Below are 54,554 nucleotides of genomic sequence, written 5' to 3' on the forward strand. Positions count from 1 at the left end.
CGGCTGGCAGGTCGAACGCATCGAGCTGCTGGACCTCTTGAACGCCAGCGACCGGGCAACACCGGAGATAGGCCGGCATGCCTGGTTTATGTTCAGTGCCCTTAGCCTCGTCACCGCCGTGCGAGCCGGATAGCTCTTTGCCGACGTCGAGCTGTTCAGCGAGATAGCCTTTTCTGCGATAGCTTTCAAGCATGGTCACCATGCCGGCGTTAGATGGCGTTGAACATCGGTACGTAGGTCTCGGCGACGGCGTGACAATCCACGTCGCCGACGCCGGTCCGGCCGACGGGCCGGTCGTGATGCTGGTGCATGGCTTCCCAGAGAACTGGTGGGAGTGGCACGAACTGATTGGCCCACTGGCCGCCGACGGCTACCGGGTGTTGTGTCCGGATCTGCGTGGTGCCGGCTGGAGTTCGGCGCCCCGATCGCGGTATCTGAAGGCCGAATTGGCCGAAGATCTCGCGGGCGCGCTGGACAACTTGGGCATCGAGAAGGTGAAGCTCGTCGCCCACGACTGGGGTGGACCCGCCGCCTTCATAATGATGCTGCGCCATCCGGAGAAGGTGACCGGCTTTTTCGGACTGAACACCGTGGCGCCCTTCGTGAAGTTCGATCTGGCGGCGGTCCGTGACCTCTGGCGATTCTGGTATCAGGTTCCGATGTTGTTGCCCGTCATCGGGCCCCGGGTGATCAGCGATCCCAACTCGCGATTTCTCCGAATGCTGGGTTCCTGGGTCGGCGGCGGGTTCACCTTGCCCGACGACAGCGTCCGGCTGTACAACGAGTGCATGCGCCAGCCCGGACACGCGGAGGCCGGTTCGCGGTGGTATCGCAGCTTCCAGACCACGGAGATGCGCCGCTGGATTCGCGGCGAGTACAACGACCATCGCGTTGAGGTACCGGTGCGCTGGCTCAGCGGTACCGAGGACCCGGTGGTTGTTCCGCGGCTATTGGACGGATACGCCGATCGCATCAGCGATTTCGACGTTGAGCTAGTCGATGGCGTCGGCCACTGGATCGTGGCGCAGCGACCAGACTTGGTGCTGGACCGGTTGCGCGCGTTTCTGGAGCTCTGAGTTACTCGACGCCGATGGTGACTTCGGTGGACTTGATGAACACCGTCGCGGGCTGACCGACCTTGAGGCCGAGCTCGGTCGCCGCGTCCTTGGTGACCGACGATGTGATGACCTGATCGCCGCCGTCGAGCTTGATCTTGACGACTGCCATCACGGTCCCGAGATCGACCGCGGTGATGGTCCCTTTGAGCTGATTTCTTGTGGATAGCCGCATTGCAGTCCTTAGGTGTCTAGGGGTGCGATGAGCCTAACCCGGCGATCGGGTCTATTGCCGAGGACCGAGCAGCGCAATGCAAGCATCCACGGCCGGTTCGACGATCTCGCGGACCGGGTGAGCGTCTTCGACGGCGAGCGCGGTTAGTTCGCGCAGGCCGCCGAGCAGGATCACGGCCAACGGCGCGGTCAACGGAGGTAGCTCAGCGCGCCGGAACCCGGCGCTGGCGCTGAGGTCGATCAGTAGGTCGGACAGCAGCTGTAGGCCGCGGCGCTGGACGGGGCGGCCGACGGGGCCCAGCGAGGGGAGCTCTCGAATCCAGCTCAAGGTGATGGCCGGCCGGGCTTCGATATAGGCGACGTAGGCCTCGACGGCCTGACGGATCTGCTGATGCCAGTCGGCATCGGGATCGACGGCGGCCGCGATGCTCTCGCCGAGCTTTTCGATATCGGCGGCCAGCAGCTCGAGGAAGCACCCTTCCTTGCTGGCGAATTGGTCGTAGAACGTGCGCTTGGACGTGCGGGCGTGGCGTACCACGTCGGCAACGGTGCTGGCGCGGTAGCCACGTTCGCCGATCGAGGTGGCCAGGCCGTCGAGCAGCCGGAGCCGAAACGGATCGCCGAGCGGCGCGTCGTCCACCGCTGCGATCGCCGTCGTCGCGGATGGCATGGTCGGTGGCCCTTTCGGTGGATGCACCCTTGTCAGCTTTGGTACCACAGAGTACCGTACCAAGAAGGATCTGTGGTACACCGCGGTACCAACCCCGATCCGGGGCAGATATTGGGAGCAATGACGCTATGAGCGAAGTAGTCACCACCGCACGAGCGGCCTCCCCGGTCAGATTGCCCCCGGCGGCTCCGGTGCCAAAGATATTGCAGGGCTTTGGTTTTTCGATGTCACGGCGACTGATGATGCGACGACTCTCGCGCCGCTACGGCAACGTCTTCACGCTGCGCCTCCCGATGTTCGGGCGCGTCATAGCGGTCAGTGACCCGCAGCTGGCCAAGCAGATCTTCACCACCAGTCCCGACGAGCTCGGCAACATCCAGCCCAATCTGAGCAGATTGTTCGGCTACGGTTCGGTATTCGCGCTCGAGGGCGACGATCATCGCCGCCGGCGAAGGCTGTTGGCGCCGCCATTCCACGGCAAGAGCATCAGGAACTACGAGAGCATCATCGAAGAAGAAACGCTGCGCGAGACCGCCGACTGGCCGCAGGACAGGTCGTTCGCCACGCTGTCGCCGATGATGCGGATCACCCTCAACGCAATCCTGCGGGCGGTCTTCGGGGCCGATGGCGCCGAACTCGACGAGCTGCGCCGGCTTATCCCACCGTGGGTCACCCTCGGCTCGCGCCTGGCGGCACTGCCGAAGCCCAAGCGGGACTACGGGCGGTTCAGCCCATGGCACCGGCTGGACAGGTCGCGCCGGCAGTACGACACCGTCATCGAGAAATTGATCGCAGCCGAGCAGGCGGACCCCAACTTCGCCGATCGGACCGACGTCCTCGCGCTGCTGCTGCGCAGCAGCTACGAAGATGGTTCCACCATGTCGCACAGGGAAATTGGCGACGAGCTCCTCGCGCTGCTGGCTGCGGGGCACGAAACCACCGCCTCGACGCTGGCTTGGGCATTCGAGCGCATCAGCCGCCACCCCGAGCTGCTGGCGGCGCTGGTGGCCGAAGCCGATAGCGGCGGCAACGAGCTGCGCCAGGCGACGATCCTGGAAGTCCAACGGGCACGAACCGTGATCGATTTCGCCGGTCGACACGTCTACCCGGAGACGTATCAACTAGGCGAGTGGGTGATTCCGCGCGGTTATTCGATCATCGTCGGTATCGCACAACTCCACGACAATCCCGATGTGTTCCCCGATCCCGGGCGCTTCGACCCGCAGCGATTCATCGGGGCGAAACCGTCAGCGCTGTCCTGGATTCCGTTTGGCGGAGGAACTCGCCGGTGTGTAGGGGCGGCATTCGCCAACATGGAGATGGACGTGGTGCTTCGAACGGTGTTGCGCGACTTCACTATTGAAACCACGGAGGAACCAGACGAGCACTGGCATTGCCGTGGGGTCGCGTTCACACCGAAGGACGGCGGCCGGGTTGTGGTGCGGCGGCGCTAAGCCGACGCGCCCTTGCCTTCTCGGACGGGCAGCTTCCAGCCGGGGCGGATGTAGTGGCAGGTGTATCCGCTGGGGTAGCGCTCCAGGTAGTCCTGGTGTTCGGGCTCGGCTTCCCAGAAGTCCCCGGCCGGACTGACCTCGGTCACGACCTTCCCGGGCCATAGCCCCGAGGCCTCGACGTCGGCGATGGTGTCCAGCGCGACCTGCTTCTGCTCGTCGTCGGTGTAGAAGATCGCCGACCGGTAGCTGGCGCCGCGGTCGTTGCCCTGCCGGTCCTTGGTGGTCGGATCGTGGATTTGGAAGAAGAACTCCAGCAGTGTGCGGTAGTCGGTGGCCGTCGGGTCGAATTCGATCTCGATGGCCTCGGCGTGCGTGCCGTGGTTGCGGTAGGTCGCGTTGGGCACGTCGCCGCCGGTGTAGCCGACGCGGGTCGAGACCACCCCGGGCTGTTTGCGGATCAGGTCCTGCATGCCCCAGAAGCAGCCGCCGGCGAGGATCGCCTTTTGCGTGTTCGTCATGTCATCGCCTCGTTTCGCTCGGACCGAATGGTCGCAACCTCCCTCCGATTATGCTGATGTTCGCCACCGGGTATAGCGGCGAGGCGAAGCCCTCGACAAACCGCGGTAGAACGTGTTCTAGTTTTTGCGTGAACAGCCCGCAATTCTCCCGTAGTGAACTCGCCGATGCCTTTGCGAAATTCGAGGCGACCGTCGATGCGGCGGCGCAATCGCAGGACTGGGACGCCTGGGTCCAGCACTACACGCCCGACGTCTTGTACATCGAACACGCGGCGGGCACTTGGCACGGGCGCGACGAGGTCCGCGAGTGGATCAGTGCGACGATGGGCAGCTTTCCGGGCAGCCACATGGTCGCGTTTCCGTCGCTGTGGTCGGTCATCGACGAGCCCACCGGGCGCATCATCATGGAACTGGACAACCCGATGCGCGATCCCGGTGACGGCACCGTCATCGGCGCGACGAACATCTCGATCATCACCTATGCCGGCGACGGGCTGTGGCGTCAGCAGGAAGACATCTACAACCCGCTGCGCTTCGTGCAGGCCACGTTGAAGTGGTGCCGCAAGGCGCAGGAACTCGGCACTCTCGACGAGGCGGGCGCGCAGTTCATCGAGCAGTACGGAGGGGCCGCCCAGTGAGCGCCAAACCCAAACTTGTGATCGGCGCCAACGGTTTTCTGGGCTCACACGTCACCCGTCAGTTGGTCGCGGACGGGGCGCAGGTACGGGTGATGGTGCGCGAAGGTGCGAATACCCGGTCCATCGACGATCTCGACGTCACCCGCTTTCACGGCGACGTGTTCGACACCGCCACGGTGCGCGAAGCGATGGACGGCGTCGACGACGTGTACTACTGCGTCGTCGATACCCGCGCGTGGCTGCGTGACACGGCGCCGCTGTTTCGCACCAACGTCGAGGGGGTGCGCAACGTTCTCGATGTCGCAGTCACCCAGCCCCTGCGCAGGTTCGTTTTCACCAGCACCTACGCGACCGTGGGCCGCCGGCACGGTCACGTGGCGACCGAAGACGACGTGATCGCTTCCCGCGGGCTGACTCCCTACGTGCAATCTCGGGTCCAGGCCGAAGACCTGGTGATGCGTTACGTCGCCGACGCCGGGTTGCCTGCCGTCGCGATGTGCGTGTCCACGACGTACGGCGACGGGGACTGGGGCGGCACTCCGCACGGTGCCTTCATCGCGGGCGCGGTATTCGGCAAGCTGCCCTTCCTGATGAACGGCATTCAGCTCGAAGTCGTCGGCGTCGACGATGCCGCGCGGGCCATGATCCTGGCCGCCGAGCACGGCCGCGTCGGCGAGCGCTACCTCGTCTCCGAGAAGATGATGGCGCTCAACGATTCGATCCGGATCGCGGCCGACGAGGCCGGTGTCGCGCCCCCGCAACGCGCGATCTCGGTTCCGATGCTCTACGCCCTGGCCGCGGCGGGCACGTGCAAAGCCAAGCTCACCGGCACTGACGCTCAACTCAGCCTCGCTTCGGTGCGGATGATGCGCGCCGAAGCGCCCGTGGACAGCGGCAAGGCAAAGCGGGAGCTGGGCTGGCAGCCGCGCCCGATCGAGGAATCGATCCGCGAGGCCGCCCGGTTCTGGGCCGCGATGCGCACCCCGCGAACGGCCGCGCAACCCGAATAGGCTCGGTCCATGGACCGGATACGCGTCGATCTGAGCGGGCCGCCGCAGACGATGCTGGCGACGCTGTACGCCAAAGCGCTCGACGCCGACGCCCCCAATTCGATCCTGTGCGATCAGTACGCCAAAGCCGCCGTGGCGCGCATCGACTACGACTGGGCCGCAACGACTATCGATGCGCGCACTGCCCCGTCGGTCGCCATTCGCAGCGCGCATTTCGACAATTGGGCTCGCCAGTTTCTGGCCGTGCACGACGAAGCCGTCGTGCTGCATGTGGGGTGCGGGCTGGACTCCCGGGTGTACCGGCTGGATCCCGGTCCGGGAGTGCGGTGGATCGACGTCGACTACCCCGAAGTGATCAGCTTGCGTGAACGGATCTACCCGGGGCGCACCAACTACCGGATGCTGCCGGCCTCGGTGACCGACCCGTCCTGGGTGGCAGAGATACCCTCCGACCGTCCCGTGCTGTTCCTCGGTGAGGGCCTGACGATGTACCTGACGAAAGACGACGGGCTGGCCCTACTTCGACGCGTCGTCGATCGATTCGGATCTGGCGAACTTCAGTTCGACGCGTTCAACACATTCGGTATTCGGGCGCAGCTGATCAATGCCGTGGTCCGCCGGTCCGGCTCGAAGCTGCGCTGGGGTATCGATGGGCCGAGCGACATCGTCGACGCCGTTGCCGGGGTGCGGGTACTGGTGTGGGAATCGGTCTTCGACAGCGACACATTCGAGATGGTGTCACCGTTCGTACGCTGGGTAGGCGCAGCGATGGCGACGGTGCCGGTATTGCGAACGATGTCGCAATACCATCGCTACGCGTTCGGGCCGGCGCAAGCCGGGAAGTCCTGAGCGCCTGCCGGTGTTGCACTGCAAAGTCTGAGGAGGAGCAAGCATGACCCACAAGGAAGTCCTGGAACCGAACGCCGGTCACCCGATCACTATCGCGCCGACCCAGGGGCGGGTCCAGGTTCGCGTCAACGGCGAGGTGGTCGCCGACACTACCGCGGCCCTCGAATTGCGGGAAGCCACTATCCCTGCGGTGCAATACATTCCGCGCAGCGACGTGGCGCAAGACCGGCTGACCCGCACCGAGACCGTCAGCTACTGCCCGTTCAAGGGCGACGCGAGCTACTACGCCGTGACCACGTCGGCCGGTGACACCGTCGAAGACGTCATCTAGACCTACGAGCAGCCGTTTCCCGCGGTGGCCGAGATCGCCGGGTACGTCGCGTTCTATCCCAATAAGGCCGACATCAGCGTCATTGCCGAGTAGGCCCGGGCACCGGCGCTATTCGCCCAGAAATTTGGCGTAGGCGCGGGTGTCCCCGTATTCGCGCATCGAGACGATCAGACCGTCGCTGGTCTCGAAGATGCACACGAACGGGGTGTCGTATTGCTCGCCGTTGGGCTTGATGCCGGTGGCATGTGCCTCGACTACCACGGTGTCGCCTTCGTTGATGCAGCGGAGCAAGTCAATGGTGAGCTCGACGGACTGCGTGCGCCGGTCGGTCGCACGCCGCAGGGACTGTTTGTCGTAAGAGTTGCGGGTGTACAGGCTCCAATAGCTGAAGTTCTCGCTGAGCAGCGCGAAACCCTCGTCGAGATCGCCGTCTGCGCTCAGGCTCTGGAGGAACATCCAGGCCAGCTCGGCATTGGGAGCGTCGAACGGCGTCATCACATCGCAATATTGTCTTGGGTGGTAGTGGACGGTCAATCAGAATGGGATTCCGGAGTCGCCGGTGAACAGCGTGCGCATCGTGACGTTCCCCGGGGCGGTGAGCTTCGGGCACACGCTGGCGCCGCTTCGCCGTGGACCCGCAGACCCTTGCTTTCGCATTCCGGGTGACGGGACGATCTGGCGGACCAGCCTGCTGCCCAGCGGACCCGTCACCGCGCGCCTGCACCGGGTGGCCGTCGATGCGGCGCACTGCGAGGCGTGGGGGAGCGGCGCCGCGGAATTCGTTGAGCGGCTACCCGCGCTGCTGGGCGCCTGCGACGACGCCTCGGACTTCGTGCCGACGCATCCGACGGTTGCCGCGGCGTACGGCCGTGTTCCACACCTGCGTCTGGGCCGCACCGGGCAGGTGTTGGAAGCCCTGATCCCGGCGATCATCGAGCAGCGGGTGCCCGGCGCCGATGCCTTCAGGTCGTGGCGGGTGCTGGTGTCCAAGTACGGCACACCGGCGCCGGGCCCGGCGCCGGCCGGCATGCGGGTGCTGCCTGCGGCCGAGGTCTGGCGGGGCATCCCCTCGTGGGAGTTCCATCGCGCCAATGTCGATCCGCGGCGGGCCCAGACCGTGGTGACCTGCGCGCGCCGGGCGGACTCGCTGGAACGACTGGTGACCCGGCCGGCGGCGCAGGCGCGCGAAGCGCTCACCTCACTGCCGGGAGTCGGGGATTGGACAGCTGCCGAAACCGCGCAACGGGCGTTCGGCGATGCCGATGCCGTCTCGGTGGGCGACTACCACATCCCGAAGATGATCGGCTGGACACTGGCAGGCCACCCGGTCGATGACGACGGCATGCTCGAGCTGCTGGAACCGATGCGACCGCATCGCCACCGGGTGGTTCGCATGCTCGAAGCCAGCGGGCTGGCCTACGAGCCGCGCCGCGGCGCGCGACTACCGGTCCAGCAAATCCACGCTCTCTGACCGGTCGGTGTTTTCGAGCCGGCTCTTCGGGTACCCGTCGTGAATTGACGGATACGAAACGCAGGGAGCAATCGATGACTCAGTTCACCATTCCGGGATTGACTGACAAGCAGGGTGCGCGGCTGGCGGAACTATTGCAGAAGCAGTTGAGCACCTACAACGATCTGCACCTGACACTGAAGCATATTCACTGGAATGTAGTGGGCCCCAACTTCATTGGTGTGCACGAGATGATCGACCCCCAGGTGGAGGCGGTACGCGGCTTTGCCGATGATGTCGCCGAACGCATTGTGGCCCTTGGTGCTTCGCCCGAAGGTACGCCGGGCGCTATCATCCGCGACCGTGCCTGGGACGACTATTCGGTCGGCCGGGACACCGTCCAGGCGCACTTGGCGGCGCTGGACCTGGTCTACAACGGCGTCATCGAGGACATTCGCCAAGCTATTGACGAGACAGACGAACTCGACCAGGTGACGCAGGATCTGTTGATCGGTCAGGCCGGTCCGCTGGAGAAGTTCCAATGGTTCGTCCGCGCTCACTTGGAGAGCGCCGGCGGCAAGCTGAGCCACGAGGGCAAGAAGACGGAAAAGGGCGCTGCCAGCACTGCGCGCCGTAAGTCGTAGGGTTGCTACTCGGGCGCGGTTTCGCGCCGGCGTTCGGCCTCGGCGGTCTCCCGATTCAGCCGCTGAGCCTCGTAAATGGTGACGTTGGTGCGCGATATCAGCAACGATGCGATGCCGACGGCGATGATCGCGCCCGGCACCACCGAGAACGAGCCGGTCATCTCCGCGACCATGATCATGATGGCCAGCGGCGCGCGGGCGACGCTACCGAAACACGTCATCATGCCGACCACGACGAAGATCCCCGGCCCGTCGGGAATGCCGGGCAATCCGGATAACTCGCCCAGTCGCCAGACGGTGGCGCCCACAAAAGCGCCGATCACGATTCCAGGACCGAACAGCCCGCCCGAGCCCCCGGTGCCGATCGACAGCGACGTCGCGACAATCTTGGCCAGCGGCGCGACGATGACGATCCACAACGGGATACCCATCAGCGAGCCGCGATCGGCCGCTAGCTGGGCCCAGCCGTAGCCGCTGCTGAGGATCTCGGGGATCAGCAGACCCAGCAGTCCGACCAGCAGTCCGCCGATCGCCGGCTTGAGCACCGGCCCGCCCGGAAGCCGGCGGGTGAGCCGGACCGAGGCGTGAAAGACCACGGCGTACAGGTAGCCGACCGCCGCCGCGACCAGACCGATCACCACGAACCACAGCAGCGGCCAGGTCTTTTCGAAGCGGTACTCGGCGTCGATGTAGCCGAACAGCGGGTCGAAGCCCAAGAATGCTCCGAGCACCGCATACGCGGTTCCCGAGGTGATGAACCCGGGCAGCAGGCAGCGATAGTCGAAGTCGTCGCGGTAGGTAATCGACGCGGCCAGCACCGCGCCGCCCAACGGCGCGGCGAAGATCGCGCCGATCCCCGCGCCGATGCCCAGCGCCACCGCGATCCGGCCGTCCTCGTCGGACAGGCCGAGGCGTCGGGTCAGCAGCGAACAGAAGCCGGCCGAGATCTGTGCTGTCGGGCCCTCGCGGCCGCCCGAACCACCCGAGCCGATGGTCAACGCGCTGGCGACCATCTTCACCAGCACCGCCCGGAACCGGATCGCGCGAGGATCGGTATGCACCGCCTCGATGGCCTCGTCGGTGCCGTGCCCGGTGGCTTCCGGCGCGAACTTGGCCACAACGAACGCCGACAGCAGCGCCCCGGCCGTCGTCACCAACGGGATTGCCCACGGACGGGTGAAGCCGCCCGATCCGTGGCTGCCGCCCTCGCCCACCGGGGTGGGGATGCGGTAGTCCGCCAGATAGCCCAGCAGGAAGTTGCCGGTGTATTTCAGGGCCAGGTAGAAGACGACCGCGCCCAGGCCCGAGATGACGCCGATCGTGCTGCCCAGCAGGAACCACTTGCGCAGGTAGCCCGAGTTTCTGATCGATCCTCCGAATCGCCCGCCGGCGGCGGCGACCGGGGCGACCGCGGGCCGGGGCTCGTCGTCGGATGGCTCGCTCCCAGGCACTGAGCCATCCTATGACAGCGCGGAATAAACGGACTACAGTCCGGTTATACGGGTAGCTCTAGATGAAGGAGGTCGATATGCCTGCCATCACCGCAGACACGTTGACATTGCCCCGGATCAGCACGCCCAGTCCGCAGGAGACCGAACGGCCGGTCCGATCGGTCACTACCGGCCCCCGCGGGCACGAGGGCGAGGGATTCCCCGTCGTCCGGGCATTCGCCGGGGTTCGTGCCACGGCCCTGGACCCGTTCGTGCACATGGACCAGATGGGCGAGGTGAACTACGAGCCGGGAGAACCGCGGGGTACCGATTGGCATCCGCACCGCGGCTTCGAAACCGTCACTTACATGATCGACGGCAAATTCGCGCACCAGGATTCCCACGGAGGTGGCGGCCTGATCACCGACGGTGCGACGCAGTGGATGACGGCCGGGTCGGGCATCTTGCACATCGAAACCCCGCCCGCGGAATTGGTCGACAGTGGTGGTGTCTTCCACGGCATCCAGCTCTGGGTGAACCTGCCGAAGAAGGACAAGTTCGCAGCGCCGAGATATCAGGCCATCGATGGCAACGACGTCAAGCTGCTCGCCTCCGACGACGGCGGAGCGCTGGTCCGTATCATCGCCGGAGAGGTCGATGGTCACCGCGGACCCGGCGCCACCCACACGCCAATCACGTTGGCGCATACTACGATTCAGCAGGGAGCCAGGATCAACATTCCATGGCGGCGCGATTTCAACGCTCTGGTGTACGTGTTGTCCGGGAGCGGATCGGTCGGTCCGGTCGGTTATCCGATTCACGCGGGCCAGTTGGCCGTGCTCGGGGCCGGCGATCGGATCACCGTGGCGGCTGACACTCCCGGCGATTCGTCATTGACCTCGGCTATTGAAGTGCTACTGCTGGGCGGACAGCCGATTCGCGAGCCGGTTTTTCACTACGGGCCATTTGTGATGAACTCGCGCGCGGAATTGATCGAAGCGCTGGAAGACTACCAGGCGGGAAAATTTGGCAACATTCCGCCAAATGCTTTAATGCCGCATCACGCGGGTGGCACACTTTAGCGGTGTCGACGACGGCGAGGCGCCGGCCGGGCCGTCCACCCGCCGCAAAGGCTGACGAGACGCGCAAGAGGATCTTGCGCGCCGGGCGAATCGTGTTCAGCGAACGCGGTTACGAGGGCGCCACTTTTCAGGCCATCGCGGTGCGTGCCGATCTCACCCGGCCGGCCATCAACCACTACTTTTCCAGCAAGCGGGTGTTGTACCGCGAAGTGCTGAGCCAAACCAGTGAGCTCCTCTTCCGCGCCGGCATTGCCCAGGCGGACCGCGAGACGACGCTGATGGCACGGCTGACCGGATTCATCTCAGCGGCGGTGGCGGTGAATTCCGAGCATCCGTCGGCCTCGGCCTTTCTGATCGGCTCGATTCTGGAATCCCAACGCCACCCGGAATTGAGCCAATCTGAAAACGACGCGATTCGGATTTGCCGGGATTTTTTGACCCGGGTCATCAACGACGCAATCGAACGGGGTGAGTTCGCTGTCGACTTCGATGCGAATGCGTTGATCGAGACACTTCTCGTGGTGCTTTGCGGCGCCGGATTCTATGCCGGTTATGTCCAGAGCTACCAGGAGATGGAGGCCGTCACCGGGATGTTGGGCCAGTTGCTGCACGGGGCGTTGTTCAAGGGTTGAGCGGAAGGCCGCTCTGGTAGGCAGTGAGATCGCGCACAAAGCGTATAGGCTAACTAACTTTTTCGGGTAACATAGCCTCGAAATGACTGATCTTGACGATTCCTCCTCGTTGCAGCCCCCGCTACCACCCTCGCTACGGACCGCGGGGGACTCGTGGGCCATCACCGAACTCGTCGGCGCCACCGCGTTAGGCGTCGCGGCCGCGCGCGCCGCCGAGACGGCAGGATCCGACCCGCTGATTCGTGACGAATTCGCCCGGAAACTGGTTTCGCCCGCGGGGCACGCGTGGGCACGGTTGACCGACCCCGAGCTGGCCTGGCTGGACGGCGATGCGCAGGGGCAGCGCGCGCATCGCCTCGGCATCGACTATCAGGCCGTACGCACGCACTTCTTCGACGAGTACTTCGCCGAAACCGCCCGCGACGGAATCCGGCAGGTGGTGATTTTGGCCGCCGGCCTGGACTCCCGGGCCTACCGGCTGAATTGGCCAGTCGAGACCGCGGTCTACGAGATCGACCAGCCCAAGGTGCTGGAGTACAAAACAGCGATTCTTCAATCGCATGGCGCGGTGCCCACCGCCAGCCGGCGCACGGTCGCGATCGACCTGCGCGAGGACTGGCCGGCGGCGCTGACGGCGGCCGGATTCGACCGCACCCAACCGACCGCGTGGCTGGCCGAGGGCCTGTTGCCGTATCTGCCCAGCGACGCCCAGGACCGGCTTTTCGAGATGTTCACCGCGCTCAGCGCGCGGGGCAGTCAGGTCGCCATCGAGGCGTTCGGCATCAACTCGAGCAGCAACACCAACCGCTGGCAGCGGATGCGCGATCGGCTCGGCCTGGACGTCAACGTCGCGGCGCTGACCTTCCATGAGCCCGACCGATCCGACGCCGCCGAATGGCTGACCAATCACGGCTGGCAGGTGAAAGTCGTGAACAACCGCGAAGAGATGGCCCGGCTGGGCCGCGCGGTCCCCGAAGACCTGGCCGACGATGCCGTGCGCAGTGCGCTGCTGCGGGCGCGTTTCGACGGACCAACCCACTGACCCAACCGAACACCACAAAGACCGGAGCACGCGATGAGCTCACTGCGCACACATGACGACACCTGGGACATCAAGACGAGCGTGGGCAGCACCGCGGTGATGGTGGCCGCCGCCCGAGCCATCGAAACCGAGCAGCCCGACGCGCTGATCAACGACCCCTACGCCAGACTGCTGGTCAACAACGCCGGCTCCGAGATCTTGTGGGAAGCCATGCTCGACCCGGACGTCGTGGCCAAGATCGAAGCCATCGACGAAGAATCCGCCGCTCGCATCCACCACATGCGCGGCTACCAGGCGGTGCGGACTCACTTCTTCGACAATTATTTCGCCGAAGCCGTCGCCGCCGGGATCCGCCAGGTCGTGATCCTCGCGTCGGGACTGGACTCGCGGGCCTATCGGCTGGACTGGCCGGCCGGCACGACGGTCTACGAGATCGACCAGCCCCAGGTGCTGGACTACAAATCCGCCACGCTGGCCGAAAGCGGCGCCACCCCTGCCGCCGATCGTCGGGAGGTGGCCATCGATCTGCGTGACGACTGGCCGGCCGCGCTGCGTGCCGCCGGCTTCGACGCGGCTGCGCCCACCGCCTGGCTGGCGGAGGGATTGCTGATGTACCTGCCCGCCGAGGCGCAGGACAAGCTGTTCACCCAGATCGGCGAGCTGAGCCCGGCGGGCAGCCGCGTCTCGGCCGAAACCGCGCCCACCCACTCCGATGAGCGGCGTGAGCAGATGCGGGAGCGGTTCAAGAAGGTGGCCGACGAGATCGGCATTGAGCAAAGTGTGGACGTCGGCGAGCTGATGTATCGCGACGACCACCGGGCGGACCTCGCCGACTGGCTCAACGACCACGGCTGGCGCGCCACGGCGCAAAACTCGCTCGACGAAATGGATCGTGTGGGCCGCAGGGTTGCCAGTGTTGAGCTGGATGACGACAAGGACGCCTTCTCCGACTTCGTGATCGGGGAGCGTCAGTAGATGCCACGCACCGCGGACGACTCCTGGGACATCGCCACCAGCGTCGGGGCGACCGCGGTGATGGTCGCGCTAGCCCGTGCCGCCGAGACCGGCAGCGCTGATCCGCTGATCCGCGACCAGTTCGCCGAGCCGCTGGTCTCGACGCCCGAACTCGAGGGGGTTCGAGAGCAGGTGACCGCCTGGTGGGCCGGGGCTGAAGAAGATGATCCGGACGGGGCGGTTCGCGCCCAGGAGATGATCAACTACCAGGCGGTGCGCACGCATTTCTTCGATGCGTACTTCGCCGACGCCACTGCCGCCGGCATCCGCCAGGTCGTCATCCTGGCGGCTGGTCTGGATTCGCGCGCATACCGCTTGGACTGGCCGGCCGGCGTCACCGTCTACGAGATCGACCTGCCCAAGGTGCTTGCGTACAAGGCGCAGACACTGGCCGGCCATGGTGCGGCGCCAACCGCCGACCGGCGCCCGGTGCCGGTCGACTTGCGGCATGATTGGCCGCAAGCCTTGCGAGACAACGGCTTTGACCCGGCCCAGTCGACCGCGTTCCTAGCCGAAGGGCTGTTGCCATTTCTGCCGGCGGCGGCTCAGGAGACCATGTTCGCCTCGATCGACGCGCTGAGTGGGCCGGGCAGCCAGGTAGCCGTCGAGAATTTCGGAGTCGACGTGGACAAGCGGCAGCAGGCCGAGGCGAGGTGGGCCGAGCTTAAGGCCAAGCGCGAGGCGCGCGGCCAGGACACCTCGTTCAACCCGTTCGACCTCTGGTTCGAGGACGAGGGTCGGCCCGACTGCGGCGACTGGTTCGCCGCCCACGGCTGGACCGTTCAGACGGTGAATGCCCGCGAAGAGGCCACGCGCTTGGGCCGCGAGCCCCAAAACGAGGACCGGCCGTTCGCGAACAGCTTTGTGACCGCAACCAAGCGCTGACTTCCCGTAGCGGATTCTGCGGATTGGCTCGCGGCTGGGGTTACCGCGATTCCGCCAGTCCATCGGGAACAATGTGCAGTCATCATGGGCAGCGCTGAATCTGATCAATCGCACGGCTGGGTGCTGAGAAAGGGCCGCTTGGTCGCGGCGCTCGTTTCGGCATCCGTCATGGCGATCACCGGTATGGGGTGGACGGGTTACCACACGGCCCTGGGCAAAATCATCGTCTCGCACGCGCTCCCGAATGCGTCGTCGCGCAGCGGCGATCAGAACATCCTGCTGATGGGCCTGGACAGCCGGCTGGACCAGAATGGTCGGCCGCTACCGCAGGACGTCTACGACGCGCTGCACGCCGGCGACGAGAGCTCCGGTGGCTACAACGCGAATGTGCTGATCGTCGTTCACATTCCAGACGGCAACGGGCCGGTCACCGCGGTGTCGATTCCCCGCGACGACTATGCCGAGTTGCCGGGCTGCCCGGGATCGGTCTGCGTGGGCAAGATCAAGCAGGCATATGGGCTGGCCTATCAGCAGTCGTTGAATGCGCAGGCGTCCGGCAATTCGGACGAGGCGGGCGCAAACGATTTGGCGGTTCGCGAGCAGACCGCCCGCGAGGCGGGCCGTAAGGCCGAAATCAGCGCCCTCAACGATTTCCTCGGTATCTCGGTCGATCACTTCGTCGAGGTCACGCTGGGCGCGTTCTTCCAAATCGCCAAAGCCGTCGAGCCAATCACGGTGTGCCTCAACGGCGATACGTATGACAGCTATTCGGGTGCGGACTTCCACCAAGGGGTGCAGCGAATCGACGCCGCACAGGCAATGGCCTTCGTACGGCAGCGACGCGACGAAAATGACGGCTCCTTCACCGATTTCGACCGGACCCGGCGGCAGCAGGCCTTCTTGGTGTCCCTGGTCAACGCGGCGCGCACCGGCGGTGCGCTGTCGAGCCTGAGCGGGTTGCGAAAACTGCTTCAGGTTGCCCAGGACAACGTCGCCGTCGACTCCGGGTTGGATCTGATGGACCTCGCCTCGCGGGCTTCGAAACTCAGCAGCCGGCCGTTGTCGCTTTACACCCTGCCGATCTCCGGCTTCGGCAAGGATCCGAACGGATCCGACATCAACGTCGTCGACCTGCCGACCATTCGGCGCATCGTCCACGAGCGCTTCTACTCCGATGCGCCGGCCGCGCTCGATACCGTCGCACCGACCACCTCGTCCGCACCTGCGTTGGCGCAACCGGTGATCCTCGACGTCGTCAACGCCACTGCGCGCGACGGACTGGCCGGCGCGATCGAGGAGGCCTTTGCCGGCCGTGGCTACACCCGCGGCAGCGCCACGACCGCCGCCAGCCCGGCCGACGAGAGCCTGATCGAATACGGCCCCGGAGCCGACCGAGGCGCCCAGGTGTTGGCCGACCAGCTGCACATGCCGGCGACCGCCAACAGCGCGGTAGCACCCGGAACGGTGCGACTCACGGTCGGAACACAGTTTCCTGCAGCTGACTACCTCACCCATCCAGGAGTTGGCGTGCAAACGCAGCAGTCCGGGCAGGTGAGCACCGTTCCTGCCACGGGCAGCGGCGATCGCGCTCCGGCGCCGACCGACCTCAGCCAGATGACGGCAGCCAGCGTTCCCTGCGTCAAGTAACTGCGTCGATCGGCAATGCTGTTGCCGCAATCTGCGGCGCCTTTACTTCCCAACCGACTGGATGGTTAGGATCGCGGTTATCGCCCGTTAGTGTCCGCGCACACAGTCGTGGGCAGCTACGGGAGGGTGCGAGAAGGGAAGACAGCGATGACTACCGAATCGGTTGCACCAAAGACATCCGAGTCCACCAATGGGGCCGTGTCGGCATCGGGGTCGGCCCGGCCGGCCGATATCCCCGCGACGGTGGCCCGACTGCGCCAGACTTTCGCCGCCGGGCGCACCCGTGACGTCGAGTGGCGCAAGCGTCAGCTGCTGGCGCTGGCGAAGTTGATGGAAGAAAACGACGCCGCGATCAACGCCGCGCTTGCCGAGGACCTGGACCGCCACCCGTTCGAGGCGTTCATCGGCGACACGGCCGGCACCATCGGTGAAGCGAAGTATGCCGCCAAGAACGTGCGCAAGTGGATGAAGCGCAAGTACGCGCGTCTCGAGGCGGCCCAACTTCCCGGCCGGGGCTGGATTCAGTACGAGCCGTACGGCACTGTGCTGGTCATCGGCGCCTGGAATTACCCGTTCTACCTGACCCTGGGGCCGGCGGTCGGGGCGATCGCCGCTGGAAATGCCGTGGTGCTCAAGCCCTCGGAAATCGCCGCTGCTTCTTCGCACCTGATGGCCGAGCTGGTGCCGCGCTATCTGGACAATGACGCGATCGCGGTGATCGAAGGTGACGGCGCGGTGAGCCAGGAGCTGATCGCGCAGGGCTTGGACCGGGTGATGTTCACCGGTGGCACCGAGATCGGCCGCAAGGTTTATGAAGGTGCCGCGCCGCACCTGACCCCCTGCACGCTTGAGCTCGGCGGCAAGAGCCCGGTGATCGTCGCGGCCGATGCCGACATCGACGTCGCCGCCAAGCGGATCGCCTGGATCAAACTGCTCAACGGCGGACAGACATGCGTCGCGCCCGATTATGTGCTGGCCGACGCGAAGATCCGCGACGAACTCGTCAGCAAGATCAGCGCGGCCATTACGAAGTACCGCTCCGAGGGGCCGGCCGGAATGCGGATGGCCAACCAGCGCCAGTTCGACCGGCTCAGCGGTTACCTCAAGGGCTCGGGCGGCGAGGTCAGCGTCGGTGGTGGTTGCGACCCGTCGACCCTGCGCATCGAGCCGACGGTCGTCGTCGACCCCGACGCGGACGGCCCGCTGATGACCAACGAGATCTTCGGACCGCTGCTGCCGGTGATCACCGTCCAATCCCTGGACGATGCAATACGTTTCGTCAACTCGCGGCCCAAGCCGCTGTCGGCCTATCTGTTCACAAAGTCGCGTGAGGTGCGGGAGAAGGTCATTAACGACGTTCCGGCCGGTGGCATCGTGGTCAACCACCTCGCCTTCCAGGTGTCGACGGCCAAGCTGCCATTCGGCGGGGTCGGCGCATCGGGAATGGGTGCCTACCACGGCAAGTGGGGCTTCGAAGAGTTCAGCCATCGCAAGTCGGTGATGACCAAGCCGACCCGTCCCGACCTCTCCAGCTTCACCTACCCGCCGTACACGGACCGGGCGCTGAAGATGGCCCGCAAGCTGTTCTGACACACTGGCCCGGCGGCTTTCGCTAGCCGACCACAACCTTTGATCTCAACGTAGAGAGGAACCTGATGCCCGGAGTGCAGGATCGCGTCATCGTCGTCACAGGAGCCGGTGGAGGACTGGGGCGTGAATACGCGCTCACCCTTGCCAAGGAGGGCGCCAGCGTCATCGTCAACGACCTTGGTGGAGCCCGCGACGGCACGGGTGCCGGCCACAACATGGCCGACGAGGTGGTCAAGGAGATCAAGGACGCCGGTGGCCGGGCAGCCGCCAACTACGACAGCGTCGCCGAGCCCGAGGGCGCCGAGAACATCGTCAAGACCGCGCTCGACGAGTTCGGTGCGATCCACGGTGTGGTGAGTAACGCCGGCATCCTGCGTGACGGCACCTTCCACAAGATGTCGTTCGAGAACTGGGACTCCGTGCTCAAGGTGCACCTGTACGGCGGGTACAACGTCATTCGCGCCGCCTGGCCGCACTTCCGCGAGCAGGGCTACGGCCGCGTCGTCGTTGCCACCTCCACCAGCGGCCTGTTCGGCAACTTCGGCCAGGCCAACTACGGCGCGGCCAAGCTCGGGCTGGTCGGGCTTATCAACACGCTCGCGCAAGAAGGCGCGAAGTACGACATCAAGTCCAACGCCGTGGCCCCGATCGCGGCCACCCGGATGACGCAGGACATCCTGCCACCCGAGGTCTTCGAGAAGCTCACGCCGGAATACGTTGCGCCTGTGGTGGCTTACCTGTGCACCGAGGAGGTGCCCGACACCGGTTCGATCTTCATCGTCGGTGGCGGCAAGGTGCAGCGCACCGCGCTGTTCCAGAACGACGGGGTGACGTTCTCCAATGTGCCGTCGGTTGACGACGTCGCCGGCAAGTGGAACGAGATCGACGACCTGTCGGCCGCGAAGCAGGCCAGCTTCAAGCTGGGATAACGCCCCAGCGGGTCAGACGAGCAGCTCGTTGCGGAGGCGGTCCACATCCGCCTGCGTGACTCCTGCGTCGCGCAGGTAAGCCTCCAGCGAGCCGAACTCCTTGTCGATCGCTTGGCGCGCGGCTGCCAGATACTCCGGGCGCACGCCGAGGACGCCGTCTGCCAGCCGGGCCTTGGTGAACGTGACCACTTCCGGGGTCAAGTCGACGTCGGAGCGCTGCTGAATCATTTCGTAGATGTGGTCCCGCAGTTCGGGTACCGCGGCGTTGCTTCGCAGGTAGTCGGCGACGATGGTGTCGCGGTCGATGCCGATCGTCTCCAGCACGGTGGCGATCACGAAGCCGGTGCGATCCTTGCCGGCGAAGCAGTGCGTGAGCACCGAGCGCCCCGCTCCCAGCAACGAAAAGACATGCTGCACAGCGCGTTGCGCGCCGTTGCGGGTGGGAAACTGCCGATATTCGTCGGTCATGTGGCGAATAGCGGCCTCGTTGACGGCCTCGTCGGACTGGTCGGGATCGCCCTCGAACAGCCGACGAAACGCCGTTTCGTGCGGCGCGTCGTCGTCGGTCGGCTCTTCATCTCCGAGATCGGGAAAGGGCAATAGGTGGATATCTGTGCCGTCGGGAACCAGTCCGGGGCCACGCCGGGCGACCTCACGCGCGGCGCGCAGATCCGCGACATCGGTAATCCCCAACTCGCGCAGCGTATCCCGGCCCCCGTCGTCAAGCCGGCTCAACTCGCCGGAGCGGAACAGCCGTCCTGGCCGAACCGCGGACGCGCCGTCGGCGACATCGCGAAAGTTCCACGCGCCCGACAGTTCTCGCAGGGCCTCAGTCATGCGGTGTCACCGCCGCGGCGAAGGCGGACTGTTCGCGGCCGAGTTCGGTGCGCGCGATTGTCCGCATGTGCACCTCGTCGGGTCCGTCGAAGATCCGCATCGCTCGATGCCAGCCGTAGAGGCGGGCCAGCACCGTGTCGTCGCTGACACCCGCGGCTCCATGCACCTGGATCGCGCGGTCGATGACGTCGCAGGCAATCTGCGGCGCAACAGCTTTGATCTGCGACACCAGTAGATGGGCAGCCTTGTTGCCATGCTGGTCGATCGTCCACGCCGCCTTTTCGCACAGCAGCCGAGCTTGATCGATTTCGTTGCGGGACTTCGCAATTGATTGCTGCACCAGCCCCTGGTCGGCTAGTGGACGGCCGAACGCGATGCGGTGGTTCGCACGATGCACCATCAGCGCCAGCGCACGTTCGGCTCCGCCAAGCGCCCGCATGCAGTGGTGGATGCGGCCCGGCCCGAGCCGGGCCTGGGCGATCGCGAAGCCGCCGCCCTCTTCGCCGAGCAGGTTGGTGGCCGGAACCCGGACGTTGTCGTAAATGATTTCGCAGTGCCCGTGCTGGTCTTGCCAGCCGAACACCGAAGTCGAACGCACCACCGTCACGCCCGGGGTGTCCATCGGAACCAGGACCATCGACTGCTGCTGGTGGCTGGCCGCGTCGGGATTGGTGCGGCCCATCACGATCAAGACCTTGCAGCGCGGGTCCGACGCGCCCGACGTCCACCACTTGCGGCCGTTGATGACGTAGTCGGCGCCGTCGCGCACGATGGCCGTCTGGATGTTGCGGGCGTCGCTGCTGGCGACCGCCGGCTCGGTCATCGAGAAGGCGCTGCGGATCTCGCCGGCCAGCAGGGGCTGAAGCCACTGCTTGCGCTGCTCCTCGGTGGCGAACAGGTGCAGCGTCTCCATGTTCCCGGTGTCCGGCGCCGCGCAGTTGACCGCTTCGGGGGCGAGCTCCAGGCTCCAGCCGGTCAGCTCGGCCAGCGGGGCGTATTCCAGGTTGGTCAGTCCCGACTCGGCCGGCAGGAACAGGTTCCACAGGCCGCGTTCCTTGGCCTTGGTTTTGAGTTCCTCGATGACGGGCGGAACGGTGTGATCGTCGGGGCCGGCCTCGTGGCGGTAGTTGTCGTAGGCGGCCTCAGCCGGAAAGACATACTCAGTCATGAAGTCGGACAACCGCTTGTGGTAGTCGGTGGCCTTAGCCGACATCGCGAAGTCCATGACCGTCACGATAGGACACCGAGAATCGGACAGCGCGCGCAGACGCAGCGGAGCAGGGATTCGTGCGAATTTGTGTCCGCTCGCGGTAGACATGGGCATGAGCGACGACGCCGAATCCCGTCCCCCATTCCCCCCGTTCACCCATGAAACAGCGCTACAGAAGGTCCAGGCCGCCGAAGACGCCTGGAACACCCGCGACCCCGAAAAAGTCAGCCTCGCGTATACACCCGACTCGCAATGGCGAAACCGCGGCGAGCACGTCGTCGGCAGGGCCGAGATCGTGGCGTTCCTGACCCGCAAGTGGCAGCGCGAGCTCGACTATGCGCTGCGCAAAGTGTTGTGGGACTTCCATGACAACCGGATCGCGGTGCGATTCCAGTACGAGTGCCACGATGACACCGGCCAGTGGTATCGCAGCTACGGCAACGAGTTGTGGGAATTCACGCCGTCCGGATTGATGGCGCGGCGCGAGGCCAGCATCAACGACGTGCCGATCGAGGAATCGCAGCGGCGCTACTTCGGGCCGCGGCCGGCATCCGAACACGGCCAAGACATCCCGCTTTGGTAACGGCCGATAGGGTGTTCAAGCCAACGGAGTTCGTAAAAACGCAGCTGAGCTAAGGAAAGTAGATGTACGCGCCATGACAGATGCGCAGACGACGGTAGGGGTGGTTGCTGAGTCCGGGACCGATGAGCGCCGCGTCGCACTAGTACCGAAGGCGGTCGGCTCCCTGGTGGGCACTGGTGTGGCGGTGGTCGTCGAGGCCGGCGCGGGTGCACGGGCCCTGCTTCCCGACGAGCTCTACACCGAGGCCGGCGCCACCATCGGAGATGCCTGGGCTGCCGATGTAGTGGTCAAGGTGGCGCCACCGACAGACGCCGAGGTCGGCAAGCTGCACAGCGGTCAGACGCTGATCGGCTTCCTGGCCCCCCGCAACGCCGAGAACTCGATCGGCGCGCTGAAGGCGGCCGGTGTGCAGGCCTTCGCGCTCGAGGCGATCCCGCGCATCTCGCGCGCGCAGGCGATGGACGCGTTGTCGTCGCAGGGCAACGTGTCCGGCTACAAGGCTGTGTTGCTGGCGGCGTCGGAGTCGACCCGATTTTTCCCGATGTTGACCACGGCGGCGGGAACGGTGAAGCCGGCCACGGTGCTGGTGCTCGGGGTGGGCGTGGCCGGGTTGCAGGCGCTGGCGACGGCCAAGCGCCTCGGTGGGCGCACCACCGGGTATGACGTGCGTCCCGAGGTGGCCGACCAGGTGCGGTCGGTGGGGGCGCAGTGGCTCGATGTCGGCATCGATGCGTCCGGTGAGGGCGGCTACGCCCGTGAGCTCACCGACGACGAACGCGCCCAGCAGCAGCAGGCACTGGAAAAAGCGATCAGCGGATTCGACGTCGTGATTACCACGGCGCTGGTCCCGGGCCGGCCCGCGCCGCGTCTGGTGACCGCCGCCGCGGTGCAGGCGATGAAGCCCGGCAGCGTGGTGGTCGACCTGGCCGGCGAAACCGGTGGTAACTGCGAGCTCACCGAGCCGGGGCAGACCGTCGTGCGCCACGACGTCACCATCGCCTCGCCGTTGAACCTGCCGGCGACGATGCCCGAGCACGCCAGCGAGCTCTACAGCAAGAACATCACCGCGCTACTGGATCTGCTGATCACCGACGGCAAGCTAGCCCCCGACTTCGACGACGAAGTTATCGCGGACTCGTGTGTGACCCGCGACCGAGAGGACTCCTAGATGTACGACGAACTTTTAGCCAACCTCGCGATTCTGGTGCTGTCCGGTTTCGTCGGGTTCGCGGTGATCTCCAAGGTCCCCAACACGCTGCACACCCCGCTGATGTCGGGCACCAACGCGATTCACGGCATCGTGGTGCTGGGCGCGCTGGTGGTGTTCGGCGAGGTTGAGCACCCGTCGCTGGCGGTGCAGATCATCCTGTTCGTTGCGGTGGTCTTCGGAACCCTGAACGTCATCGGTGGCTTCATCGTCACCGACCGGATGCTGGGCATGTTCAAGGGCAAGAAGAAGCCCGTGTCCGCCACGAGCGAGGAGTCGGCCGCCAAATGAACTACTTGGTGATCGGCCTCTACATCATCTCTTTCGCGCTCTTCATCTACGGCCTGATGGGTCTGACTGGGCCCAAGACCGCGGTGCGCGGCAACCTGATCGCGGCCGTCGGTATGGCGCTGGCCGTGGGGGCAACGCTGGTCAAGATCCGGCACACCGAATCCTGGGTGCTGATCATCGCCGGTCTGGTCGTCGGTATCGCACTGGGTGTTCCGCCGGCGCGGCTGACCAAGATGACCGCCATGCCGCAGCTGGTGGCGTTCTTCAACGGCGTGGGCGGCGGCACTGTCGCGCTGATCGCACTCGCGGAATTTATTGACACTAAAGGCTTTTCGGCGTTCCAGCACGGCGAGTCGCCGACCGTACACATCGTGGTGGCCTCGCTGTTCGCCGCGATCATCGGCTCAATCTCGTTCTGGGGATCGATCATCGCGTTCGGCAAGCTGCAGGAGATCATCTCCGGGTCGCCGATCGGATTCGGCAAGGCGCAGCAACCGGTCAACCTGTTGCTGCTGGTCGCCGCTGTCGGGGCCGCGGTCGTCGTCGGCTTGGGCGCACATCCCGGCAGTGGGGGAGCGTCGCTGTGGTGGATGATCGGCCTGCTCGCCGCGGCCGGTGTCCTTGGCTTGATGGTGGTGCTGCCCATCGGTGGCGCCGACATGCCGGTGGTCATCTCACTGCTCAACGCGATGACTGGCCTGTCGGCCGCCGCGGCGGGCCTGGCGCTGAACAACACCGCGATGATCGTGGCGGGCATGATCGTTGGCGCGTCGGGTTCGATCCTGACCAACTTGATGGCCAAGGCGATGAACCGCTCCATCCCGGCGATCGTCGCCGGCGGCTTCGGCGGTGGCGGGGTCGCCCCGAGCGGCGACGGCGGGGGCGACAAGACCGTCAAGGCCACCTCGGCTGCCGACGCCGCGATTCAGATGGCCTACGCCAACCAGGTGATCGTGGTGCCGGGCTACGGTCTGGCCGTCGCGCAGGCACAGCACGCGGTCAAGGACATGGCGGCTCTGCTGGAGGACAAGGGTGTCGAGGTGAAGTACGCCATCCACCCGGTGGCCGGCCGGATGCCCGGGCACATGAACGTGCTGCTGGCCGAAGCCGAGGTCGACTATGACGCCATGAAGGACATGGACGACATCAACGACGAGTTCGCCCGCACCGACGTCGCGATCGTCATCGGCGCCAACGACGTCACCAACCCGGCCGCCCGCAACGATGCCTCCAGCCCGATCTACGGCATGCCGATCCTCAATGTGGACAAGGCCAGGTCGGTGATCGTGCTCAAGCGGTCGATGAACTCCGGGTTCGCGGGCATCGACAACCCGCTGTTCTACGGCGAAGGCACCAGCATGCTGTTCGGTGACGCGAAGAAATCGGTGACCGCGGTCGCCGAGGAGCTCAAAGCCCTCTAGCCGGAGTTGCGCCGTAGCGCCGCCACGACGGGACCGATCCACACGCTGAGCAGGCGGCGCAGTTCGGTCCCCCCGCCAGTCGGCGGCGACATGATGAACGACTGCAAGGTGCGGAGCACGATCTGCAGGATGTCTTCGATCGCCCCAGGGGTGAACGCCGACCAGTCGACGTCGAGGCGGTCCAGAATCGACCGTCCCAGTACACGGGCGGTGTCGTTGGTGACGGTGACCTGTTCGGCGAACGCCGCGGTGCGCGACGTCCGCAGCAAAAGGCCGATATAGGGATCCTTCGGCAAGCGTTCCAGGGTCAGGCAGATGCCCTCGATCAGGGCCGCCGCCGGGTCGGTCATGCCGTGCAGTGCCGTTGCCAGGTGGTCCATGAAATCGGCGGTCGCGTCCAGCGCGGTCGCCTGGAGCAGCTCGTCGGTCGAAGCGAAGTAGTGATAGATCGTCTGCCGCGTCACGTTCAACGTGCGCGCGACGTCGGCCAACGTGATCTGGTCACCGCGCTCGTTGATGGTTTGGCGGGTGGCCGACAGGATGCGGGCTATCGCTTCCTCATCGCTGGCAGGAACGCTGCCGCCCCATCCACGGGTCCGCACACCGCGACGATAGCCGACGCGCGGGCAATCGCCCCAGGTCATACGTCTTGCAATCATCTGTATGATCGACGACATGAACACGATGACGTGTCCGTTCGGAGAGAATTTCGATTTCACCGACCCCGACGTATTGCTGGCCGGCCTTCCGGTCACCCAATTCGCCGAGCTGCGCCGGACGGCCCCGGTCTGGTGGAACGCCCAGCCCGAGTCGATCTTCGACGACGGTGGCTATTGGGTGATCAGCCGTCACGAAGACGTCAAGGCCGTCTCCCGAGACAACGAGCTGTGGTCGACCAACCGCAAGGGCGCGGTCATGCGCCTTCCCGAAGGCGTCACCGCTGATCAGCTCGAACTGACCAAAGCCTTGTTGATCAACCACGATGCGCCCGAACACACCCGGCTGCGCAAGCTGGTTTCACGGCTCTTCACCCCCCGCGCGATCACCCAGCTCGAAGAGAAGCTGGCCGGGGTGGCGGCCGAAATCGTGCGCACCGCCTCGCTGAAGCAGGACGGCAACTTCGTCGACGACATCGCGATGAACCTGCCCCTGCTGGCGATCGCCGACCTGATCGGCGTGCCGGAGTCAGATCGCGCCAAGCTGTTCGACTGGACCAACGCGATCATGAACACCGACGATCCCGACTTCGACAGCGATCCCACCGTCGCCAACGCCGAGCTGATGGCGTACGCCTACAACATGGCCGACGAGCGGCGCCGCTGCCCGGCCGACGACATCGTCACGCGCCTGATCGAGGCCGATATCGACGGGGATGCGCTGGGCGACGTCGAATTCGCGTTCTTCGTGATCCTGCTGGCCGTGGCCGGCAACGAAACCACCCGCAACGCGATGACGCACGGGATGAACGCGTTCTTGGACAACCCCGATCAATGGGAACTGTTCAAGCGGGAGCGGCCGGCCACCGCGGTCGACGAGATCATCCGGTGGGCCAGCCCGGTGCATTGTTTCCAGCGCACCGCGCTTGCCGACGTCGAACTGGGCGGCGTCACGGTCGCCGAAGGTCAGCGGGTGGGCCTGTTCTACAGTTCGGCCAACTTCGACGAGGACGTCTTCGAAAACCCATTTCGATTCGACATATCCCGCAATCCCAATCCGCACCTGAGTTTCGGTGGCAATGGCGCGCACTACTGCATCGGGGCCAATTTGGCCCGCATGGAGATCAAATTGATCTTCGATGAGCTCGCCGAGCAGTTGCCCGACATCACCAAGCTGGCCGAACCGCAGCGACTCCGATCGGGCTGGATCAACGGCGTCAAACGCCTCGACGTCGCCTACCGGTCTAAGTAGGTGTGCTGCGGGTAGCCCTGGCCGTTCGGGACCCCGCGCAAGCCCCAGCTCAGGTAGTTCGTGAAAAATTCGATTTCGTCGCTGGCGTCCTAGTCCGGTCTCGCGATGACCGGAAGACGCCGCTACCGACGAAAGCGGCATGATCGAATTGCCATGCACCGCAAGGGCACACATGGACTAACTCGCTGGCAAGTGCCTGCTGGAAAGTTGTGTTCTTCGGCGCGAAAAAGTCTGTCTAGACGGGCGGGTAAGCGGGCGGCGGGTATCCGTTGCCGTCCTGGACCCCGCGCAGGCCCCAGGTGAAATACTTCATGAAGAATTCGATTTCGTCGCTCGCGTCGTAGTCCGGACTCGGATCCATCAGCGCTACCTCTCCCCGTGCGACCAGTTCAAATAATGAAGTCTAGTCGCATCCGGGCCGGTGCAACAGGCGGCCGAAAGGTACCGAGGCCCTAAACTGTCCAACCAGTTGATTGGTACTTTGCTTGAACCGGGCCCGAAACCTTACCCATCCGGCCCCGCTGGCAGCGACGATAGTGAGTAGAGATGTCATCCGACAGCATCACCCGCAACGGGTTAACACGCCGCGAGGAGTTGCTGGCAGTTGCCACCAAGCTGTTCGCCGCCCGCGGCTACCACGGGACCCGGATGGATGACGTCGCCGACGTCATCGGCCTGAACAAGGCGACCGTGTACCACTACTACGCCAGCAAATCGCTGATCCTGTTCGACATCTACCGCCAGGCCGCCGAGGGCACGCTGGCCGCCGTGCACGACGATCCCTCGTGGACGGCGCGCGAGGCCCTCTACCAGTACACGATTCGGCTGCTCACCGGCATCGCCAGCGATCCGGAGCGGGCCGCGGTGTACTTCCAGGAGCAGCCCTACATCACCGAATGGTTCACCGAAGAGCAGGTCGCCGAGGTCCGCGAGAAGGAAGCCCAGGTCTACCACCACGTACACGGCCTGATCGACCGTGGAATCGCCAGTGGCGAGTTCTACCAGTGCGACTCCCATGTGTTGGCGCTGGGCTACATCGGGATGACGCTGGGCAGTTACCGGTGGCTGCGGCCAAGTGGACGGCGCAGCGCGAAGGAGATCGCCGCCGAGTTCAGCACCGCGCTGTTGCGGGGGTTGATCCGCGACGAGGCGATCCGCACCCAAGCTCCGCTCGGGACGTAGCACGCTTGCCTTTTGAGTAGTACTACTCAGCCTTGACGCGTAGATCTGCGCGGGCCTTCGCCTCTGCAGTTTCGCGATGCTTTTTCCATGACAACTTCCCTGGGCATTCCGAGCCCCGCCGAGCTCGCAGCGCGCACCCCGGCCGATCGAGACCGCGCCATCGACGTCATTCGCATCGTCTCCCTGATCGGCGTAGTGGCCGGCCACACCCTGATGGCGATCAGCATCATCGAAAACCACGTGCTGATCTGGGACAACATGCTCACCACGTCGGTGGCGTTTCAGATCCTCACCTGGATCTTCCAGATCATGCCGCTGTTCTTCTTCGCCGGTGCCGCGGCGAGCCTGTCATCCTGGCAGCCCGGCACCAACTGGGGCGGCTGGCTGATGAAACGTTGCACCAGGCTGTTCCGGCCGGTGTTCTACTACCTCGGTTTCTGGGCGGTGGCGCTGACCGTGCTGTATCCCGTTCTGCCCCAACACATTTACCAGCCCGTCGCGGGTGTCAGCATCCAGCTGCTGTGGTTCCTGGGCGCCTACGTGCTGGTGTTGGCCGCGATGCCGGCCTTGGCCCGGATCACCACCCGAGCCCATTTCGCCGCGGGTGTGGTCGCGGTTTACGGGGCTATTGCCGCAATCGACGCCATCCGGCTGCACTGGCATGCCGTGTCGGCGTTGGGTTACCTCAACCTCGCGGTCTGGCTCATCCCCGCCATGTTCGGTGTCGCTTACCGGCGTGGTCTGATCACCGGGCGTGCCGGACTGGTCACCGCCGCGGCCGCGCTGGTCGTCAACGTCGCGCTGGTGCACTGGGGGCCCTATGCAATCAGCATGGTCGGCACGGGGGACCACCATCTCTCCAACACCAGCCCGCTGTCACTGCTGCTCGCCGGACACGCGATCATCCTGAGCGCGCTGGTTGTCGCGGCGATGCCCGCGATCGCTCGATGGGCGCAGCGGCCACGGGTGTGGTGGTGGACCGCGCTCGGCAACTCCGGGGCGATGACCCTCTACCTGTGGCACATGCCCGCACTGCTCGGCATGCACCTGCTCTTCGACCTGACGGGCCACCCTCGCTACCCCGGCCGGCCGGACTTCTTCGCCGTCAGCGTCATGCAACTTCTTCTGATGGTCGCGGCGGTGGCAGTGCTGTTCCTGGTGCTGCGGCCGCTGGAGAACAACCCGCTGTCCGGCTGGGACGGTGCGCCGGCGATCACCTCGGCCGGCCGGGGTGTGGCCACCGGTCTGCTGCTGTGTGTTGCCGGGGTGGCGACCCTGGCCGCGATCAAGTGGGGTCTCAAGGACGACGGGCTGATCTGCGTCGCGACGATGGTCGCCGCTTTGGTGAGTGCTCGGGCGCTCGCCACGGCCGGTCGGGATGTGGTGTGAACCCCCGACCGCAGCCTATGCTCGCCATCGCTGTTGCCCTGCTGAGCCTGCTCGGCACGGCGGTGAACGGGCTGGGCTTCGTGGCAAGCGACCTCGAGCTGACGAAACTGGTACGCGGCCTTGGGTTTTTGGCCCCACTGCTGCTGGTGGGGCCGCTAGGAGTGGGCTTGCTTGTGGTGGGGTTGCTCGAGGCCGCCGCCGCGGTGGCGTTGCTTGCCGGCGGGGTCATGCTGCTGTGCCGTCGCCGCGCCGGCACCTGGGTCAGCGCGCTGGCGTGTGTACCGGGCTTGCTCGCCGGTCTGCTGCTGGTGACTCAGATCGTCCCGGCCCCGCTGGTGTTCGGCAAAACCATGGCTGGACTGCCCACTCAGGTAGTGCCATGGGTCATCTTTGTTTACAGCCTGATCACGGCGATATCTGCTGTGGCGCTTCTAGTTTCGCAGCCGGCTCACGCCGGCTCGGGTTCGCCGTCCAGGCCGTGCTCGATGGCGTAGCGGGTCAGCTCCACACGATTGGCGACCTGCAGCTTGCGGAATGTCGCTTGAATGTGATTTTCGACGGTGCGATGGCTCAACGACAGGCGTTCACCAATCTGCTTGGCCGACAGACCCTTCGCCACATATCGCAGTACCTCGGTCTCGCGCTCGGTCAAGCTGGGGCCGGCCGGCTCCGTCTCCTTGTGCTGGGCGATCCGGCGGTATTCACCCAACACCAGCCCGGCCAGGCTTGGAGTGAACACGGCCCGGCCGGCCGCGGTGGCTGCTACGGCCTGAGCCAGTTCAGCTTTCGAGGCGCTCTTGACCAGGTATCCGGTGGCCCCGGCCTTGACGGCTTCCAAGACATCGTCGCGTTCGTCTGAGGCCGACAGCACCAACACCCGCGACGAGGGCGAGACTGCCAGCACCTGCGCCGTCGCCTGAGCACCGTCGCCGTCGGCCAGCCGCATGTCCATCACCACCACGTCTGGCTTCACCACAGCCGCGCGGCGCCCCGCGGCGGCCACGCTGTCGGCCGTGGCGACCACGTTGAACCCGTCGTCGGCGAGGTCGCGGGCTACCGCGTCGCGCCAGATGGGATGGTCGTCCACCACCATCACCGTCGGTGCTGTGTCATCAGTCATCGTGTCCCCCTGCGCGCGGGACGCACAGTTCCCACTCGGTGCCTTCGTCTGGACCACTGTGCAGTTGCGCGCTGCCACCCAGCGCAATCAGGCGTCCCACAAGCGATTTCGAGATCCCGAGGCGGCCCTGGCGGGCAGCTTCGTCGAGCCGGCCATCGGCGATGCCCACGCCGTCGTCGCGCACACTCACCGTGACCGAATCGCCCAGATCTTCCAGTAGCACGAAGGCATGGGCACCCGGGCCCGCGTGCGCCGCCACATTGTCCAGGGCATTGCCCACCGCGGCGTCGAGCTCGGCGCCCACCCGCCGCGGCACGACCACCGCGGTTCCCGGCAGGCTCACCGATACCCGGTCGGACTCCCGGCGGCGCAACAGTGTGCGCAGGTCGATTGTCGTCCGGACCCCGTACTCGTCGGTGGCGGTGGAGGTGACCCATCGCCGCAGTGCACGTTCCTGCTCACTGGCAAGTTCAGCTAATTCTGCTGTGGCACCGCCGATTTCGTGGCCACGCTTGGCGACCAGCGCCAGCACCTGAATGGCGCCGTCGTGCACCTCCCGCGACAGCCGCTCACGTTCTTGAACCGCGGCGGACAGTTGGGCTGCTCGTTGCAGGTCCGCGTGGGCGCGCCGCGCGGTTTGGGCGGCCATGCCGATCGCCATGCCGATCGCCAGCTCGATGATGATGGTGGCGTTGTGCCCCATGTTGAGGTCGAAGTAGTTCTTGACGGCGAAATTGGTGGCCATCACCAGCAACCCGGTCAACATGCCGCGGACGGGGCCGAACTGGATAGCGGCCGAGATGGTGGGATTGCTGGCCCACAACGTCGTGGGCCAGGTCTGGTTTTCGGCTGCCCAGTGCCCGTAGGTGACCACCGTGTTGGACCACATCAGCGCGACGACGATCACGATCTCCGCGATCACCCACGCCGGCCTGCGGCCGAACCCGCGCAAGTAGGCCAGCGCGCAGGCCGCGCTCCAGGCGATCAGCACCGCAAAGAGCACCCAGCCCAACAAGGGCCGGCGCAGATCCGGGTTGATCGCAATCTGGAAGCCAGCCGCGTAAATGCAACTCAGCAGCCGGAATACCTGCGCCGCGCGCCACAGCGGCGCGGTCGGATCGGGATTGGGGCGCGTCATCGCGCTCAGCATAAGTTCGGAGACTCTCCGGCGCGGGCGCACCGGAGAATCAGGTCGCGGTGCTGAACGGGTTGTGTTCGGCGATCAGCTTCTCGATGCGCGCTTCGTCCAGGCGTACTCGCACGGTGGTGGCTTCTTGCTGATCGCGGATCACCTTTGCCAGTGTGAACGCGCTCGAGACGAGGAACAACACGGTGATACCGAGGAACAGCCGCTGCCATGCATCAAGCGGAAGAAAGAAGATCCCGCCGAGTGCGGCGACGAGACTGACCCCGAACGCGACGGCGGCCTGAATGAAAAAGGCGGCGGTGTTCTTCGACATGCCATTGGGAATTTCCATGTGTTCCAGGATGCGAAGGCAGCCGAGGGTCCGAAAGGGTAGGACTACTCAGATCTGGGGCCGCAGATGCTTGTCGAGGAAGGCGAGCTGATCGGCGACCACTCGCTCGAAGGCGTCGTCGACATAGATCGCGAAATGCTGCTCGGGGTAGGTCCGGATCTCACCGCGGGGTGCGTTGGCGGCGTGGCGCAGGGTGGCGTCCGCGGGGGCCAGCGAGTCGTGCTCGCACACGCAGAACAGGATCGGACAGCCGATCTTCGCGGCGAGCAGGCCGGGCCGGTAGGTGAAGATGTTCATCGTGATGCGCGCGGCGATCTCGTTGCGCAGCTCGACGCCATCGGGCAGCAGTCGCAGGTAGCCGGCGTAAGAGTCGGGCGTATTCATCAACGCGACGTCCCCGGGCTTGCCCGCGGTCGCGATCATCACCGGGGGTCTGCCCAGCCGAGCGCCGATGACGTCGCGAATCGCCCGCCCGGCGATGCGCGCGGTGGTCAGCGGGTTGGAGATCGTGCGCGCCGAGGCGAGGCCGTCGGTAAACGGGCATTGCGCGATGACGGCGGCGATTCCCGGCAACCGGGCTGCCGTGGCGATCACATGGCCGCCGGCAAAAGACGTGCCCCACAGCGCGATTCGATCGTGGTCGATCCCGTCCAGAGTGCCGGCGTAGGCCACCGCGGCGGCCCAGTCGGCGAGCTGCATCTCGATGTCGAGCACTTGGCGCGGCTGGCCCTCGCTGTCGCCGAAGTTGCGGTAGTCGAAGACCAGGCAGGCGTACCCGGCCGCGGTGAACCGCTCTGCGTAGGCATCGAGTCGCATGGTGCGCACCGCGCCCAAGCCGTGGGCCATCACCAGAAGCGGCGGGGCACCGGCGCCGGCGTCGGCGGGTCGATAGAGCCATGCGCTGATCCGGTCGGTACGGGAGGTGAATTCGATATCTTCGCGCTGTGTCACGGCATTCCATTCTGCCTGGCCGAAGTTAAGTCCGGCCCTGTAGGCGGCCCGGAAGTTGTGGACTAGTGTCTAGAAAAGTTTTCCAGCGCTTCAAGGGACGGAGACTGAAGATGGCGATCCGCGTTGCGCACGTCGGTACCGGAAACGTCGGCGGCCTGGCGCTGGCCGAACTGATCGCCAACCCGCAGTTCGACCTGACGGGCGTGTGCGTGTCCACACCGGAGAAGGTGGGCCGCGACGCCGGGGAACTGTGCGGCGTGGGTCTGGACGCCCCCACCGTCACGGGCATCGCCGCGGTCAACGACCTGGATGCCATCATCGCCGCCAAGCCTGAGTGCGTCGTCTACTGCGCGATGGGCGACACCCGGCTGCCCGACGCGATGACCGACGTGATGCGCGTCCTGGCCGCCGGCATCAACGTCGTCGGCTCGTCGCCCGGACTGCTGCAATACCCATGGGGCGTCATGCCCGACAAGTACATCGACCGCGTGGAAGATGCCGCTAAGCAAGGTAATTCGAGCATCTTCATCAGTGGTGTGGACCCGGGATTCGCCAACGACCTGATTCCGTTCGCGCTCGCCGGGACGTGTCAGCGCATCGAGCAGGTGCGCTGCATGGAGATTCACGATTACGCCAGTTACGACGGCGAAGAGGTGATGAGCTACATGGGCTTCGCCAGGCCGATGGATGAAATCCCGATGCTGCTGCAGCCGGGCATTCTCAGCATCGCCTGGGGTACCGCGATCCGTGCGCTGGCGGCCGGGCTCGGCATCGAGGTCGACGAGATCACTGAGTCCTACCAGCGCGAACCGGCGCCTGAGGATTTCGATATCGCGATCGGCCACGTGGCCAAGGGCACGGTAGCCGTGCTGCAGTTCGAGATTCGCGGCATGGTCAACGGCCACCCCGTCGTCGTCATCGAGCATGTCACCCGACTGCGTCCCGAGCTGCGCCCCGACCTGCCCCAGCCGGCCGCCGGCGACGGCTCGTACCGCGTCGAGATCACCGGTGAGCCGTCTTATGCCGTCGACATCATTCCGAGCAGCCGCAAGGGCGACCACAACCACGCCGCGATCGCCGGTGCCGCGGGCCGCATCGTCAATGCCATCCCGGCGGTCATCGCGGCGCCACCGGGCATCCGGACCACACTCGATTTGCCGTTGGTAACCGGCAAAGGACTTTACGCACCAAGCACTTTGGTGACCACCTAAATCGAAAGGAGACCCGCGTGGGTCGGGTAGACGGAAAAGTTGCTCTGATCAGTGGTGCCGCTGGCGGGATGGGAGCCGAAGACGCGCGCCTGCTCGTCGAGGAAGGCGCCAAGGTCGTTATCGGCGACATCCTGGACGACCAGGGCAAGGCGCTGGCCGACGAGATCGGTGACTCCGCGCGATACGTCCACCTTGACGTGACGCAGCCCGAGCAGTGGGACGCCGCCGTCGCGACCGCGGTCGGCGAATTCGGGAAGCTCAACGTGCTGGTCAACAACGCCGGCACGGTCGCGCTCGGCCCGCTCAAGAGCTTCGAGCTGGCCAAGTGGCAGAAGGTCATTGACGTCAATCTGACCGGGACGTTCCTGGGCATGCGGGCGGTGGTCGAGCCGATGATCGCGGCCGGCGGCGGCTCGATCATCAATGTGTCGTCGATCGAGGGCCTGCGCGGCGCGCCCATGGTGCACCCCTATGTCGCGTCCAAGTGGGGCGTACGCGGGCTGGCCAAGTCGGCGGCCCTGGAGCTGGCGCCGGACAACATCCGGGTCAACTCCGTGCACCCCGGCTTCATCCGTACCCCGATGACCAAGCACCTGCCCGAGGACATGGTCACCATCCCATTGGGCCGGCCCGGGGAAGTGCGGGAGGTCGCGACGTTCATCCTGTTCCTTGCCAGCGACGAGCCGTCGTATTCCACTGGCAGTGAGTTCATCATGGACGGCGGGCTGATCACCGACGTGAACCACAAGGACCTGTTCTAGTCGTCGGCGAACACCACCTTTTGCTCGATGGTGTCTCGGCCGAGACGGATATGGTTGGCGGGGAAATCCGGATCCGGATAGCCGACCGATAGGCCACACAGCACGGTCAACTCGGCCGGGATGTTCAGCTGTTCGCGCAGGACTTCGGGATAGCCGGCTATCGCCACCTGAACGCAGGTTCCGACCCCGCGTGCGGTGAGCGCCAGGATCAGGTTCTGCAGGAACATCCCGACCCCCAGGGCGTCGGTCAGGCCTAGTTCGTGGTGCATGCACACGATGCCGGCCAACGGTGCGCGAAAGAATTCCCAGTTGCGCAACACCGCGGCGCGCCGGCCCGGCTGGTCGTCGCGGGTGATGCCCATCGACCCGTAGACCACTTTGCCCGTGTCGCTTCGATAGTGAGCGAAGGATTCCGGCAGCGGCGGTACCTTCGGCGGTCCCGCTTCGGCGGCCTCGAGCAGCGCGGCCACCAGCCGGCCACGGGCCGCGCCGGAGGCGAAGTAGAGGTGCCAGGGTTGTACGTTCGAGTTCGACGGGGCGCAGCTGGCCAGGTCGAGCGCTTCGTGGAGCAATTCGCGCGGCACCGGCCGGTCGGGCAGGAACATCCTGATCGAACGGCGTCGCCTGATCGCGTCCTCGAGGTCGTACATTCGTCTCCCACCGTCGTGTGATTCCCGCAGTCTTCCAATCCGGTGTGATCCACCGGTGCCGGTGGGTGCTATAACCGCGAACATGCCAGGCAGCCTCGGGGATCTGAAAGGGATTGTCGGATCCAACCACGTCGTCACCGACCCCGACGTGCTGTCCGGGCGCAGCGTCGACCACACCGGCCGCTATCGGGGCCGCGCCAGCGCGCTGGTACGGCCGGAGTCGGCCGAACAGGTCGCCGAAGTGTTGCGGGTGTGCCGTGACGCCGGAGCCCATGTCACCGTGCAGGGTGGTCGCACCTCGCTGGTGGCCGGCACCGTGCCCGAGCACGACGACGTGCTGCTGTCCACCGAAAGGCTTTGTGGGCTAGGCGATGTCGATACCGTCGAGCGCCGCATCACCGTCGGTGCCGGAGCCACACTGGCCGCGGTGCAACATGCCGCGATCGCGGCCGGCCTGGTGTTCGGCGTGGACCTGGCCGCCCGCGACACCGCGACGGTCGGCGGGATGGCCTCGACCAATGCCGGCGGGCTGCGCACGGTCCGCTACGGCAACATGGGCGAGCAAGTCGTCGGCCTGGACGTGGCGCTGCCCGACGGGTCGCTGATGCGCCGGCACAGCCTGGTGCGCAGCGACAACACCGGATACGACCTGCCGGCGTTGTTCGTCGGCGCGGAGGGCACGCTCGGTGTCATCACCGCGCTGGATCTGCGGCTGCACCCGATGCCGTCGCACCGGGTGACCGCGGTCTGCGGCTTCGACGATCTCGACGCGCTGATCGCCACCGGCCGCGTCTTCCGGGACGTGGACGGCATCGCCGCGCTGGAGTTGATCGACGGCCGGGCCGGCGCACTGACTGCTGAGCATCTCGGCATTCCGGCACCGGTCGAGGCGGACTGGCTACTGCTGGTGGAGCTCGCCGCCGACCACGACCAGACCGAGCGGCTCGCCGACCTGCTCGCTGATGCGCCGATGTGCGCGGAGCCCGCGGTGGGTGTGGATACTGCTGCGCAGCAACGTCTCTGGCGCGTTCGCGAGTCGCTGGCCGAGGTGCTGGGTGTATACGGGCCCCCGCTGAAGTTCGATGTGTCGCTGCCGCTGGCGGCGATCGCCGGGTTCGCCGCGGATGCGGTCACACTGGTTCGCGAGCGGGTCGGCGACGCCGTACCGCTGTTGTTCGGCCATGTAGGCGAGGGCAACCTGCACCTCAACGTGTTGCGCGTGCCGCTCGACCAGGAGAAGGCGCTGTACGGTCCGATGATGGACTTGATCGCCGCGTGCGGCGGCAACGTCAGCTCCGAACACGGTGTCGGCAGCCGCAAGCGCCCTTATCTCGAAATGTCAAGGGAAGCAATCGATATCGCGGCCATGCGAGCGGTCAAGACGGCGCTCGACCCGACCGGCTACCTGAACGCCGCGGTGTTGTTCGACTAGTCACGCAACGACATTTCAGGCGGCGGGCAGTGCCCGCCACCTGAAATCGCCCGCGACTGTGCGGCACTACCGTCGACCGCCGCCGAAGCTGTGGCCACCCCCGCCGCCGAAGCCGCCACCGCTGTGGGAGCCGCCCCCGCCGAAGAGGCCGCCCCCGCCGCCGCCGATCGACGGGCCGCCACCGGCGATTGATGGGCCTGCGGCCGAGCCGCCGCCGGAGGGGCCGACGACAACGGTCCCACCGTCCGTGGGGCCGCCTGCCGGGGCTTTGCCGCCGCCATCGGGATTAGCGGGCACCACCGTTGCCGGCTGATCCGGCGCACCCGATGCCGGTGTAAGCGGCGTTAGGGGCACCGGCACCGGCGCAACTGATGCCGGCGTAAGCGGCGTTAGGGGCACCGTTGCGGGTGTAAGCGGCGTCCACGGCACCGATGGCGGCGGACCCGGAGGCGGACACCAGCCCGGGGTGAAGAAGAACGGGTCGTCGAGGTACCAGGGCCAGATCGGCCAGATTAGCGGCAGATTCTGCGCCTGCCGTTGGCAGTACGCCACGGCCTCCGGGCTGTTGTCATTGATCGGATTAGGGCCGATGCACAGCGGTGGCGGTGGCGGTGGATCCGGCGGCGTCTGGTCGGTTTCTGTGTCCACCAAATGGACCGATGTCGAGTCGACAGCAGTCCCCGGCGCACCAGGTTGCGCGGTTTCGAACACGGCAAACATCGCGGTTGCGGCGGTTCCGACCAGAACTGCCGACTTCAGCCATGATTGCCATCCGCCGCGGCTTCCGATTGTGTGCTGCCGGCGATGTTTTCCCCTCGCGGCCTTGATTCCCCTTGTCATGATCTGTGGTCCTATCCGAGCATTCGATCTCAATGTCATATGTGAAAGCATCGAAAATATGCAATCAGCATAGTTATATGTGATCTATCGAGGGTAAGTACGCTGCCCTATGCTGTCAACCATGGTTGTCAAATCTGGTTCACGGGCACTGCAGACCGATCTGGGTGAGGCGCTGCGGGTTGCCTGGTGGAGCTATGCCCAACGGATCGACGCAGAGCTAGCGGCTGCTGGTTTGCCAGGGCGTGAGTTTCCACTGAACTACCTCTTCGCGCTCTGCGGTCAACCAGAGCCAATGACAATTTCAGAAATGGGTCGGCAATTTGCCGTCAGTCGGCAGGCGGCCAGCAAGATCACCGCTGAACTACGCCGGCGCGGGTACGTAGCGGTGGCCGCCTCGGCGACCGATCAGCGGGAGAAGGTGGTAGAGGTCACCGCAAAAGCCGTCGAGCTCGTTACAGCGCGGCGGCGCGCCGCGGCCGCGCTGGACCGGGAAATCGGTGAACGTCTCGGCCGCGCCGGGGTCGCCGAGCTGCAACGCGGGCTGGAGACAATAGCTGAGGTTTCCGTGGGCAAGAAGCGCGCCGAATTCGGCAACCTGTACCGCTCACCCAGGATGTGGTGAAGGGCGCCGCCCCGACTAGTCGGTGGTCGGTTTGATTCCGACGGCGTGGCGCAACTGCGCCAGGAACTGCTCGGCGTCGTCGCTGCGAACGATGTAGTGCGAGATGGCGATCCGGATCACCGTCGCCGCCTTCACCGCGGCGTTGGGCCCGGGCAGGTGCCGTTGCAGACCGTCGCGCATCTGCGGGATGACGTTGCCGAACTGGGCGATGGTGTGCTCGGGTTCGACGTCCACCATGCGCACGCCGGAATATGAATGCTGGTACTCGACAATGAATCTCAGCACGGCGTCGAGCTTCTCGTAGCCCTTGAGTCCCGCGGTGGCCTTCACCAGACCGCTTTCGAAAAGCTGGCGCTCGTAGTGCGAGAACGCCGACAGCAACTCCTCTTTGGAGGCGAACCAGCGGTAGAGGGTGGGACGCGAGACCCCAGCCTGGGCGGCGACCTCGGACAGGCTGAGTTTGGTCTTGCCATTGCGCCCGAGCACCTCGGCGGTCGCCAACAGGATCCGCTGACGCGTCGAGGTGTCCTCGCTCGTGGTCGTCGCCCCGACTGGCTGCGTCATATCTGAGACTTTACGAAGTATTGGCGAACTAGCCACGTTTCTTTTGCCCCCGTCAGTTTGACCGCGGCCGCCGGCGCACCAGCACGGACTGCTGGATGGCGCCGACCGCGCCTTGCTCGTCGAACAGCGTGCCGATCGTCGTCCCGATGCCGTCCGGCCCGTAACTGGTTTCCGCGCGAATACCGACCCAGTCGCCGTCGGGCACGCGGAATACGTGCACGGCGAGATCGGTGTTCAAAAACGTCCATTTGGTGATGTCGAGTTTGCTGCCGATACCGTTGGCGCAGTCGGCCACCGCGAACAGCCTTTCCAGCTGTGTCATGTTCTCACCCTGGACGACATCGACGGCTGGCTTGATCCACGATTCGCCGGGGCCCGGGCTCAACGGCTCGGTCAGCCAGAGCCACTCCAGGCTGTGCACGTAGTTGCGGTCCCACTCCTTGGCTTTGAGATTGCGGTTGCGGGCTTCGGCACGCGGCCGGGGCAGCTCGGCGGCGGCGTGCGCCACCGCCTGGGTGTCCTGCTGCTGCAGCCGCCAACCGCTGGCGCGAGCGACCGGGCGGGGCTGGCCGTCGGGCCCCGGGGCCAGCATCTCGGCGGTCACCAGCTCGATCTGCTTGCCGCCGCGCTGCAGCTGCGAACGGACCCACAGATCGCCTTCCGACGGCACCCCGCCCAGCAGATCGATGACGACCCGGGACAGCCGGGTGTCGTCGCGCTGCTCGCACCGCTGCAGGGCCCGGGCCAGTAGCGCCGACACCGGACCCCCGTGCTGAATCGCCGCCGACCAGGTGCCGCGCGCCAGGTCGGTCGCCCGGAACTTCTCGCCCAACGCGTCGGCGTCGTCGATCAGCTCGTAGTAGGAGTCGGTCACGTGTCTCCCTCTCGGAGGTCTCAGGGCAGCCCGGCGCCGGGCGTGGCGACCTGCACGGCGTCGAGCCGCGATCCCCGGGTGCCCACCAGGCGCTGAGGATATGCGTCGGTACTCGACAGCAGAAACAGGATGCGGCGTTCGGGGCCGCCGAGCGTGCAGGCGATGGCGACCCGGTCGCCCATATCGATGCGGTCGGTCACATCGCCGCCCTCGACGATCCGCTCGAATTGGTGCGCCAGCGTCATCGACGTCCAGACGCCGCCCGCGGCGTCCAGGGTGATGCCATCGGGCGGTCCGTCCAGGCCGTCGGCGAAGATCCGCCGGTCGTGCAGCGCGCCGGTGTCGTCGATGGTGAACGCGGTGAGTCGGCGGCCGATCGATTCGGCGACGATCAACGTCTTCCGGTCCGGCGTGATGACCATTCCGTTGGGAAAGTCGAGGTCCTCGGCGACGACAGTGGCCCCGCTGGCGCTGTCGTCGGCGTCGAGGCGAACGATGACGCCGCCGCTTCGGGCCTGGGATCCGATGTAGGCGCGCCCCGCGTCGTCGATGACCATGTCGCCCAGGCTGGCCGGGACCAGGGCGGTGAGATCGGCGATCTCCTCCACGGTTTCCCCGTCATAACGCAGCACCCGCCGGTCTTCGGCCGACGCGATCAGCAGCGACCCGTCGGGGCAGAAGCCCAGGCCCGAGGGGGAGTGCCCGGGCAGCCGCAGCGTGGTCAGTGCGCCAGCCAGGGTCGAGGTGTGGACCGCTTCCCCCAGCATGTCGGAGAACCACAGCAGGCCCTCGAACCAGCGGGGGCCTTCGCCAAAGCAGAACCCGTTGGCCAGCGACTCGGGGATCATCGGCTCAAGCCTTTACAAAACACCGCAAAAGTGTCATGCAATCCCGGCTCCGGTGTCAATCTGATGCCCGGGCGAGCTCGCGCGCGACGGCCTCGTGATAGGCGTCGATCCTGGCCGGGTTGGCCTGTTCGAAGAGCCGATCGGGCAGTGGGGCGTGCTTGGGCGCCTCAATCGTCATGGTGCGCGAAAACAGCGTCATGTCGTGTCCCGGCCTACTGAACCGGTAGGACACCGTGATGCGGCCCGTTAAGCCGCCATTTCCGGCGCGGTCGTGGCCCAGGCGTCCGATCGAGGTGAACACGAACTGGATGGGGCGCACCGCGACGGCCAGCTGCCAGGTGAAGATTCGGTCCCCGTCGGGGCCCGCTTCCTCCCAGGTGTCGCCGACCTTGAGCGGCAGTGGTGGCAGCTCGCCGATCTGCGCGCTGCCGGGATAGGTCTTAGTCCAGTTCTGCGGATTGGTGACGAAGTCGTACACGGTCTCGGCGGACTGGGTAAACGCGGTCTCTGACGTGCTCGTCACGATGCCCAATTATGTTGCCTCTCTGTGCTTTCCATTGGTCTAATCGGGGGTTGCCCGCGATGTTCGGCCGAGTCTTGTTAGCCAAGCTTTACAAATCCTACTCAAAGTGTCACGCTGAGCCGGAAGCTGCAAGTGCGAGAAGTGGAGTCCGATTTGACCACGGAATCTGAGCAGACCGAGTGGACGGTGCAGGGCCTGCTGGATCTGTTCGACGTGCAAGCCGACGGGGACGACCGATTCTCCGGTGACACCGGCATCGCCGGCGGCGACGAACGGCAGGTGGTGGAAGGCACCCAGGTGCTCGCCCAGGCGATTGTCGCCGTGTCCAAACGATTCCCGGACAAGTCGGTGCGCTCGGCACACGCGGTGTTCTCGCGTGCCGTGGTTGTCGGCCCGCCGATCGAGCTCGTCATCGACGTGGTGTCCGAGGGCCGGTCCACCGCGACCGCGGTCGTCGCCGTGCATCAGAACGAGCGGCGCTGCCTGAGCATCACGGTGCTGGCCGACGTTCCCACCGACGACGTCATCCGCCACCACCTGCCGCGGCCCGAGGTCGCGGCCCCGGCTGATGCGCACCACACGCCGATGCCGATGGCCGGACGCGAACTACGCCTGGTCGACGTCGTCGACGTCAACAGCCCCGACGAGGTCGGGCCGCCGGAGCTGTACGCGTGGTTGCACTATGACCCGATCCCGGCCCGCGACGACCTGGCCAAGGCGCTGCTGGCGTACTTCACCGGTCATCTGGGGATCTCCACCACCATGCGTCCGCATGAGGGCATCGGCACCGCCCAGGCGCACCTGACCGTGTCCACCGCTCCGATGAGCATCTCGGTCGCCTTCCACGAGCCGGTCAGCTGGTCCGGATGGCTGCTCTACACCCACGAGAGCACCCAGGTCGGCGCCGGAATGTCGTACGTACGCGGCACCGTGCATGCCGAGGAGGGCGAGTTGCTGGCCTCCTTCGCCCAGGAGGCGCTGATCCGGCCGCTGCGCACCAGCGACACCTCGATCGACTCGCGCGCCCGCTTCTGACCGCCATGTATTTCACCATCACGCACCCGATGCACAGCCATCCCTACAACCCGGAGCTGGTGAGTGGGGACGGCATCGGGAAGATGGCGGCGGCCACCGAAGCGGCCGGCGTACACGGGTTCGGCTTCACCGATCATCCGGCACCGTCGCAGCGGTGGCTCGAGGCCGGCGGGCACGACGCGTTAGATCCCTTTGTCGCATTGGGTTTCGCGGCGGCCACCACGTCCACGCTGCGATTGATCCCCAACATTGTGGTGTTGCCGTATCGAAACCCGTTCGTGGTGGCCAAATCCGGCGCCACCCTGGATCTGCTGTCCGGTGGCCGCTTCACGCTTGCGGTCGGCGTGGGCTATCTCAAGCGTGAGTTCGCGGCACTGGGCGTCAGCTACGACGAGCGCGCCGAGCTGTTCGAGGAGTCGCTGCAAGTGATCCGATCGATCTGGACCGGCGACGACATCACCTTTGAGGGAAAGCATTTCAGCGCGCGCGGCATCACCGCGCATCCCCGGCCGCCGAGTAGCCCGCCGATCTGGATCGGCGGCAACACCACGGCGTCTCGCCAGCGGGTAGCGCAGTACGGGGACGGCTGGTGCCCGTTTCCCGCCCCGCCCCAACTGGCCCAGACCGCCGGCACCGCCGTCATCGACTCGGTGGCCAAGCTTGCCGACGGCATCGACGATCTCCGGCGTCGCTGCGATGCCGAGGGCAGGGACTGGTCCGCGATCGACATCACCTTCACCAACTTCGATGGCGGCAGCCCGACCGACGACGCGTTCAACGCCGACGCGTACTTGGAGGGCCTGCAGAAGTTGGAGAAGCTGGGGGTCACCTGGGTCAGTGTCCACCTGCCCGGCGACAGCGTGGCACACGCGCTCGAGACTCTCGACCGTTTCCGTACGCTCGTGATCGACGCCGTCTAAATGGACTTTTCCCACGTCGACCTTTCGCCCGAGGACCAGGAGTTTTACCACAAGTTCCGGGAATTCATCACCGAACATGTCACCGACGAAGTGCGACGGCGTGATCGTGAGATCGGTGAAAACTTCAGTGAGCCAGTGCATTTGGCACTGGGCGAAGCGGGGTATCTGACGTCGGACTGGAAGCTGGAGTCCGAAGGCGGCTTCGATCCGGTGCGCCGCCGGATCTTTCACCTCGAGATCGGCCGTGCTCACGCGCCGTGGTTCCACTGGGGCACCACGGCGGTCGTCGCCCGGTTGGTGCAGCAGTTCGGGGTGCCAGAACTCGTCGACGCGGTGCTGCCCGGCGTGCTGTCCGGCGAGATCCGGCTGTGTCTGGGCTACACCGAGCCAGAGGGCGGCTCCGATGTCGCGACCTGCAAGACCCGAGCTGTGCGCGACGGTGATGGATGGATCATTAACGGCTCCAAGATGTTTACCTCCAATGCGCAGAATGCCAAGTATGTCTTCCTGCTCACCAACACCGATCCGCAGGGACGTAAACACAAGAACCTGACCATGTTTCTGGTGCCGCTGGATTCATCGGGTATCGAAATCCAGGGCATCCGCACGCTGGACGGCGACCGCACCAATATCGTGTATTACAGCGACGTGCGGGTCGATGATCTCTACCGGATCGGTGAGGTCAACGGCGGCTGGACGGTGATGCGGTTCGCCCTGGACGCGGAGCATGGCATCACCGACCCGGCAGACCATGGCTTGCAGAACATTTCGATGATGTCAGAGCACGGCCACCTGATGGCGGAGGCGGCCGACGGGGTCGCCGCCATCCTGTCCGCGCCCGACGCGGACGGGCGGCGGGGCATCGACGATGAGGCGACGAAGTACCGGCTCGGCCGTAGCCTCGCCCGCATCGAGGCCGCGGTCTCCACTCCCGGCACGTACGGACGTGTCGCACTGATTCAGACGATGCGCGACGTCTCCCCGGAGCTGATGGACATGCTGGGGGCTGCATCGACATTGCCCACCGACACAACGGGTTCGGTGGATAACGGCGCCGTCGAGTTCATCTTCCGGCACGGCATCCCCGCTGGGATCTACGGCGGCACCATGGAAGTCTTTCGCAACATGATCGCCCAGCACGATCTGAAGCTCGGCCGCCCTAGCTACGGCGGATGAGAGGTAGCTCGGCCACTACATCCGCGTGCGTGTCGTCGAAGCTCAGAAAGCCTTTGATGGGCCAGCTTTCCGCCGGCGGTTCCGAATAGCTCCAGGCCACGTCGTCGATGCTATCCGCGGACCAGTACGTCGCGAAACCTTTGTAGTTGCAGTAGCTCGACGTCTCCGAGCGGCGCAACAGATCGATTCGCACGTGCGCAGGATCGACGTAAAGCCGTGGCTCGAGCGAGGTTTCGAAAACGATCACGGTATCGTCGGTGTCGACGAGCACGGTACCTGCGACGCTGACGCGCAGGCGCCGCGTGGTCGGGCGGCAGTCGACGCGGTGATACGGATTCGGCGGGTAGTGAACGAGTTCGCGGCCTTCCTCCAGCCAGGTATCGACGGCATCCCACGGCACGTGCACGAAACCCGGTGCCTCCGGCTCGGGTTCGGCGGGTAGGTCGCCCACTTCCTCGGCCCGGAACAGATAACTCAGCGGGCGGCCCTGCCGATGCACCATCAGCACCTGCTCGGTGTCGATCACCGGGCGGCCGCCCCGCAGCGCCTGCACGCGGCGTGGGTGCGGTTCGATGTAGACGACGTCGCCGGGCAGCGGGGGAGAGAACCGCCCGGCCGGATCGCTACCGAGCGGACCACGTCCGGCCACCAGACTCATAGGCCTAGGTTAACGCCGACGTCCGGCACCACTGGCCCGGATCTGGATGTCCGCCGAACGCTTCTTCGGGGCATCGGAGTCGGTGGTCACTCGAACGGCCAAGGTTTGGCCGGTGCCGGCGTCGATGAACGACAGTGGCGGTGAGCCGTCCTGCAGGTAGGTGTCGCCCCACTGCACCAGCGACATGAACACCGGCAACAAGTCCTCCCCGGGCTCGGTCAGCCGATACTCGTCCCGGGCCCGGCTGCCCGGCTCTTGGTACGGGACGCGCGCGACGATCTGGGCCGCTTCGAGCTGTTTGAGTGCCCGCGACACCGCCGGTGCCGACGTCTTGATCCGATCTACGAAGTCCTCGAAGCGCGTTGTGCCGAAGAATAATTCGCGCAGGACCTGAAACGTGGTCTTGGTGTTGAGCAGCTCGAGAACCTTGGACATCGAACAGGAATCGCCAGCCGACCACCACTGCCGGCGGTCCTGCAGCCTCTTCTCGAACTCCATCCGAAACTCCTATGGATAACGCTTGCGTTAGTCAGCATACAATGATTTGATCTAACTAACGACAACATTAGTCAGCGTGGGGGTGCTAGCGCGCCGACCAACGCCCATCAACGGCAAGGAGACAACATGTCGACCGAACGGCTGTTCCTGATCACCGCGCCAACCGGAAACACCGGGGCGCCCACCGTCAAGTTCCTGCTCGAAGGCGGTCACCGGGTACGCGCCTTCGTGCACCGCATCGACCATCGCTCCGCGGCGTTGGCCGACCTCGGCGCCGAGATCGTCGAGGGCGACCTGCTGGACTTCCGCGCAGTCAGCTCGGCCATGGCCGGTGTCGACGCCGCCTACTTCTGCTATCCGATTGCGCCGGGCACCCTGCTGCCCGCCACCACGATCTTTGCTCAGGCCGCCGGCGAGGCCGGGGTTGACGCAGTGGTCAACATGTCCCAGATTTCGGCGCGTCGGGAAGCGAAAAGCAATGCCGCCCAGCAGCATTGGCTAGCTGAACGGCTGTTGGATCGCGCGACGTTCAAAACTATCCACCTGCGTCCGACCTTTTTCGCCGAGTGGCTCAAGTGGCAATGGCAGCGCGACGACAACGAGGGCGTGCTACGGCTGCCCTTCGGCGACGGCCGGCACGCGCCGATTTCTGGCACCGACCAAGCCGCGGTGATCGCCGCCGTCCTGCGCAACCCTGCGCCGCACGACCGCCAGATCTACCCGCTGGTGGGGGCCAGGGAACTTGACCATTACGGCATCGCCGCCGAAATGGCGGACACGCTGGGCATCCCGGTCCGTTACCAGCCGGTCGGAATCGCCGAATTCGCAATTGGGCTGGTCGCGGCGGGCTTCCCGGACTTCTTCGTGCAACACATCAGCAGCGTCGCCCAGGACTACCGGGACGGAATCTTCTCCGGCGAGAACAACCTGGTCGAGGTCATCAGTGGGCACCAACCGATGACCGTGGCCGACTACGTCAACGCCAACCGGGCCGAGTTCGATCACGACGGCCGATTCGTGCAACGCGGTCAGCTCAAGGCGAGCTGACCGCGCGCGATCGGGGGCTTGTGCGCGGTCCGGTTGTGTCACGGAGTAGGAACTTAGCCATGGCAGGACCGGTGGAAGGCCTCAAAGTCGTCGAGCTCGGAGTGTGGGTGGCCGGACCGGCCGCCAGCTGCATCCTGGCGGACTGGGGTGCCGACGTCGTCAAGATCGAGCCGCCGGCCGGCGATCCGGGCCGCACGTTCGGCCGGATGCTCGGTTGCGACCTCGGCGTGAACCCGCCGTTCGAATTGGATAACCGCTCCAAGCGCAGCATCGTCTTGGATCTCAGCACCGACGAGGGCCGCGAGATCGCCTTCGAATTGCTGGCCGATGCAGACGTTTTCGTGACCAACGTCCGTCCCGGTGCATTGCAACGCCTCGGCCTGGACTTCGAGTCACTGTCGGCCCGCTGCCCGCGGCTGGTCTACGGCCTGATCACCGGCTACGGCCAGACCGGCCCCGATGCCGACCGGGCCGCCTACGACGTGGCCGCGTTCTGGTCGCGTGCCGGGGTGGCGCACTTGCTCACCCGGCCCGGCCAGACGCCGCCGTTCCAGCGCGGCGGCATGGGCGACCACTCGGCGGGCATGACCCTGGCCGCGGCCATCTGCGCGGCGCTGCTGGCTCGCGAGCGCACCGGCACCGGTCAGCTGGTGACGACGTCGCTGTACCGCCAGGGCGCCTACACCGTGGGCTTCGACCTGAACACCTATCTGCTGACCGGCCAGCCGATCGCGATCGGTCAGCGCGAAACCATGGGCAACCCGTGCATGAACAACTACGCCGCCGGTGACGGGCGGCGCTTCTGGATCGTGGGCCTCGAAGGCGACCGGCACTGGCCGCCGCTGTGCCGCGTCGTCGGGCACCCGGAATGGCTCGAGGACCCGCGATACAGCGACGCCGGCGCCCGCTTCGCCAACGGTGTGGAGCTGATCGCCGAGCTGGACCGCATCTTCGCGACCCGCTCGCTGGACGAATGGGCGCAGGCCTTCGCGGCCGAGCCGGACTTCTTCTGGTCGCCGATCAACTCGATCGAAGACGTCATGGCCGACGAGCAGTTCCATGCGGCGGGCGGCATCGTCGATGTACCCGATGGACAGGCCAGCATCTCGATGGTTGCTACCCCGGCGGATTTCCACGGCACGCCGTGGGCGCCGCGCGGGCCGGCTCCCGAACTGGGCCAGCACACCGACGAAATCCTGGCCGAACTGAAGGCCCGCCGCGACTCCTGACGCTCCGGAGAAGCTTTACAAATTTTGGTAGAAGTGTCACGCTGTGCGATGAGCCGCGTCGCCCGTCGTGTGAGGCGGCGTCAGCCCTTGAGAAGCCCATGACAAGCGCTGCAGCCAGATGCCGTAGAGCCAGTGCATTCCGCGGTGTGGCGGTGAGGAACGGATTTGATGGTCACTCCGACGTTTGACGTCAGCGCGAGCCGGCGGGTTAGCGCCCAACGGGCAATCCACGGTAACGGCGAGTGTCTGCGATATCGGCTGGATGTGGTGGCGGGCAGCGCCGTCGACGTCGTGCACTCGGCCGGGGGATGGCTTTACGACCGGGTGATGGCGGGCTGGGAGGTGACCGTGTTGTTGCCGGGCAGCTGCGACACCCGGCCGCTGCGCATCCTCGGGGTGGCGGTTGTGGACACCGAATCGGAATTCGTCCCCACCGCGATGGGCTCGACGAGTCACACGCTGGCCGTCAGCGCCGAGGCATTCAGCGCGGATGCCCGACTGCGTGACAAGGTGCTCGAATCCCTGGGCGACCGGCTGACCGAAGTCGCGCTGTGGGGCGACGGATGGCCGTTGGGCGTGAACCGCGGGATGACCCGAGCCCAGCATGTACTGTCCGCGGCGGCGCGCAAGTTCAAGGGCTACGCCCTTGCAGCAGCCGGGATCCCGTCTGCCTTGGTCGAACCGACCGAGACGTTGCTGTGTGAGGCGAGCTATCCGCGCGTCGATTCAGAGCTGGTCCGGCTCGACTGATGAAGAAGTATTACGGCCACACCCTGCTCTACCTGCATGAGACGATCTCGCTGGGATCCGGGCTTGCCGCCCGATTCACCGAGGTTTTCGCCGACATCTACCAGCCGATGATGGACGAGCTCGGCGCCCGGCTGTTCGCGATGTGGGAGGCCACGCCCTACAACGGTCACTGGCCACAGGTGACGATCATCTGGGAGATCGACGGGTTCGCCGACTACGCCAAGCTCGGGGTGGCCCGGGCCTCCGGCGGCAGCCACGAGGCCGCGGCCGGCAAGTGGTCGGCATTTCTGGCCGAGATCGGCGCCTCGGGGGAAGGGCGAATCATGTATCCCGGGCCCAGCAATAAAACCCTCCGCCAGCTGCGCGAAGCCAATTTCGCTGCGACGCTGGTGATTCAGGAGATCATGCAGACCAAGCCCGGACGCCAAGACGACTACATCCGCGAGCTGGAACGGCTGTATGTCCCGTGGTCGGAGCGCACCGGTAAGCGGTGGCTGGGTTCCTTCACCACCACCTTCCGTTACAACGAGGTCATCCACTACTGGGCGCTGGACGGCGGTTGGGATTGCTTCGCCAATCACTACCCCTCGTGGAAGGACAGCCCGCCCGCCGAGATCGTCACCTGGATGAGCGTGGCGCCGGCATTGCGCGACGGCTGGGAGGATTCGATTCTGCAGGCCCTACCGCCTTCTCCGCTGCAGTGACCGCCCCGACCGCTGACTTTGCGTACGACCCCTTCGACGCGGATGTCATGGCAAACCCGTTGCCGTACTACCGCACTCTGCGCGATGAGCATCCGGTCTACTACATGCCGCAGTGGGACACCTTCGCCCTGTCCCGATTCGACGACATCTGGCAGGTTCTCGAAGTCAACGACGGAACCTTCGTCGCGTCGGAAGGAACCCTGCCCGCAGCGGCGGTGCTGGCCAAGCACAACGCCGGACCGGTCGAGGATCCGCCGTTGCATCCCTTGCCATTTCACGCGGTATTCGACGCCGACCTGTACGGCGAGATCCGTCGCGCGCATTCGCAGCCGTTGCGGCCCAGATCGGTGGCCGGGCTAGAGGCCAGGATCCGCGAGTTGGCCAACGAGCGCCTCGATCTGCTGCTGCCGCAGGGGTCGTTCGACCTAACCCAGGACTACGGTGGCATCGTGGCGGCCTCGATGGTCTGCGACTTACTGGGCATATCAACCGAACTCGCACCGCAGGTGCTGGCGGCGGTCAATGCCGGCAGCCTCACCGCACCGGGTGAGGGCGTCGACACCGCGCAGTCTCGCCCCAACTACCTCGAATACCTGATACCCGTGGTGCAAAGGCGCCGGGTGGACCAATCCGGCGACCCACTTCCGGTCGTCGACGGTCTGCTGGGGTACCGGCTGCCCGACGGCAGCGCCCTGTCCGACGCCGAAACCGCCACGCAGATGCTGTGCATCTTCATCGGCGGCACCGAGACCGTGCCTAAGATCGTCGCCCACGGCCTGTGGGAGCTCAGCCGGCGGCCCGACCAGCTTGCCGCGGTGCGTGCTGATCCCGCCGCCAACGTGCCGGTGGCCCGGGAGGAGATGCTGCGGTACTGCGCACCCGCGCAATGGTTCGCCCGAACGGCGCGACGGCCGTTCGGAATTCATGGCCAGACTATCGAGCCGGGCCAGCGGGTGATCACGCTGCTCGCCTCGGCCAATCGCGACGAACGGGAGTACCCCGACCCCGACGAGTTCATCTGGAATCGGCCCATCACCCGCTCCCTGGTGTTCGGCCGCGGCCAGCACTTCTGCATCGGCTATCACCTGGCCAGGTTGGAAGTGGCTGTGCTGGTACAGGAATGGCTGCGCAGAGTGCCCGACTTCGAGATCAAGAGCCAGGCCGCCACCCGCCTGCCGTCCAGCTTCCAGTGGGGGTTCAACCAGATCCCGGTGGAGGTCTGACGTGTGGTCCTACCGGATCGTCGCCCCGTATGAGTTCGAGCGCACGTCGATCGCAGATAAAACCCCGGACAGCCTGGCCGACGGTCAAGTGCTGCTGCGGTTCCTGGCCGCCGGGGTCTGCGGCAGCGACCTGCCGGGCTTTCGGGGTGCCAAGGGCAGGCTGCCGGGCGACGACGGGAAAGGCGCCGCCGAGAAGGACGGCTTCCCGATCCACGAGGTGGCCGGCGAGGTGATCGCCAGCCGGCACCCCGAACACCGGCCGGGCGACCGAGTGGTGGGCTGGGCCTCCGGTTTCGACGGTTTGATGGAGCGGGTGATCAGCGACGGCAACGGTCTCGCGCCGTACGACCCGGCGCTGACCGCCGCGCAGGCGGTCGGACTGCAGCCGCTGGCGTGCGTCCTCTACGCCTGTGAGCAACTGCCCGACCTGGCCGGCCGGCACGTCGCGATCATCGGCCAAGGTTCGATCGGGCTGCTGTTCTGCTACGTCGCCAAGGCGGCGGGTGCGCGGCGCGTCACCGGCGTCGACCCCGTGGACCGGCAGGGCCTCGCAACAACATTCGGCGTCGATGAGGTTGTCCGCGCAACCAGCGATCGGTGGGTCAGCCAACTGGCGCCCGCCGACCGCGCCGACATCGTCATCGAGGCCGTCGGTCATCAGGTCGCCACCCTGGGACACGCCATCGAAGCCGCCGCGCCCGGTGGAACCGTCTACTACTTCGGTGTCGCCGACGACGAGGCCTACCCAATTAATATGCGTCTCATGTTGCGCAACAACCTGACCCTGAAATCCGGTGTGACGCTTGACCGGCGGCGGGTACTCGAGGTCGCCGGCAAGTTCGCCGCCGAACATCCTGAGTTGCTCGGCAGCTATCTGACGCACACCTTCGGCATCGACGACGTGCAGGGTGCATTCGACCTCGCGTGCCGGCCGGTTCCCGAACGCGTGAAGATCGCGATTGCGCAGTGAGCATCTTCGGTGCGGCGCTGGACAAAACGACCCCGATCTGGGGCGGCTGGATCACCGGCCCGACGCTGATCGGGCCGGAGGAATTCGCGCGCGCAGGCTACGACTACGTGGGCTTCGACGCCCAGCACGGCTACCTCGACGACGCCGACATCGCGGGCATACTGCGGCGCCTGGAGCAGGTGCCCATCGCGACCGCGGTGCGGCTACCCAATGCCGACCCCGCGCCGATCGGCCGGGTGCTCGACGCCGGCGCCGACGCGGTCTTCATCGCCATGATCGAATCGGCCGACCAGGCCGCCGCGGCAGTGGCCGCTACCCGCTACGCGCCGGCGGGCATTCGCAGCTTCGGCCCGCTGCGCGCCAGCCTGGGGCTCGACCCCGCCGCCCACGAAGCGCGGGCGAGCGTTTTCGCGATGATCGAAACCGCGGCGTCGTTAACGAATCTCGCCGACATCTGCGCGGTCGACGGGCTGGCCGGAATCTATGTCGGACCCGCCGATCTGGCGATCTCGATGGGCCACGCCGCCGTCGGGTCGACCAGACACCCGGAAGTGCTCGACGCGATCGTGGGAATCCATCGTGTCGCCACCGACGCCGGACTGGTTACCGGGATTCACGCCAGCGAGGGCAAGACGGGTCACGCGATGGCGCAGCTGGGTTTTCGGATGATCACGCTGGCCGCCGAATCGCAGGCATTGCGGCGCGGCGCGGTCGAGCACTTACGCGAGGCGACCGGGCAGTGACCGACGACCAAACGGCGATTCGCGAACTGATAGCCGGCTATGCGCTCACCCTGGACGCGGGCGACGTCGATGCCTGCGTGCAGCTGTTCACCACCGACGCGGAATTCCTGGTCTATGGACGGTCTTTCGCCGGACACGATCCGATTGCCAAGATGTTCCGTGATGCACCCCGCGGGCTGCACCTCACCGGGCTGTCACGCATCGACGTCGGCGCGGATACCGCGACCGCACGCTCGCAGGTGCTGTTCGTCCGAGCCGGCGACCTGCACCTGCGGCCCGCGCTGTACGACGATGAACTGGTCCGCCGCGACCGGCAGTGGCGTTTCCAGCGGCGTCGCTGCCAGTTCATCACCAGCCACGGCCTGTCCGACAGCCCCGAGGTTCCGTCATCATGAGCCAACATGTCGCGCTCGTCACCGGTGCCGCGGGCGGCCAGGGTTGGGCCATCGCGAAAAAGCTTCGCGCGGCGGGGTATTCCGTGGCTGCCTGCGACCTGCGGGCCGACGACGTCGTCGCCGCGGTCGGCGAATTGGGTGACGACGGCGTGATCGCGGTCGAGCTCGACGTGACAAGCGAAGGGCAGTGGCAGGCCGCCGTCGAAAAGACGGTGCGACGATTCGGGTCGCTGAGCACCCTGGTGAACAACGCCGGGGTGTTGCACCGGGCCGCCCTGTCCGACGAGACGGTCGATGATTTCGAAAATGCTTGGCGGGTAAACTGTCTGGGGGCATTCCTGGGTATGCGGGCCGCACTCGGTCAGCTACGGGAGGCCGAACACGCGGCTGTCGTGAACATTTGCAGCACGGGAGCGATCCGCCCGTTCCCCGCGCACTGCGCCTACGGATCGTCGAAGTGGGCGCTGCGGGGTCTGACCCAAACCGCAGCTGCCGAACTGGCCCCGTCCGGTATCCGGGTCAATGCCGTATTCCCCGGACCGATTGCGACGTCGATGCTCGATGCGGACACGCAGAGCCGGTTGGTGGCGACAGCGACGTTCGGGCGACTGGGGCAGCCCACCGAAATCGCAGACGCAGTGGCCTTTCTGGTGTCGGACGCGGCGTCGTTCATCACCGGTTCGGAACTGGTTGTCGATGGTGGACAATGCCTGCAGATTCGATGAGCACGGCATGAGAACGGACCTGTCGGTCGGAATCATCGGCGCCGGCCCGGGCGGATTGGCGCTGGGAATCCTGCTGGCCCGCTCCGGGTTTCACGACTTCACCATCTTCGACCGCGAAGACGACGTCGGTGGCACCTGGCGGATCAACACCTATCCGGGTCTGGCCTGCGACGTGAAGTCGCATCTGTATTCGTTCTCGTTCGACTTGAATCCGGATTGGTCGCGGCTGTGGTCGCCGCAGGCCGAGATCCTCGCCTATTTCGAGCCCTGTACCGACAAGTACCGGCTGCGGCCTCACCTGAAGCTACGCACCGAAATCCGCACGGCGCGTTGGCTGCAAGACACCCGGCAGTGGTGTCTGACCACCTGCAGCGGCCAGGAACACCGCTTCGATGTGGTGGTCTCCGCCGTCGGGTTGTTCACTAACCCGCTGTTCCCGGAGCTCGTCGAGCAGGAGCCGTTCACCGGAACCGTGATGCACTCGTCGCGGTGGGATCATTCGGTCGACCTCGAGGGCGCGCGGGTGGCCGTGCTGGGTACCGGATCGACGGCGTCGCAGCTGATACCCGAACTGGCGAAGGTGGCCGGGCAGCTGTATTCGGTGCAGCGCTCGCCGACGTGGATTCTGCCGAAGCCGGACCGGCACTACACGCGACGGGAGCGCTGGGCCTTCGCGAATCTGCCGTTCGCCAAGAAGCTGTACCGGACCCGGCTGTGGTTACGCAGCGAATCCAACATCTCGGTGATCGAGCATGGCAGCGAAAAGACACAGGATTTCACCGGGATTGCCCTGGGTCTGCTCGAAACGACGGTCGCCGACCACCAATTGCGGCAGCGGCTGACTCCGGATCACCCGATGGGCTGCAAGCGACTGGTGTTCTCGTCGGACTACCTGCCGGCGCTGACCCGGCCCAACGTCGAGGTGGTGTCCAGTCCGGCCCGCTATCTCAAGGACCGATCCTTCGTCACCGAGGACGGCACCGAACGCGAAGTCGACGTCGTGGTGTGCGCAACCGGTTACGCCGCGGCCGACTACCTCGGACAGTTGGATGTTTACGGAGAAGGCGGCACGACACTGCGCGAGGTGTGGAGCGAAGGGGCGCATGCGTATCTCGGCATGGCCGTTCCCGGGTTTCCGAACTTCTTCATGCTGTACGGACCAAATACGAACGTCGGCTCCAACAGCGTGATCTTCATGCTGGAGGCTCAGGCCCGCTACATCGTGCGGGCGCTGAAGTACATGCGGCGCAGGGGCAAGACGTATGTGGCGGTGCGCCCGTCGGCGCTGGCGCGATTCATCGCCAAGATCGACCAGTGGATGGTCGGAACCGTGTGGACCACGCAGTGCAGCAACTACTTTCGTGCCGCGAATGGGCGCGTCGTCACGCAGTGGCCGCGCAGCGCCCGTAACTTCTGGGAGATGACGCGTAGGTTCAAAGCCGCCGACTTCTTCTTCTCCAGCCGCCCACCGAAGC

At 65.8% G+C, this 54,554-nt stretch carries 62 protein-coding genes and 2 pseudogenes (2 of these 64 running past the window's edge); 42 read left to right on the top strand and 22 right to left on the bottom strand.

The window, feature by feature from the left end; all coding sequences use genetic code 11:
- Nucleotides 1-133: the end of an SAM-dependent methyltransferase gene (locus tag DB708_RS11270; RefSeq protein WP_108922003.1), read on the top strand. 773 nt of this gene lie to the left of the window's left edge; only the last 133 of its 906 coding nucleotides appear in the window; its start codon lies beyond the left edge, outside the window; the stop codon is at nt 131-133.
- A gap of 58 nt (nt 134-191) precedes the next feature.
- The gene (locus DB708_RS11275; protein ID WP_108922004.1) at nt 192-1,076 is read left to right on the top strand and encodes an alpha/beta fold hydrolase; all 885 of its coding nucleotides are present in this window, start codon (nt 192-194) and stop codon (nt 1,074-1,076) included.
- Nucleotide 1,077: 1 nt separating this feature from the next.
- Here DB708_RS11275 and DB708_RS11280 read toward each other — a convergent pair whose 3' ends face one another.
- Together DB708_RS11280 and DB708_RS11285 are read right to left on the bottom strand one after the other, a co-directional pair.
- Nucleotides 1,078-1,290, bottom strand: a complete 213-nt coding sequence (locus tag DB708_RS11280) for a TOBE domain-containing protein (protein WP_108922005.1) — start codon at nt 1,288-1,290, stop codon at nt 1,078-1,080.
- A gap of 51 nt (nt 1,291-1,341) precedes the next feature.
- Nucleotides 1,342-1,959 (bottom strand): TetR/AcrR family transcriptional regulator, encoded by a 618-nt coding sequence (locus DB708_RS11285; RefSeq protein WP_108922006.1) that lies wholly within the window; start codon nt 1,957-1,959, stop codon nt 1,342-1,344.
- Between the two features lie 128 nt (nt 1,960-2,087).
- On the opposite strand from DB708_RS11285, the gene DB708_RS11290 reads away from it, so the two are divergent.
- Nucleotides 2,088-3,413, top strand: coding sequence for a cytochrome P450 (locus DB708_RS11290; protein WP_108922007.1), 1,326 nt, complete (start codon nt 2,088-2,090; stop codon nt 3,411-3,413).
- Here DB708_RS11290 and msrA read toward each other — a convergent pair.
- Complete coding sequence (msrA, locus tag DB708_RS11295) at nt 3,410-3,931, bottom strand: peptide-methionine (S)-S-oxide reductase MsrA (RefSeq protein WP_108922008.1); 522 nt, start codon at nt 3,929-3,931, stop codon at nt 3,410-3,412. The two genes, DB708_RS11290 and msrA, sit on opposite strands and share 4 nt — an antisense overlap.
- A 128-nt stretch (nt 3,932-4,059) precedes the next feature.
- Here msrA and DB708_RS11300 point away from each other — a divergent pair, with 128 nt between their 5' ends.
- The 4 genes and pseudogenes from DB708_RS11300 to DB708_RS11315 all read left to right on the top strand — a co-directional run bounded on the left by DB708_RS11300 (nt 4,060) and on the right by DB708_RS11315 (nt 6,852).
- Complete coding sequence (locus DB708_RS11300; RefSeq protein WP_108922009.1) at nt 4,060-4,569, top strand: nuclear transport factor 2 family protein; 510 nt, start codon at nt 4,060-4,062, stop codon at nt 4,567-4,569.
- A complete protein-coding gene (locus DB708_RS11305; RefSeq protein WP_108922010.1) occupies nt 4,566-5,579 on the top strand; it encodes an NAD-dependent epimerase/dehydratase family protein in 1,014 nt (337 codons plus the stop codon). The genes DB708_RS11300 and DB708_RS11305 overlap by 4 nt, the downstream gene beginning before the upstream one ends.
- A gap of 9 nt (nt 5,580-5,588) precedes the next feature.
- On the top strand, nt 5,589-6,428 hold the full coding sequence (locus tag DB708_RS11310; RefSeq protein WP_201263494.1) for a class I SAM-dependent methyltransferase: 840 nt from the start codon (nt 5,589-5,591) through the stop codon (nt 6,426-6,428).
- A 43-nt stretch (nt 6,429-6,471) separates the two neighbouring features.
- Nucleotides 6,472-6,852 (top strand): annotated as a pseudogene (locus DB708_RS11315) (DUF427 domain-containing protein).
- Between the two features lie 15 nt (nt 6,853-6,867).
- On the opposite strand, the gene DB708_RS11320 reads toward DB708_RS11315, so the two are convergent.
- Nucleotides 6,868-7,254: a nuclear transport factor 2 family protein gene (locus tag DB708_RS11320; RefSeq protein WP_201263495.1), complete on the bottom strand. Its 387-nt coding sequence runs from the start codon at nt 7,252-7,254 to the stop codon at nt 6,868-6,870.
- Nucleotides 7,255-7,303: 49 nt separating this feature from the next.
- Here DB708_RS11320 and DB708_RS11325 point away from each other — a divergent pair, with 49 nt between their 5' ends.
- Both DB708_RS11325 and DB708_RS11330 read left to right on the top strand, forming a co-directional pair.
- Nucleotides 7,304-8,230 carry a DNA-3-methyladenine glycosylase family protein gene (locus DB708_RS11325; RefSeq protein ID WP_409347593.1) on the top strand — a complete coding sequence of 309 codons (927 nt, stop codon included), beginning with the start codon at nt 7,304-7,306 and terminating at the stop codon, nt 8,228-8,230.
- Nucleotides 8,231-8,304: 74 nt separating this feature from the next.
- Complete coding sequence (locus DB708_RS11330; protein WP_108922013.1) at nt 8,305-8,853, top strand: Dps family protein; 549 nt, start codon at nt 8,305-8,307, stop codon at nt 8,851-8,853.
- Nucleotides 8,854-8,858: 5 nt separating this feature from the next.
- Here the strand turns inward: DB708_RS11330 and DB708_RS11335 are convergent, their stop codons facing one another.
- Nucleotides 8,859-10,304 (bottom strand): chloride channel protein, encoded by a 1,446-nt coding sequence (locus tag DB708_RS11335; protein ID WP_108922014.1) that lies wholly within the window; start codon nt 10,302-10,304, stop codon nt 8,859-8,861.
- A 77-nt stretch (nt 10,305-10,381) separates the two neighbouring features.
- Between DB708_RS11335 and DB708_RS11340 the strand changes: the two genes are divergently transcribed.
- The 8 genes from DB708_RS11340 (at nt 10,382) to DB708_RS11375 (ending at nt 19,104) form a co-directional block, all read left to right on the top strand.
- On the top strand, nt 10,382-11,365 hold the full coding sequence (locus DB708_RS11340; protein ID WP_108922015.1) for a pirin family protein: 984 nt from the start codon (nt 10,382-10,384) through the stop codon (nt 11,363-11,365).
- Between the two features lie 2 nt (nt 11,366-11,367).
- Nucleotides 11,368-11,997, top strand: a complete 630-nt coding sequence (locus DB708_RS11345; protein ID WP_108922016.1) for a TetR/AcrR family transcriptional regulator — start codon at nt 11,368-11,370, stop codon at nt 11,995-11,997.
- A gap of 82 nt (nt 11,998-12,079) precedes the next feature.
- The gene (locus DB708_RS11350) at nt 12,080-13,039 is read left to right on the top strand and encodes a class I SAM-dependent methyltransferase (RefSeq protein WP_108922017.1); all 960 of its coding nucleotides are present in this window, start codon (nt 12,080-12,082) and stop codon (nt 13,037-13,039) included.
- A 33-nt stretch (nt 13,040-13,072) separates the two neighbouring features.
- Nucleotides 13,073-14,014: a class I SAM-dependent methyltransferase gene (locus DB708_RS11355; protein WP_108922018.1), complete on the top strand. Its 942-nt coding sequence runs from the start codon at nt 13,073-13,075 to the stop codon at nt 14,012-14,014.
- Nucleotides 14,015-14,938, top strand: a complete 924-nt coding sequence (locus DB708_RS11360) for a class I SAM-dependent methyltransferase (protein ID WP_108922019.1) — start codon at nt 14,015-14,017, stop codon at nt 14,936-14,938.
- A gap of 84 nt (nt 14,939-15,022) precedes the next feature.
- Nucleotides 15,023-16,585: an LCP family protein gene (locus tag DB708_RS11365; RefSeq protein ID WP_108922020.1), complete on the top strand. Its 1,563-nt coding sequence runs from the start codon at nt 15,023-15,025 to the stop codon at nt 16,583-16,585.
- 147 nt (nt 16,586-16,732) lie between these two features.
- Nucleotides 16,733-18,175 (top strand): aldehyde dehydrogenase family protein, encoded by a 1,443-nt coding sequence (locus tag DB708_RS11370; RefSeq protein WP_108922021.1) that lies wholly within the window; start codon nt 16,733-16,735, stop codon nt 18,173-18,175.
- A gap of 65 nt (nt 18,176-18,240) precedes the next feature.
- Entirely contained in the window at nt 18,241-19,104 is an 864-nt protein-coding gene (locus DB708_RS11375; RefSeq protein WP_108922022.1) for an SDR family oxidoreductase, read from the top strand.
- Nucleotides 19,105-19,116: 12 nt separating this feature from the next.
- Here DB708_RS11375 and DB708_RS11380 read toward each other — a convergent pair whose 3' ends face one another.
- Together DB708_RS11380 and DB708_RS11385 are read right to left on the bottom strand one after the other, a co-directional pair.
- A complete protein-coding gene (locus DB708_RS11380; RefSeq protein WP_108922023.1) occupies nt 19,117-19,941 on the bottom strand; it encodes a tyrosine-protein phosphatase in 825 nt (274 codons plus the stop codon).
- A complete protein-coding gene (locus DB708_RS11385; protein WP_108922261.1) occupies nt 19,934-21,154 on the bottom strand; it encodes an acyl-CoA dehydrogenase family protein in 1,221 nt (406 codons plus the stop codon). The genes DB708_RS11380 and DB708_RS11385 overlap by 8 nt, the downstream gene beginning before the upstream one ends.
- Nucleotides 21,155-21,263: 109 nt before the next feature.
- Here DB708_RS11385 and DB708_RS11390 point away from each other — a divergent pair, with 109 nt between their 5' ends.
- The 4 genes from DB708_RS11390 (at nt 21,264) to DB708_RS11405 (ending at nt 24,653) form a co-directional block, all read left to right on the top strand.
- Complete coding sequence (locus tag DB708_RS11390; protein ID WP_108922262.1) at nt 21,264-21,734, top strand: nuclear transport factor 2 family protein; 471 nt, start codon at nt 21,264-21,266, stop codon at nt 21,732-21,734.
- Between the two features lie 73 nt (nt 21,735-21,807).
- Nucleotides 21,808-22,902 (top strand): Re/Si-specific NAD(P)(+) transhydrogenase subunit alpha, encoded by a 1,095-nt coding sequence (locus DB708_RS11395; RefSeq protein ID WP_108922024.1) that lies wholly within the window; start codon nt 21,808-21,810, stop codon nt 22,900-22,902.
- Nucleotides 22,903-23,232, top strand: coding sequence for an NAD(P) transhydrogenase subunit alpha part 2 (locus DB708_RS11400; protein ID WP_108922025.1), 330 nt, complete (start codon nt 22,903-22,905; stop codon nt 23,230-23,232).
- Nucleotides 23,229-24,653: an NAD(P)(+) transhydrogenase (Re/Si-specific) subunit beta gene (locus DB708_RS11405; RefSeq protein ID WP_108922026.1), complete on the top strand. Its 1,425-nt coding sequence runs from the start codon at nt 23,229-23,231 to the stop codon at nt 24,651-24,653. The genes DB708_RS11400 and DB708_RS11405 overlap by 4 nt, the downstream gene beginning before the upstream one ends.
- Here DB708_RS11405 and DB708_RS11410 read toward each other — a convergent pair.
- The gene (locus DB708_RS11410; protein ID WP_108922263.1) at nt 24,650-25,255 is read right to left on the bottom strand and encodes a TetR/AcrR family transcriptional regulator; all 606 of its coding nucleotides are present in this window, start codon (nt 25,253-25,255) and stop codon (nt 24,650-24,652) included. The genes DB708_RS11405 and DB708_RS11410 overlap by 4 nt on opposite strands.
- Nucleotides 25,256-25,328: 73 nt before the next feature.
- On the opposite strand from DB708_RS11410, the gene DB708_RS11415 reads away from it, so the two are divergent.
- A complete protein-coding gene (locus DB708_RS11415) occupies nt 25,329-26,561 on the top strand; it encodes a cytochrome P450 (RefSeq protein WP_108922264.1) in 1,233 nt (410 codons plus the stop codon).
- Here DB708_RS11415 and DB708_RS27635 read toward each other — a convergent pair.
- Both DB708_RS27635 and DB708_RS11420 read right to left on the bottom strand, forming a co-directional pair.
- Nucleotides 26,546-26,650: pseudogene (locus DB708_RS27635) on the bottom strand (hypothetical protein); the annotation flags it as partial. The gene DB708_RS11415 and the pseudogene DB708_RS27635 overlap by 16 nt on opposite strands.
- A gap of 146 nt (nt 26,651-26,796) precedes the next feature.
- Nucleotides 26,797-26,925 (bottom strand): hypothetical protein, encoded by a 129-nt coding sequence (locus tag DB708_RS11420; RefSeq protein WP_201263506.1) that lies wholly within the window; start codon nt 26,923-26,925, stop codon nt 26,797-26,799.
- Between the two features lie 182 nt (nt 26,926-27,107).
- Here DB708_RS11420 and DB708_RS11425 point away from each other — a divergent pair, with 182 nt between their 5' ends.
- The 3 genes from DB708_RS11425 (at nt 27,108) to DB708_RS11435 (ending at nt 29,626) form a co-directional block, all read left to right on the top strand.
- Nucleotides 27,108-27,743, top strand: a complete 636-nt coding sequence (locus DB708_RS11425) for a TetR/AcrR family transcriptional regulator (protein WP_108922028.1) — start codon at nt 27,108-27,110, stop codon at nt 27,741-27,743.
- Between the two features lie 87 nt (nt 27,744-27,830).
- Nucleotides 27,831-29,132, top strand: a complete 1,302-nt coding sequence (locus tag DB708_RS11430; RefSeq protein ID WP_108922029.1) for an acyltransferase family protein — start codon at nt 27,831-27,833, stop codon at nt 29,130-29,132.
- A complete protein-coding gene (locus tag DB708_RS11435; RefSeq protein WP_165839804.1) occupies nt 29,129-29,626 on the top strand; it encodes a hypothetical protein in 498 nt (165 codons plus the stop codon). Before DB708_RS11430 ends, DB708_RS11435 begins: the two co-directional genes overlap by 4 nt.
- Here DB708_RS11435 and DB708_RS11440 read toward each other — a convergent pair.
- From DB708_RS11440 to DB708_RS11455, 4 genes are read right to left on the bottom strand one after another with little or no spacing between them, the layout of a single operon-like run.
- A complete protein-coding gene (locus tag DB708_RS11440; protein ID WP_108922031.1) occupies nt 29,581-30,252 on the bottom strand; it encodes a response regulator in 672 nt (223 codons plus the stop codon). The two genes, DB708_RS11435 and DB708_RS11440, sit on opposite strands and share 46 nt — an antisense overlap.
- Nucleotides 30,245-31,390 (bottom strand): MacS family sensor histidine kinase, encoded by a 1,146-nt coding sequence (gene macS, locus DB708_RS11445; protein WP_165839805.1) that lies wholly within the window; start codon nt 31,388-31,390, stop codon nt 30,245-30,247. Before macS ends, DB708_RS11440 begins: the two co-directional genes overlap by 8 nt.
- Nucleotides 31,391-31,439: 49 nt before the next feature.
- Nucleotides 31,440-31,730 (bottom strand): YiaA/YiaB family inner membrane protein, encoded by a 291-nt coding sequence (locus tag DB708_RS11450; RefSeq protein ID WP_108922033.1) that lies wholly within the window; start codon nt 31,728-31,730, stop codon nt 31,440-31,442.
- Between the two features lie 48 nt (nt 31,731-31,778).
- Nucleotides 31,779-32,681, bottom strand: coding sequence for an alpha/beta hydrolase (locus DB708_RS11455; protein WP_108922034.1), 903 nt, complete (start codon nt 32,679-32,681; stop codon nt 31,779-31,781).
- Between the two features lie 110 nt (nt 32,682-32,791).
- Here DB708_RS11455 and DB708_RS11460 point away from each other — a divergent pair, with 110 nt between their 5' ends.
- Nucleotides 32,792-33,892 (top strand): NAD(P)H-dependent amine dehydrogenase family protein, encoded by a 1,101-nt coding sequence (locus DB708_RS11460; protein ID WP_108922035.1) that lies wholly within the window; start codon nt 32,792-32,794, stop codon nt 33,890-33,892.
- Between the two features lie 17 nt (nt 33,893-33,909).
- Complete coding sequence (locus DB708_RS11465; protein WP_108922036.1) at nt 33,910-34,653, top strand: glucose 1-dehydrogenase; 744 nt, start codon at nt 33,910-33,912, stop codon at nt 34,651-34,653.
- On the opposite strand, the gene DB708_RS11470 is transcribed toward DB708_RS11465, so the two are convergent.
- Nucleotides 34,650-35,303: a nitroreductase gene (locus DB708_RS11470; RefSeq protein ID WP_108922037.1), complete on the bottom strand. Its 654-nt coding sequence runs from the start codon at nt 35,301-35,303 to the stop codon at nt 34,650-34,652. The genes DB708_RS11465 and DB708_RS11470 overlap by 4 nt on opposite strands.
- 82 nt (nt 35,304-35,385) lie before the next feature.
- On the opposite strand from DB708_RS11470, the gene DB708_RS11475 reads away from it, so the two are divergent.
- Nucleotides 35,386-36,735, top strand: a complete 1,350-nt coding sequence (locus DB708_RS11475; RefSeq protein WP_108922038.1) for an FAD-binding oxidoreductase — start codon at nt 35,386-35,388, stop codon at nt 36,733-36,735.
- 66 nt (nt 36,736-36,801) lie between these two features.
- Here the strand turns inward: DB708_RS11475 and DB708_RS27265 are convergent, their stop codons facing one another.
- On the bottom strand, nt 36,802-37,383 hold the full coding sequence (locus tag DB708_RS27265; protein WP_165839792.1) for a hypothetical protein: 582 nt from the start codon (nt 37,381-37,383) through the stop codon (nt 36,802-36,804).
- 313 nt (nt 37,384-37,696) lie between these two features.
- On the opposite strand from DB708_RS27265, the gene DB708_RS27965 reads away from it, so the two are divergent.
- A complete protein-coding gene (locus DB708_RS27965) occupies nt 37,697-38,197 on the top strand; it encodes a MarR family winged helix-turn-helix transcriptional regulator (RefSeq protein ID WP_108922265.1) in 501 nt (166 codons plus the stop codon).
- 15 nt (nt 38,198-38,212) lie between these two features.
- Here the strand turns inward: DB708_RS27965 and DB708_RS11490 are convergent, their stop codons facing one another.
- From DB708_RS11490 to DB708_RS11505, 4 genes are read right to left on the bottom strand one after another with little or no spacing between them, the layout of a single operon-like run.
- Nucleotides 38,213-38,761: a TetR/AcrR family transcriptional regulator gene (locus DB708_RS11490; RefSeq protein ID WP_108922040.1), complete on the bottom strand. Its 549-nt coding sequence runs from the start codon at nt 38,759-38,761 to the stop codon at nt 38,213-38,215.
- 52 nt (nt 38,762-38,813) lie between these two features.
- Nucleotides 38,814-39,635: a thioesterase family protein gene (locus DB708_RS11495; RefSeq protein ID WP_108922041.1), complete on the bottom strand. Its 822-nt coding sequence runs from the start codon at nt 39,633-39,635 to the stop codon at nt 38,814-38,816.
- Between the two features lie 20 nt (nt 39,636-39,655).
- Nucleotides 39,656-40,483, bottom strand: a complete 828-nt coding sequence (locus DB708_RS11500) for an SMP-30/gluconolactonase/LRE family protein (RefSeq protein ID WP_108922042.1) — start codon at nt 40,481-40,483, stop codon at nt 39,656-39,658.
- Nucleotides 40,484-40,538: 55 nt separating this feature from the next.
- The gene (locus DB708_RS11505; protein ID WP_108922043.1) at nt 40,539-41,015 is read right to left on the bottom strand and encodes an SRPBCC family protein; all 477 of its coding nucleotides are present in this window, start codon (nt 41,013-41,015) and stop codon (nt 40,539-40,541) included.
- 144 nt (nt 41,016-41,159) lie between these two features.
- Between DB708_RS11505 and DB708_RS11510 the strand changes: the two genes are divergently transcribed.
- From DB708_RS11510 to DB708_RS11520, 3 genes are read left to right on the top strand one after another with little or no spacing between them, the layout of a single operon-like run.
- The gene (locus tag DB708_RS11510; protein ID WP_409347588.1) at nt 41,160-42,041 is read left to right on the top strand and encodes an acyl-CoA thioesterase; all 882 of its coding nucleotides are present in this window, start codon (nt 41,160-41,162) and stop codon (nt 42,039-42,041) included.
- 5 nt (nt 42,042-42,046) lie between these two features.
- Nucleotides 42,047-42,961, top strand: coding sequence for an LLM class F420-dependent oxidoreductase (locus tag DB708_RS11515; protein ID WP_108922045.1), 915 nt, complete (start codon nt 42,047-42,049; stop codon nt 42,959-42,961).
- A complete protein-coding gene (locus tag DB708_RS11520) occupies nt 42,962-44,137 on the top strand; it encodes an acyl-CoA dehydrogenase family protein (protein ID WP_108922046.1) in 1,176 nt (391 codons plus the stop codon).
- On the opposite strand, the gene DB708_RS11525 is transcribed toward DB708_RS11520, so the two are convergent.
- A complete protein-coding gene (locus tag DB708_RS11525; RefSeq protein WP_108922047.1) occupies nt 44,121-44,795 on the bottom strand; it encodes a DUF427 domain-containing protein in 675 nt (224 codons plus the stop codon). The two genes, DB708_RS11520 and DB708_RS11525, sit on opposite strands and share 17 nt — an antisense overlap.
- 9 nt (nt 44,796-44,804) lie before the next feature.
- On the bottom strand, nt 44,805-45,293 hold the full coding sequence (locus DB708_RS11530) for a winged helix-turn-helix transcriptional regulator (protein WP_108922048.1): 489 nt from the start codon (nt 45,291-45,293) through the stop codon (nt 44,805-44,807).
- 126 nt (nt 45,294-45,419) lie between these two features.
- On the opposite strand from DB708_RS11530, the gene DB708_RS11535 reads away from it, so the two are divergent.
- The 10 genes from DB708_RS11535 to DB708_RS11580 all read left to right on the top strand — a co-directional run.
- Nucleotides 45,420-46,340 (top strand): NAD(P)H-binding protein, encoded by a 921-nt coding sequence (locus tag DB708_RS11535; RefSeq protein WP_108922049.1) that lies wholly within the window; start codon nt 45,420-45,422, stop codon nt 46,338-46,340.
- 59 nt (nt 46,341-46,399) lie between these two features.
- Nucleotides 46,400-47,569, top strand: a complete 1,170-nt coding sequence (locus tag DB708_RS11540; RefSeq protein WP_108922050.1) for a CaiB/BaiF CoA transferase family protein — start codon at nt 46,400-46,402, stop codon at nt 47,567-47,569.
- 168 nt (nt 47,570-47,737) lie between these two features.
- Entirely contained in the window at nt 47,738-48,319 is a 582-nt protein-coding gene (locus DB708_RS11545) for a hypothetical protein (RefSeq protein ID WP_108922051.1), read from the top strand.
- Complete coding sequence (locus DB708_RS11550; protein ID WP_108922052.1) at nt 48,319-49,023, top strand: NIPSNAP family protein; 705 nt, start codon at nt 48,319-48,321, stop codon at nt 49,021-49,023. Before DB708_RS11545 ends, DB708_RS11550 begins: the two co-directional genes overlap by 1 nt.
- A gap of 47 nt (nt 49,024-49,070) precedes the next feature.
- Entirely contained in the window at nt 49,071-50,246 is a 1,176-nt protein-coding gene (locus DB708_RS11555) for a cytochrome P450 (RefSeq protein WP_108922266.1), read from the top strand.
- A 1-nt stretch (nt 50,247) separates the two neighbouring features.
- The gene (locus DB708_RS11560) at nt 50,248-51,216 is read left to right on the top strand and encodes a zinc-binding dehydrogenase (RefSeq protein ID WP_108922053.1); all 969 of its coding nucleotides are present in this window, start codon (nt 50,248-50,250) and stop codon (nt 51,214-51,216) included.
- Nucleotides 51,213-51,959, top strand: coding sequence for an HpcH/HpaI aldolase family protein (locus DB708_RS11565; protein ID WP_108922054.1), 747 nt, complete (start codon nt 51,213-51,215; stop codon nt 51,957-51,959). Before DB708_RS11560 ends, DB708_RS11565 begins: the two co-directional genes overlap by 4 nt.
- Entirely contained in the window at nt 51,956-52,354 is a 399-nt protein-coding gene (locus tag DB708_RS11570; protein ID WP_108922055.1) for a nuclear transport factor 2 family protein, read from the top strand. The genes DB708_RS11565 and DB708_RS11570 overlap by 4 nt, the downstream gene beginning before the upstream one ends.
- A complete protein-coding gene (locus DB708_RS11575) occupies nt 52,351-53,079 on the top strand; it encodes an SDR family NAD(P)-dependent oxidoreductase (protein ID WP_108922056.1) in 729 nt (242 codons plus the stop codon). Before DB708_RS11570 ends, DB708_RS11575 begins: the two co-directional genes overlap by 4 nt.
- Before the next feature lie 7 nt (nt 53,080-53,086).
- Nucleotides 53,087-54,554: the 5' portion of a flavin-containing monooxygenase gene (locus DB708_RS11580; protein ID WP_108922057.1), read on the top strand. Its footprint extends 56 nt past the window's final position; only the first 1,468 of its 1,524 coding nucleotides appear in the window; its start codon is at nt 53,087-53,089; the stop codon falls past the right edge of the window.

This window comes from Mycobacterium montefiorense (assembly GCF_003112775.1).
Classification (GTDB): domain Bacteria; phylum Actinomycetota; class Actinomycetes; order Mycobacteriales; family Mycobacteriaceae; genus Mycobacterium; species Mycobacterium montefiorense.

Coding starts and splice junctions, on each gene's coding strand:
- DB708_RS11440 (WP_108922031.1), bottom strand. CDS start 30,252: ATGACTGATGACACAGCACCGACGGTGATGGTGGTGGACGACCATCCC.
- DB708_RS11525 (WP_108922047.1), bottom strand. CDS start 44,795: ATGAGTCTGGTGGCCGGACGTGGTCCGCTCGGTAGCGATCCGGCCGGG.
- msrA (WP_108922008.1), bottom strand. CDS start 3,931: ATGACGAACACGCAAAAGGCGATCCTCGCCGGCGGCTGCTTCTGGGGC.
- DB708_RS11415 (WP_108922264.1), top strand. CDS start 25,329: ATGAACACGATGACGTGTCCGTTCGGAGAGAATTTCGATTTCACCGAC.
- DB708_RS11475 (WP_108922038.1), top strand. CDS start 35,386: ATGCCAGGCAGCCTCGGGGATCTGAAAGGGATTGTCGGATCCAACCAC.
- DB708_RS11280 (WP_108922005.1), bottom strand. CDS start 1,290: ATGCGGCTATCCACAAGAAATCAGCTCAAAGGGACCATCACCGCGGTC.
- DB708_RS11290 (WP_108922007.1), top strand. CDS start 2,088: ATGAGCGAAGTAGTCACCACCGCACGAGCGGCCTCCCCGGTCAGATTG.
- DB708_RS11375 (WP_108922022.1), top strand. CDS start 18,241: ATGCCCGGAGTGCAGGATCGCGTCATCGTCGTCACAGGAGCCGGTGGA.
- DB708_RS11390 (WP_108922262.1), top strand. CDS start 21,264: ATGAGCGACGACGCCGAATCCCGTCCCCCATTCCCCCCGTTCACCCAT.
- DB708_RS11550 (WP_108922052.1), top strand. CDS start 48,319: ATGAAGAAGTATTACGGCCACACCCTGCTCTACCTGCATGAGACGATC.
- DB708_RS11470 (WP_108922037.1), bottom strand. CDS start 35,303: ATGTACGACCTCGAGGACGCGATCAGGCGACGCCGTTCGATCAGGATG.
- DB708_RS11460 (WP_108922035.1), top strand. CDS start 32,792: ATGGCGATCCGCGTTGCGCACGTCGGTACCGGAAACGTCGGCGGCCTG.
- DB708_RS11370 (WP_108922021.1), top strand. CDS start 16,733: ATGACTACCGAATCGGTTGCACCAAAGACATCCGAGTCCACCAATGGG.
- DB708_RS11310 (WP_201263494.1), top strand. CDS start 5,589: ATGGACCGGATACGCGTCGATCTGAGCGGGCCGCCGCAGACGATGCTG.
- DB708_RS11450 (WP_108922033.1), bottom strand. CDS start 31,730: ATGGAAATTCCCAATGGCATGTCGAAGAACACCGCCGCCTTTTTCATT.
- DB708_RS11340 (WP_108922015.1), top strand. CDS start 10,382: ATGCCTGCCATCACCGCAGACACGTTGACATTGCCCCGGATCAGCACG.
- DB708_RS27965 (WP_108922265.1), top strand. CDS start 37,697: ATGGTTGTCAAATCTGGTTCACGGGCACTGCAGACCGATCTGGGTGAG.
- DB708_RS11395 (WP_108922024.1), top strand. CDS start 21,808: ATGACAGATGCGCAGACGACGGTAGGGGTGGTTGCTGAGTCCGGGACC.
- DB708_RS11540 (WP_108922050.1), top strand. CDS start 46,400: ATGGCAGGACCGGTGGAAGGCCTCAAAGTCGTCGAGCTCGGAGTGTGG.
- DB708_RS11545 (WP_108922051.1), top strand. CDS start 47,738: ATGGTCACTCCGACGTTTGACGTCAGCGCGAGCCGGCGGGTTAGCGCC.
- DB708_RS11430 (WP_108922029.1), top strand. CDS start 27,831: ATGACAACTTCCCTGGGCATTCCGAGCCCCGCCGAGCTCGCAGCGCGC.
- DB708_RS11555 (WP_108922266.1), top strand. CDS start 49,071: ATGGCAAACCCGTTGCCGTACTACCGCACTCTGCGCGATGAGCATCCG.
- DB708_RS11530 (WP_108922048.1), bottom strand. CDS start 45,293: ATGGAGTTCGAGAAGAGGCTGCAGGACCGCCGGCAGTGGTGGTCGGCT.
- DB708_RS11385 (WP_108922261.1), bottom strand. CDS start 21,154: ATGTCGGCTAAGGCCACCGACTACCACAAGCGGTTGTCCGACTTCATG.
- DB708_RS11425 (WP_108922028.1), top strand. CDS start 27,108: ATGTCATCCGACAGCATCACCCGCAACGGGTTAACACGCCGCGAGGAG.
- DB708_RS11520 (WP_108922046.1), top strand. CDS start 42,962: ATGGACTTTTCCCACGTCGACCTTTCGCCCGAGGACCAGGAGTTTTAC.
- DB708_RS11320 (WP_201263495.1), bottom strand. CDS start 7,254: ATGACGCCGTTCGACGCTCCCAATGCCGAGCTGGCCTGGATGTTCCTC.
- DB708_RS11500 (WP_108922042.1), bottom strand. CDS start 40,483: ATGATCCCCGAGTCGCTGGCCAACGGGTTCTGCTTTGGCGAAGGCCCC.
- DB708_RS11575 (WP_108922056.1), top strand. CDS start 52,351: ATGAGCCAACATGTCGCGCTCGTCACCGGTGCCGCGGGCGGCCAGGGT.
- DB708_RS11350 (WP_108922017.1), top strand. CDS start 12,080: ATGACTGATCTTGACGATTCCTCCTCGTTGCAGCCCCCGCTACCACCC.
- macS (WP_165839805.1), bottom strand. CDS start 31,390: ATGACGCGCCCCAATCCCGATCCGACCGCGCCGCTGTGGCGCGCGGCG.
- DB708_RS11400 (WP_108922025.1), top strand. CDS start 22,903: ATGTACGACGAACTTTTAGCCAACCTCGCGATTCTGGTGCTGTCCGGT.
- DB708_RS11355 (WP_108922018.1), top strand. CDS start 13,073: ATGAGCTCACTGCGCACACATGACGACACCTGGGACATCAAGACGAGC.
- DB708_RS11515 (WP_108922045.1), top strand. CDS start 42,047: ATGTATTTCACCATCACGCACCCGATGCACAGCCATCCCTACAACCCG.
- DB708_RS11365 (WP_108922020.1), top strand. CDS start 15,023: ATGGGCAGCGCTGAATCTGATCAATCGCACGGCTGGGTGCTGAGAAAG.
- DB708_RS11275 (WP_108922004.1), top strand. CDS start 192: ATGGTCACCATGCCGGCGTTAGATGGCGTTGAACATCGGTACGTAGGT.
- DB708_RS11360 (WP_108922019.1), top strand. CDS start 14,015: ATGCCACGCACCGCGGACGACTCCTGGGACATCGCCACCAGCGTCGGG.
- DB708_RS11405 (WP_108922026.1), top strand. CDS start 23,229: ATGAACTACTTGGTGATCGGCCTCTACATCATCTCTTTCGCGCTCTTC.
- DB708_RS11535 (WP_108922049.1), top strand. CDS start 45,420: ATGTCGACCGAACGGCTGTTCCTGATCACCGCGCCAACCGGAAACACC.
- DB708_RS11490 (WP_108922040.1), bottom strand. CDS start 38,761: ATGACGCAGCCAGTCGGGGCGACGACCACGAGCGAGGACACCTCGACG.
- DB708_RS11380 (WP_108922023.1), bottom strand. CDS start 19,941: ATGACTGAGGCCCTGCGAGAACTGTCGGGCGCGTGGAACTTTCGCGAT.
- DB708_RS11285 (WP_108922006.1), bottom strand. CDS start 1,959: ATGCCATCCGCGACGACGGCGATCGCAGCGGTGGACGACGCGCCGCTC.
- DB708_RS11330 (WP_108922013.1), top strand. CDS start 8,305: ATGACTCAGTTCACCATTCCGGGATTGACTGACAAGCAGGGTGCGCGG.